Origin of the sequence: Filimonas zeae, from assembly GCF_014641615.1 — a bacterium.
Lineage (GTDB): Bacteria > Bacteroidota > Bacteroidia > Chitinophagales > Chitinophagaceae > Filimonas > Filimonas zeae.
The window spans coordinates 1,325,464-1,383,134 of sequence record NZ_BMIB01000002.1 but is presented as its reverse complement, the minus strand read 5'-3'; the positions used below and the strand labels follow the sequence as shown (position 1 = coordinate 1,383,134).

At 46.6% G+C, this 57,671-nt stretch carries 52 protein-coding genes and 1 other RNA gene (2 of these 53 only partly in view); 34 read left to right on the top strand and 19 right to left on the bottom strand.

All coding sequences use genetic code 11. The features are described 5' to 3' along the window. The 3 genes in view from IEY13_RS12350 to miaA are tightly spaced (at most 48 nt apart) and all read left to right on the top strand, a layout consistent with a single transcriptional unit that may run on beyond the window. Positions 1–912, top strand: partial view of a TonB-dependent receptor gene (locus tag IEY13_RS12350; protein ID WP_188952396.1) — the 3' end only. The gene continues 1,143 nt to the left of window position 1, outside the view; only the last 912 of its 2,055 coding nucleotides appear in the window; its start codon lies off the left edge, out of view; it ends in the stop codon at positions 910–912. A gap of 48 nt (positions 913–960) precedes the next feature. Then, positions 961–2,121 carry a sigma-54-dependent transcriptional regulator gene (locus tag IEY13_RS12345; protein WP_188952394.1) on the top strand — a complete coding sequence of 387 codons (1,161 nt, stop codon included), beginning with the start codon at positions 961–963 and terminating at the stop codon, positions 2,119–2,121. A 4-nt stretch (positions 2,122–2,125) separates the two neighbouring features. Further along, positions 2,126–3,037, top strand: coding sequence for a tRNA (adenosine(37)-N6)-dimethylallyltransferase MiaA (gene miaA, locus IEY13_RS12340; RefSeq protein ID WP_188952392.1), 912 nt, complete (start codon positions 2,126–2,128; stop codon positions 3,035–3,037). Positions 3,038–3,155: 118 nt separating this feature from the next. Here the strand turns inward: miaA and IEY13_RS12335 are convergent, their stop codons facing one another. The 3 genes from IEY13_RS12335 to IEY13_RS12325 all read right to left on the bottom strand — a co-directional run bounded on the left by IEY13_RS12335 (position 3,156) and on the right by IEY13_RS12325 (position 6,627). Further along, a complete protein-coding gene (locus tag IEY13_RS12335) occupies positions 3,156–4,175 on the bottom strand; it encodes an acyltransferase family protein (RefSeq protein WP_188952391.1) in 1,020 nt (339 codons plus the stop codon). Positions 4,176–4,308: 133 nt separating this feature from the next. Continuing rightward, the gene (locus IEY13_RS12330; protein WP_188952389.1) at positions 4,309–5,868 is read right to left on the bottom strand and encodes an OmpP1/FadL family transporter; all 1,560 of its coding nucleotides are present in this window, start codon (positions 5,866–5,868) and stop codon (positions 4,309–4,311) included. Positions 5,869–5,880: 12 nt separating this feature from the next. Further along, positions 5,881–6,627 carry a hypothetical protein gene (locus IEY13_RS12325; protein WP_188952387.1) on the bottom strand — a complete coding sequence of 249 codons (747 nt, stop codon included), beginning with the start codon at positions 6,625–6,627 and terminating at the stop codon, positions 5,881–5,883. Positions 6,628–6,797: 170 nt separating this feature from the next. On the opposite strand from IEY13_RS12325, the gene proS reads away from it, so the two are divergent. Together proS and truB are read left to right on the top strand one after the other, a co-directional pair. Then, entirely contained in the window at positions 6,798–8,279 is a 1,482-nt protein-coding gene (gene proS / locus IEY13_RS12320; protein ID WP_188952385.1) for a proline--tRNA ligase, read from the top strand. 2 nt (positions 8,280–8,281) lie between these two features. Continuing rightward, on the top strand, positions 8,282–9,019 hold the full coding sequence (gene truB, locus IEY13_RS12315; protein ID WP_188952384.1) for a tRNA pseudouridine(55) synthase TruB: 738 nt from the start codon (positions 8,282–8,284) through the stop codon (positions 9,017–9,019). On the opposite strand, the gene IEY13_RS12310 is transcribed toward truB, so the two are convergent. After that, positions 8,996–11,449, bottom strand: a complete 2,454-nt coding sequence (locus IEY13_RS12310) for a BamA/TamA family outer membrane protein (RefSeq protein WP_188952382.1) — start codon at positions 11,447–11,449, stop codon at positions 8,996–8,998. The two genes, truB and IEY13_RS12310, sit on opposite strands and share 24 nt — an antisense overlap. Before the next feature lie 5 nt (positions 11,450–11,454). Here IEY13_RS12310 and IEY13_RS12305 point away from each other — a divergent pair, with 5 nt between their 5' ends. After that, positions 11,455–12,180, top strand: coding sequence for an RNA methyltransferase (locus tag IEY13_RS12305; RefSeq protein WP_188952380.1), 726 nt, complete (start codon positions 11,455–11,457; stop codon positions 12,178–12,180). Between the two features lie 9 nt (positions 12,181–12,189). On the opposite strand, the gene IEY13_RS12300 is transcribed toward IEY13_RS12305, so the two are convergent. Further along, positions 12,190–13,422 carry an ABC transporter permease gene (locus IEY13_RS12300; protein WP_188952378.1) on the bottom strand — a complete coding sequence of 411 codons (1,233 nt, stop codon included), beginning with the start codon at positions 13,420–13,422 and terminating at the stop codon, positions 12,190–12,192. Positions 13,423–13,507: 85 nt separating this feature from the next. On the opposite strand from IEY13_RS12300, the gene IEY13_RS12295 reads away from it, so the two are divergent. The 3 genes from IEY13_RS12295 to fsa all read left to right on the top strand — a co-directional run bounded on the left by IEY13_RS12295 (position 13,508) and on the right by fsa (position 15,678). After that, a complete protein-coding gene (locus IEY13_RS12295; RefSeq protein WP_188952376.1) occupies positions 13,508–14,788 on the top strand; it encodes a type IX secretion system plug protein in 1,281 nt (426 codons plus the stop codon). A gap of 48 nt (positions 14,789–14,836) precedes the next feature. After that, positions 14,837–14,935, top strand: an RNA gene (gene ffs, locus IEY13_RS12290) — signal recognition particle sRNA small type. A 92-nt stretch (positions 14,936–15,027) separates the two neighbouring features. After that, positions 15,028–15,678 (top strand): fructose-6-phosphate aldolase, encoded by a 651-nt coding sequence (gene fsa, locus IEY13_RS12285; protein WP_188952375.1) that lies wholly within the window; start codon positions 15,028–15,030, stop codon positions 15,676–15,678. A gap of 64 nt (positions 15,679–15,742) precedes the next feature. On the opposite strand, the gene IEY13_RS12280 is transcribed toward fsa, so the two are convergent. Continuing rightward, positions 15,743–16,159, bottom strand: coding sequence for a hypothetical protein (locus tag IEY13_RS12280; RefSeq protein WP_229687837.1), 417 nt, complete (start codon positions 16,157–16,159; stop codon positions 15,743–15,745). 87 nt (positions 16,160–16,246) lie between these two features. Between IEY13_RS12280 and IEY13_RS12275 the strand changes: the two genes are divergently transcribed. Further along, on the top strand, positions 16,247–17,500 hold the full coding sequence (locus IEY13_RS12275) for a peroxiredoxin family protein (protein WP_188952373.1): 1,254 nt from the start codon (positions 16,247–16,249) through the stop codon (positions 17,498–17,500). A 49-nt stretch (positions 17,501–17,549) separates the two neighbouring features. Then, entirely contained in the window at positions 17,550–18,914 is a 1,365-nt protein-coding gene (locus IEY13_RS12270; protein WP_188952371.1) for a GH1 family beta-glucosidase, read from the top strand. Positions 18,915–18,916: 2 nt separating this feature from the next. On the opposite strand, the gene IEY13_RS12265 is transcribed toward IEY13_RS12270, so the two are convergent. Then, the gene (locus IEY13_RS12265) at positions 18,917–20,737 is read right to left on the bottom strand and encodes a BamA/TamA family outer membrane protein (RefSeq protein ID WP_229687836.1); all 1,821 of its coding nucleotides are present in this window, start codon (positions 20,735–20,737) and stop codon (positions 18,917–18,919) included. Positions 20,738–21,122: 385 nt separating this feature from the next. Beyond that, positions 21,123–23,540, bottom strand: a complete 2,418-nt coding sequence (locus IEY13_RS12260; RefSeq protein ID WP_188952369.1) for a S9 family peptidase — start codon at positions 23,538–23,540, stop codon at positions 21,123–21,125. A gap of 265 nt (positions 23,541–23,805) precedes the next feature. Here IEY13_RS12260 and hisG point away from each other — a divergent pair, with 265 nt between their 5' ends. The 17 genes from hisG to IEY13_RS12175 all read left to right on the top strand — a co-directional run bounded on the left by hisG (position 23,806) and on the right by IEY13_RS12175 (position 40,313). Continuing rightward, positions 23,806–24,690 carry an ATP phosphoribosyltransferase gene (gene hisG / locus IEY13_RS12255; protein WP_188952367.1) on the top strand — a complete coding sequence of 295 codons (885 nt, stop codon included), beginning with the start codon at positions 23,806–23,808 and terminating at the stop codon, positions 24,688–24,690. A gap of 19 nt (positions 24,691–24,709) precedes the next feature. Beyond that, positions 24,710–25,987 (top strand): histidinol dehydrogenase, encoded by a 1,278-nt coding sequence (hisD, locus tag IEY13_RS12250; RefSeq protein WP_188952365.1) that lies wholly within the window; start codon positions 24,710–24,712, stop codon positions 25,985–25,987. Positions 25,988–26,010: 23 nt separating this feature from the next. Then, positions 26,011–27,057: a histidinol-phosphate transaminase gene (gene hisC, locus IEY13_RS12245; protein WP_188952363.1), complete on the top strand. Its 1,047-nt coding sequence runs from the start codon at positions 26,011–26,013 to the stop codon at positions 27,055–27,057. A gap of 24 nt (positions 27,058–27,081) precedes the next feature. Further along, positions 27,082–28,374 carry a PQQ-dependent sugar dehydrogenase gene (locus tag IEY13_RS12240; protein WP_188952362.1) on the top strand — a complete coding sequence of 431 codons (1,293 nt, stop codon included), beginning with the start codon at positions 27,082–27,084 and terminating at the stop codon, positions 28,372–28,374. Between the two features lie 55 nt (positions 28,375–28,429). After that, positions 28,430–29,578, top strand: coding sequence for a bifunctional histidinol-phosphatase/imidazoleglycerol-phosphate dehydratase HisB (hisB, locus tag IEY13_RS12235; protein ID WP_188952361.1), 1,149 nt, complete (start codon positions 28,430–28,432; stop codon positions 29,576–29,578). Between the two features lie 213 nt (positions 29,579–29,791). After that, entirely contained in the window at positions 29,792–31,222 is a 1,431-nt protein-coding gene (locus tag IEY13_RS12230; RefSeq protein ID WP_188952360.1) for an anthranilate synthase component I family protein, read from the top strand. Between the two features lie 31 nt (positions 31,223–31,253). Beyond that, complete coding sequence (locus IEY13_RS12225; RefSeq protein ID WP_229687835.1) at positions 31,254–31,826, top strand: anthranilate synthase component II; 573 nt, start codon at positions 31,254–31,256, stop codon at positions 31,824–31,826. A gap of 76 nt (positions 31,827–31,902) precedes the next feature. Further along, the gene (gene trpD, locus IEY13_RS12220) at positions 31,903–32,895 is read left to right on the top strand and encodes an anthranilate phosphoribosyltransferase (RefSeq protein WP_188952359.1); all 993 of its coding nucleotides are present in this window, start codon (positions 31,903–31,905) and stop codon (positions 32,893–32,895) included. Positions 32,896–32,905: 10 nt separating this feature from the next. Then, entirely contained in the window at positions 32,906–33,682 is a 777-nt protein-coding gene (gene trpC, locus IEY13_RS12215) for an indole-3-glycerol phosphate synthase TrpC (protein WP_188952357.1), read from the top strand. Positions 33,683–33,700: 18 nt separating this feature from the next. Further along, entirely contained in the window at positions 33,701–34,402 is a 702-nt protein-coding gene (locus IEY13_RS12210; protein WP_229687834.1) for a phosphoribosylanthranilate isomerase, read from the top strand. Between the two features lie 6 nt (positions 34,403–34,408). Then, the gene (trpB, locus tag IEY13_RS12205; RefSeq protein ID WP_188952355.1) at positions 34,409–35,599 is read left to right on the top strand and encodes a tryptophan synthase subunit beta; all 1,191 of its coding nucleotides are present in this window, start codon (positions 34,409–34,411) and stop codon (positions 35,597–35,599) included. A 38-nt stretch (positions 35,600–35,637) separates the two neighbouring features. Further along, on the top strand, positions 35,638–36,411 hold the full coding sequence (gene trpA / locus IEY13_RS12200; RefSeq protein WP_188952351.1) for a tryptophan synthase subunit alpha: 774 nt from the start codon (positions 35,638–35,640) through the stop codon (positions 36,409–36,411). Beyond that, complete coding sequence (gene hisH, locus IEY13_RS12195; RefSeq protein WP_188952349.1) at positions 36,408–37,001, top strand: imidazole glycerol phosphate synthase subunit HisH; 594 nt, start codon at positions 36,408–36,410, stop codon at positions 36,999–37,001. The genes trpA and hisH overlap by 4 nt, the downstream gene beginning before the upstream one ends. Before the next feature lie 54 nt (positions 37,002–37,055). Then, the gene (gene hisA / locus IEY13_RS12190; RefSeq protein WP_229687833.1) at positions 37,056–37,796 is read left to right on the top strand and encodes a 1-(5-phosphoribosyl)-5-[(5-phosphoribosylamino)methylideneamino]imidazole-4-carboxamide isomerase; all 741 of its coding nucleotides are present in this window, start codon (positions 37,056–37,058) and stop codon (positions 37,794–37,796) included. 16 nt (positions 37,797–37,812) lie between these two features. Beyond that, positions 37,813–38,571, top strand: a complete 759-nt coding sequence (hisF, locus tag IEY13_RS12185) for an imidazole glycerol phosphate synthase subunit HisF (RefSeq protein ID WP_188952348.1) — start codon at positions 37,813–37,815, stop codon at positions 38,569–38,571. Positions 38,572–38,614: 43 nt separating this feature from the next. Beyond that, complete coding sequence (gene hisIE / locus IEY13_RS12180) at positions 38,615–39,217, top strand: bifunctional phosphoribosyl-AMP cyclohydrolase/phosphoribosyl-ATP diphosphatase HisIE (protein ID WP_229687832.1); 603 nt, start codon at positions 38,615–38,617, stop codon at positions 39,215–39,217. A gap of 16 nt (positions 39,218–39,233) precedes the next feature. Then, complete coding sequence (locus tag IEY13_RS12175; RefSeq protein WP_188952347.1) at positions 39,234–40,313, top strand: TlpA disulfide reductase family protein; 1,080 nt, start codon at positions 39,234–39,236, stop codon at positions 40,311–40,313. Between the two features lie 267 nt (positions 40,314–40,580). Here IEY13_RS12175 and IEY13_RS12170 read toward each other — a convergent pair whose 3' ends face one another. Genes IEY13_RS12170 through IEY13_RS12160 form a run of 3 tightly spaced genes read right to left on the bottom strand, consistent with a single transcriptional unit; the run spans position 40,581 to position 42,234 of the window. Next, positions 40,581–40,931, bottom strand: coding sequence for an ArsC family reductase (locus IEY13_RS12170; RefSeq protein ID WP_188952344.1), 351 nt, complete (start codon positions 40,929–40,931; stop codon positions 40,581–40,583). Between the two features lie 13 nt (positions 40,932–40,944). Then, complete coding sequence (locus IEY13_RS12165) at positions 40,945–41,469, bottom strand: DUF2911 domain-containing protein (RefSeq protein WP_188952342.1); 525 nt, start codon at positions 41,467–41,469, stop codon at positions 40,945–40,947. Positions 41,470–41,502: 33 nt separating this feature from the next. Beyond that, positions 41,503–42,234 (bottom strand): pyridoxine 5'-phosphate synthase, encoded by a 732-nt coding sequence (locus IEY13_RS12160; RefSeq protein WP_188952341.1) that lies wholly within the window; start codon positions 42,232–42,234, stop codon positions 41,503–41,505. A gap of 106 nt (positions 42,235–42,340) precedes the next feature. Between IEY13_RS12160 and lepB the strand changes: the two genes are divergently transcribed. From lepB to IEY13_RS12135, 5 genes are all read left to right on the top strand, one after another. After that, complete coding sequence (gene lepB, locus IEY13_RS12155; protein ID WP_188952340.1) at positions 42,341–43,840, top strand: signal peptidase I; 1,500 nt, start codon at positions 42,341–42,343, stop codon at positions 43,838–43,840. 84 nt (positions 43,841–43,924) lie between these two features. Beyond that, complete coding sequence (locus IEY13_RS12150) at positions 43,925–44,410, top strand: cytidine deaminase (RefSeq protein ID WP_188952334.1); 486 nt, start codon at positions 43,925–43,927, stop codon at positions 44,408–44,410. 126 nt (positions 44,411–44,536) lie between these two features. Further along, a complete protein-coding gene (locus tag IEY13_RS12145) occupies positions 44,537–45,820 on the top strand; it encodes a hypothetical protein (RefSeq protein ID WP_188952332.1) in 1,284 nt (427 codons plus the stop codon). A 5-nt stretch (positions 45,821–45,825) separates the two neighbouring features. Further along, positions 45,826–47,256 carry a PKD domain-containing protein gene (locus IEY13_RS12140; RefSeq protein WP_188952322.1) on the top strand — a complete coding sequence of 477 codons (1,431 nt, stop codon included), beginning with the start codon at positions 45,826–45,828 and terminating at the stop codon, positions 47,254–47,256. Positions 47,257–47,288: 32 nt separating this feature from the next. Continuing rightward, positions 47,289–49,118, top strand: coding sequence for a carboxypeptidase regulatory-like domain-containing protein (locus tag IEY13_RS12135; RefSeq protein ID WP_188952319.1), 1,830 nt, complete (start codon positions 47,289–47,291; stop codon positions 49,116–49,118). Between the two features lie 121 nt (positions 49,119–49,239). Here the strand turns inward: IEY13_RS12135 and IEY13_RS12130 are convergent, their stop codons facing one another. From IEY13_RS12130 to IEY13_RS12095, 8 genes are all read right to left on the bottom strand, one after another. Continuing rightward, on the bottom strand, positions 49,240–50,223 hold the full coding sequence (locus IEY13_RS12130; RefSeq protein WP_188952318.1) for a PorP/SprF family type IX secretion system membrane protein: 984 nt from the start codon (positions 50,221–50,223) through the stop codon (positions 49,240–49,242). Between the two features lie 22 nt (positions 50,224–50,245). Beyond that, positions 50,246–51,199 (bottom strand): T9SS type B sorting domain-containing protein, encoded by a 954-nt coding sequence (locus tag IEY13_RS12125; RefSeq protein WP_188952316.1) that lies wholly within the window; start codon positions 51,197–51,199, stop codon positions 50,246–50,248. 24 nt (positions 51,200–51,223) lie between these two features. After that, positions 51,224–52,084 carry a hypothetical protein gene (locus IEY13_RS12120; protein ID WP_188952314.1) on the bottom strand — a complete coding sequence of 287 codons (861 nt, stop codon included), beginning with the start codon at positions 52,082–52,084 and terminating at the stop codon, positions 51,224–51,226. A gap of 49 nt (positions 52,085–52,133) precedes the next feature. After that, positions 52,134–53,924: an Ig-like domain-containing protein gene (locus IEY13_RS12115; RefSeq protein WP_188952312.1), complete on the bottom strand. Its 1,791-nt coding sequence runs from the start codon at positions 53,922–53,924 to the stop codon at positions 52,134–52,136. Positions 53,925–54,270: 346 nt separating this feature from the next. Then, positions 54,271–54,567, bottom strand: a complete 297-nt coding sequence (locus tag IEY13_RS12110; protein WP_188952310.1) for a Dabb family protein — start codon at positions 54,565–54,567, stop codon at positions 54,271–54,273. Between the two features lie 42 nt (positions 54,568–54,609). Next, a complete protein-coding gene (locus IEY13_RS12105) occupies positions 54,610–56,766 on the bottom strand; it encodes a S9 family peptidase (RefSeq protein WP_188952308.1) in 2,157 nt (718 codons plus the stop codon). A gap of 49 nt (positions 56,767–56,815) precedes the next feature. Next, positions 56,816–57,319, bottom strand: a complete 504-nt coding sequence (locus tag IEY13_RS30350; protein WP_308421159.1) for a methylated-DNA--[protein]-cysteine S-methyltransferase — start codon at positions 57,317–57,319, stop codon at positions 56,816–56,818. Continuing rightward, positions 57,312–57,641 (bottom strand): tRNA-binding protein, encoded by a 330-nt coding sequence (locus tag IEY13_RS12095; protein WP_188952306.1) that lies wholly within the window; start codon positions 57,639–57,641, stop codon positions 57,312–57,314. Before IEY13_RS12095 ends, IEY13_RS30350 begins: the two co-directional genes overlap by 8 nt. A gap of 29 nt (positions 57,642–57,670) precedes the next feature. On the opposite strand from IEY13_RS12095, the gene IEY13_RS12090 reads away from it, so the two are divergent. Then, position 57,671, top strand: a 1-nt sliver of a protein-coding gene (locus tag IEY13_RS12090) for an OsmC family protein (RefSeq protein ID WP_188952304.1). The gene runs 410 nt beyond the window's last position; just 1 of its 411 coding nucleotides falls inside the window; the start codon is cut by the window's right edge — 1 of its three bases falls inside, at position 57,671; its stop codon lies beyond the right edge, outside the window.

Here is a 57,671-nt window from a genome sequence, read left to right as displayed (position 1 = left end):
TTGAAAGCCACCCAGCACTTTTTGTTTATACAGGCAGATGCCCAATGGCGTAATCGCTGGGTATTTCAGGCAGGCGTAAGCCGTAACATGCTAACCTATCATTACCAGCGGCTGACAGATGTCACCCCGGAAGAGGAAAAAGAGCTGGGCGCTTTATGGGCGCCACGCGTGAGCATACTCTATAAAATTATGCCCACTGTAGCGGTGTACGGTATTGCCAGCCGTGGATTTTCATCGCCTTCTCTGGCAGAAGTGCGGCCCTCTGATGGTAATTACTATGGCAATCTGCAACCGGAGCATGGCTGGAATTTTGAACTGGGGGTAAAAGGCAGTGCCTGGCGCAACCGGATTCAGTTTGACGTAAGCGGGTACGATTTCCGGTTACGGGACGCTATTGTACGCCGTTCCAATGCTGCGGGGGCTGAATATTTTGTAAATGCCGGCGGTACTAAGCAAACCGGTGCAGAAGCTTTTGTAAGCGTGCGGGTGTTGCCGGTACTTACGCTGTTTAACAGCTTCAGTTACCAGCCTTACACGTTTACTGGTTATATAGCAGGCACAGCCAACTATTCCGGCAACCATTTAACGGGCGTGCCGCGTACGGTAAATGTGAGTGGTTTGGATATTACGCTACCGCAGGGCTGGTTTGCCAATATTACACTTAATGCTACCTCCCGTTTGCCCCTGGCTGATGATAATAGTGTATATGCGGCTGGTTATCAATTGTTACAGGCGAAACTGGGCTATACACACCGTATGAAAAGTGTGCAGTGGACGCTGTTTGCGGCGGGCGATAACCTGCTGAATCAGCTGTATAGCCTGGGAAATGACATTAATGCACTGGGTGGCAGGTACTACAATCCTGCACCGTCCCGCAATTTCTCTGCCGGTTTAGCAGTTCGTTGGCACTAACAAGCCTATTTTCTTCTAAATTAGCAGCTTAAACAACGGTGAAAACTTATGTCTACCATTCTGATTATAGATGACGAAAAGGCAATCAGGAAAACCCTGAACGAGATCTTGACTTTTGAGGGGTATAAGGTAACAGAGGCATCTGACGGGGAAGAAGGTTTAAAGCTATTCAGCAGTACTACGTTTGATGTGGTGCTTTGCGATATAAAAATGCCCAAGATGGATGGCATTGAGTTTCTGGTAAAAGCCACAGAACTCAACCCGGATGTACCCGTGGTAATGATAAGCGGGCACGGTACCATTGAAACAGCAGTAGATGCTGTTAAAAAGGGCGCTTTTGATTATATATCCAAGCCGCCGGATTTAAACCGCATGCTGATTACCCTGCGTAATGCGATGGACAAAAACACGCTGAGCAAGGAAACGCGTACGCTTAAGCGTAAGGTGAGCCGTGTACAGGAAATGATAGGAGAGAGCGAAGGCATTGCCCGCATTAAAGATACCATTGAAAAAGTGGCCCCTACCGATGCCCGTGTATTGGTAACAGGCGAAAACGGGGTGGGTAAAGAAATGGTGGCCCGCTGGATACATGAAAAAAGCAACCGCAACACAGGGCCTATTATTGAGGTAAACTGTGCGGCTATACCGGGCGAGCTGATTGAGAGTGAGTTATTCGGACACGAAAAAGGTTCGTTTACCTCAGCTATTAAACAACGCATAGGTAAGTTTGAACAGGCCAGCGGTGGTACCCTGTTTCTGGATGAGGTGGGCGATATGAGCCTGAGCGCCCAGGCCAAGGTGTTACGCGCCTTGCAGGAAGGGAAAATTACCCGCGTAGGGGGTGATAAAGAAATTTCTGTAGATGTGCGGGTGGTAGCGGCAACCAACAAAGACCTGCTGAAGGAAGTGGAGGATAAAAACTTTCGCTTAGACCTGTACCACCGGTTAGGGGTAATACTGATTCACGTACCCTCGCTGAACGAGCGCCGCGATGATATTCCTTTATTGGTAGATAAGTTTCTGGGGGATATAGGGGTAGAATACGGACAGGCCAAAAAAACAATAGATAAGAAGGCAATGGATGCCCTGCAAAGGCATAACTGGTCGGGTAACATACGTGAACTGCGTAACGTGGTAGAGCGTTTGGTAATCTTATCTGGTAAAAGCATTCAGCTGGAAGATGTAAATAATTACGTGTTACCACGATAAGTGTTTGAAGTTGAATTATGTAATTATTATAGCCGGCCCTACAGCCGTTGGTAAAACAGCTTTATCGCTACAGATTGCACAGCGTTTTAATACGGCTATTATTTCGGCGGATAGCAGGCAGTGCTTTCGTGAACTGAATATTGGCGTAGCCAAGCCGGAACCGGCCGAGCTGGTGCTGGTGCCTCATTATTTTATTAATTCTCATTCCATACAGGAAGAAGTGAATGCTGCGGTATTTGAGCAATATGCGCTCAATGCCGCAGCATCTGTTTTTACGCAACGTAACCTAGCAGTAATGTGCGGCGGAACCGGGCTGTATATTAAAGCCTTTTGCGAAGGGCTGGATAATATACCCCATGTGCCGGATGCTATTCACCAACAAGCGGTGGACTTGTACCAGGCTAACGGCCTGGAGGGGTTACAACAGGAACTGAAAACCAAAGACCCGGTATTCTGGGAAACTGCGGAACAGCAAAACCCTCAGCGGCTGATGCGTGCGCTGGAAGTATTCTACGCTACCGGCCAGAGCATCAACAGTTTTCGTAGCGGTAAAAAAGAAAGCCGCCCCTTCCGTACTATTAAAATAGGGCTGGAGCTGGACAGGCATCTGCTATATGAGCGTATTAATCATCGGGTAGATATGATGATGGAACAGGGCCTGCTGGATGAAGTAACCAGCTTATTACCCCATAAACACCTGAATGCCCTGCAAACGGTAGGATACCGCGAGTTTTTTGATTATCTGGATGGCAAAACCGACCTGCCTCGTGCCATAGAATTACTGAAACAGAACACCCGGCACTATGCCAAACGACAGCTAACGTGGTTTAAAAGGGACGAAGATATGCGTTGGTTTCACCCGGCGGATGGAGAAGGCGTGGCTGCTTATATTACAGAAATACTGACTAAGGGATAAAAAAAGCGCCCGTATTGCTACGGGCGTCAAGCAGGTGTGTTTGGATTGTTAAGCCAAATATAGGTTTTTAATTTTAGAATCTCAAATCCTACTGTTTTTCTATTCTTTAACTTTCTTTTTAATGAACAGATAGCTGTATGGGTGGGGTGCGTTCGAACTGTTCCTGAAAGTCTTTTTTAGAGCCAAGAAAGAAAATTCGTAACAGTTTATTCGTAAGCAGCAACCTGTATAGTGCTATACCGGCAATAATACAGATAACATAAATAACTGGTGCGTTTAAAGGTGTATACGTATGAATTAGTCCGCGAATTAGTTGGTGACTGTACATTATTACCAACGATGCCTCACCAGGTAACTCAAGTGTTTTTTTCAAAAGAGGGACTTTGCAAATTAGTTTTCCAATGTAGAAAAGTGATATTATGATACTGATACTTAAAAACAGGCTTACTACAGGAATTCCGTATTGCGCATTTTTCATGTTCAATGAAATCGAAGGATATTTATTGCTGAGGTAAACACCTGCCAGGCTGAAAATAATGCATATCCACACAGGTATCTTATTGGCAAAGTCGTATTTTTTAAATAAATACCCTAACAGAAAAACAGGTTCGGCAAAAAATACAACGTTTAGATTCCATGGTATGTATACATTTTGAAAGAATGTAGCATTTATATAAGCAAAAGCCAGAAATATACCGGAGATTATCAGTATTTGCTGCATAGAAAATCTACAGATCAGATAGTTGAAAACAACCTGTGTTGCCCAAAGGCAGGTAATAAACCAGAATACGGTACATACCGCTGCCAGTTTTCTGCCGCCTAATATTGCCCGGAAAAATATTAGGGATATTTCTTTTGCAGATGCCGTTTTGAGTTGAGGTACAAATAAAAACGGATAAAGAAGTATAAGAAAAGTACAATAGGGGATTATTAATTGAATAAGCTTATTGCGTACATATCGCTTTTGATTCTCATCCCGGCTGAACAAAAAGCCACTTATAAAAAAAAATAACGGCATGTGAAACAGATAGAAAACAGATGAAGCTGTATGGAGCATATGGCCGCTAACAACGCATAATATGCCAATACCCTTAACTACATCGAGGTATTCTATCCTCGGTATTTTTAGGTTAGTCATGGTTGGTTTTTTCAGAAATGTATAGGCTTAAATAAAGGACAGTTCTAATATAGCGGATTAATTTGAAAGCAGCAACAGTACATACTTATTTGCCCCTGCTTAATATACACATATATAAAGCAAGGGCAATAATCTATATTTTAAACCCTACCGTCATCACCAGGTTGCCACGGTTGTTTCTTTCCATAGCAAACGTATTTGCCTGCCCGTTTAAGCGGTAAGGAAAGTTGGCGTCTTTGTTCCAGCTTAAAGCATAAGTAAGATCTATAAACATACCATGGTTGCGGTAGCCAACACCAGCACTGGTTACCAAACGGCTGGCTTTCAGTTCTTTATCCTGATAAGGGCTGCCATAGTAGGCCGCGCCTAAACGGAACATTACCGGATCAAATTTAAGTTCGCCGCCCAAACGGAAGTTGAAAGCGTTTTTCAGATAACCTTTAATGGCTTCGTTGGCCATTTTATAATAGGCTTTTAATCCGGGATCGTCATCTTCTGAAGTGGAATAGCGGGAGCCACGGTGGTTGATATATTCAATGTCAGCGGAGATGAAAGCACGCTGCCTTCTGGTGTTTTCTACCTCTCTGAATACATAAGCACCGCTGGCGATGATGCGGTAAGGCGTTACCTGATTGTATTTTCTGGTAATTGCTTGTCCATCGTTTAGCCGGTCAGAACTTTCAAACAAAGCGCCGCCAGGATAATATCCTTCCGTATCCGTTTTCATAGAGGCTCTTAACTCATCTTTGAAGGAGAGGATAGATGGCGTATGGAAGGCCAAACCCAGCCGGATAAAGTCTTTAGGTTTATAAATAACACCCAGCTTGGCGTTTAAACCAACGCCGGAAGATTTGAAGGTTTCCCTGTATTCCGTATAGTTAAAATCATTATTGGTGTTACCGGAGGCATCTGATTCTTTAAAATACAGATCGCGATGGTAGGAAAGAATAGGAATGCCCACGCTACCACCGATATAGAACTTGTCGTTCTGGTTGCCGGCAAATGCGAGGTTTATTTCATGTAATCCACCACGGGTATTGGCATCATATTCCTGATATAAGCCGGTTGCCGGGGTAGGTAAAGGCTTATAACCAATGATATTGCCGTTGCCGTCACGCCGGTTATCAATCAGGTAAGTGCGGTAAGCAAGTGAAGAGCCATTGATATAGTTGTTTTCCGCAGCCAGGGTATCAGCGCCATCTGCTAATAATTCTTCAACAAACTGCTCGGCAAAGGTGCTGTAGTTGTTGTAGCCTGCGTAGGATACACGCTTGTTATAGCTGGCCAGCTGCGTTACGGTGAGGGCGAAAGCAGAACTGGTCCAGTTAGAGCGCCTGCCTTGCGGGGTGCCCAGTACAATACCAATAGGGCCGTAGGCAAAGCCCGTTTTATTTATTTTGGTAGAGCTGTCTCTGTAATTGCTGCGGGTATTGTTAAACACAAAGCCGGGCGACAATACCACCTCGCGCGTTTTGTATAAGCCAATACCGGCGGGGTTTACATTGGCGGCAGATATATCGCCACCCAATGCACCTATGGCGCCGCCTACTGCTGTACTTCTGGCACTGCCGCCGGGAATAAACCAGCTGGCTCTTAATGCATCATCGGGTGTTTGTGCACAGGCATCTGCTGCCATGCCTGAAAAAAAAGCGGCAGCAACGGCTGCAACCGCATAATGTATATTTCTTGTCATAGCTGTTATGGGTTAGTTACCTCTTGGAGGGCGGCCGCCTGCACTGCCCGAGCCTGATGAATTGTAACCGCCACTGCGGCCACCTGCACTGTTGCTGGGGGTGGTAGATGGTGAAAACGTACGCACAGGTGCATCGTTATACCTGGCAGAATTGTTATTATTGTTGTACTTGGTTTGATTGTTGGGCGTATAATAACGATCGTTACTGTTATTATTTCTGTTGCTGTTATTATAGTTTCTGTTGCCGTAAGCTGCTAAGCCCGAACCGCTGGTAGTGCCAAATACCCTGGGGTTTTTATATGTGATTACTGTAAACCATGGGTTAAACCAGGGGCTGTAGCCACCGTAGCCATAACCATAGCCCAGGTAGTTAAAGCTGCCCCATCCCCAACCCCAGCCCCAGTTGGCGCCCGGGTGGTTGTAGTACATATTGTTGTTCCACATCCATGGGTTATAGTATCCGTAATTACCTGCAAAGTTGTTGTAGTAAAAACTCTGGTCGTACATCATACGGCTGTCGTTCCAGTAGGTGTAATCGTCAATATCCGACCATTTATAGTGGTTGCGTACCTTCATACGCAGGTAGCGGTCATCGCTGGAAGTAGTATATTCATCGTAGTAACCGGCAGCGCCTTCTTCTGCTCCGCGTGCGGGAGAATAGTACACGTCATCCGGCGTCTGACTTGATTTGTAGGTGCCGGAACAACCACCCAATATGGCAGCTGCGGTAGTTAACAGGAGTATAAATTTCATTTTCATGGCCTTCGCTTTTCAAAAGGTTTATAACGTGTAACTTCCTACATTTGCGCTCTGTTTTGTAAGCTACAAATTGCCCCTCAAAAATGCACTTAATTATTGTTAAAGGTAGGCTAAATAGGGGTAACTGCGGGCGAAACAGCCGGCATCGTCGGTAAAAAAGAAAAGCTAATATGAGTAAAGAAATTACTTCAAGAGCGGATAATTATTCCGAATGGTATAATGATATTGTTGTAAAAGCAGACCTGGCCGACCATAGTGCTGTACGTGGTTGCATGGTTATCAAGCCCTACGGTTATGCCCTGTGGGAAAACATGCGCGATGTGCTGGATAAAATGTTTAAGGATACCGGCCACGTAAACGCCTATTTTCCACTGTTTGTGCCCAAAAGCCTGTTTGAGGCAGAAGAAAAAAACGCTGAAGGTTTTGCCAAAGAGTGCGCTGTGGTTACCCACTACCGTTTAAAAACTGACCCCGATAATAAAGGTAAACTGATTGTGGACCCTGCCGCCCGCCTGGAGGAAGAACTGGTGGTACGCCCTACCAGTGAAGCTATTATCTGGAATACTTATAAAGGCTGGATACAGAGCTACCGCGATTTGCCACTGCTGATAAACCAATGGGCAAACGTAGTACGATGGGAAATGCGTACCCGCCTGTTTTTACGTACCGCTGAGTTTTTATGGCAGGAAGGCCATACCGCCCATGCTACCAAACAGGAAGCGATAGAAGAAACTACGCGTATGCTGGATGTGTATGCCGATTTTGTGGAAAACTGGATGGCGGTGCCGGTGGTTAAAGGGGTTAAAACGCCTAACGAACGTTTTGCCGGTGCAGAAGATACGTATTGTATTGAGGCGCTGATGCAGGACGGTAAAGCGCTGCAGGCTGGTACCTCACACTTTCTGGGCCAGAACTTTGCCAAAGCGTTTGAAGTAAAATTCAGCGATAAAGAGAATAAACTGGATTATGTATGGGCTACCAGCTGGGGCGTAAGCACCCGTTTAATTGGTGCCCTGATTATGGCACATAGCGATGATGAAGGGCTGGTATTACCCCCCCGCATTGCACCTATACAGGTAGTAATTGTACCTATTTACAAAGGAGATGAGCAGAAGGCAGCTATTGACGCAAAAGTGAAAGGGGAAATTATACCTGCACTGAAGGCGGCTGGCGTTACCGTTAAATATGACGATAATGACAATGCACGGCCAGGATGGAAGTTTGCAGAGTACGAGAAAAAAGGCGTGCCTGTACGCATTGCCCTTGGGGCCCGCGACCTGGATAATAATGTAGCAGAAGTAGCGCGCCGCGATACAAAAGAGAAGAACAGTTACAGCCTGGATGGTTTACCTGCGCGTATTGTAGCGCTGCTGGATGAAATACAGCAGAACATTTACAAAAAGGCCAGAACCTTCAGAGATACACATATTACCCGCGTAGATACCTGGGATGAGTTTGTAAAAACCCTGGACGGGAAAACCGGTTTTGTTGCAGCACATTGGGATGGTACCGGCGAAACTGAAGAGAAGATTAAAGAGCTTACCAAAGCTACTATACGTTGTATTCCTTTAAACAACGAACAGGAAGCAGGTAAGTGTGTATTAACCGGAAACCCATCAACGCAGCGGGTATTGTTTGCGAGGGCTTATTAATTATGAAACAAAAGCCGGTACACGAGGCTATGAAGCCTTACCTGGAAGGGCAGGTAATTTTGGTAGATAAACCTTTGCAATGGACTTCGTTTGACGCGGTAAAGAAAATACGCAATCTTACAGGAGTAATGAAAGTGGGGCATGCAGGCACTTTGGATCCGCTGGCTTCCGGTATGCTTATTATTTGCACTGGAAAGTTTACCAAAAAAATTAACGAGTACATGGGCATGGAAAAGGAGTACACAGGTACGTTTACCCTGGGTGCTACCACACCTACCTATGACCTGGAAAGTGAACCGGAAAACTTTAAAGATATCAGTGGTTTAACCACACAACAACTGCACGATGCTACCCGCCCCTTTACAGGTAGCATTATGCAGATGCCTCCCGCACATTCTGCTATTAAAAAAGACGGCAAACCCGTGTATCTGGCGGCCCGTAAGGGTATTGAGGTGCAATTAGACCCACGCCCTATTGTTATTCACAGTTTTGAAATTACCCGTATTGAACTGCCGGTTGTGCATTTTAAAGTAGTGTGCGGCACAGGTACCTATATACGCAGCCTGGCACATGACTATGGTAAGGAACTGGGCGTTGGCGCGTATATGAGCAGCTTATGTCGTACGCGTATAGGTGCGTTTTCGCTGACTGAGGCGCAGAGCCTGGAACAGGTAATGGACCATCTGAAGCAATTGAAAGCCGCCCCCGCAGCAGCATCAGAAGGGCAGCCCGATGCCTAACTGCACTGCATAATTGTTTCTGTTAATGGTACGCTGGCCGGATGGGTCTGTAGCATCTTTAACCACAAACTCATCGTTACGCCAGGTAAATCTGGTAAGATTGAGCCAGCCGTTGTTTTCCTGGCGTGCAGGGTCTTTCAGTTTAATACCCAGATCAAGTCTGATAAGAAAGTAGCTGAAATCGAACCGGATACCGGTACCCACACCTATAGCAACATCTTTTCCCAAACGACCCAGGTTGAATTCGCTGTTGGGGTTGCTTGCTGTTTTACGGATATTCCAGATATTACCCATATCAGCAAAAAAAGCACCGCCAATGCGTACACTACCCATAGTGGCTACCGGGTAGCGGTATTCCACGTTGGCTTCCAGCTGCATATCGCCATAACGGTCGCGGAACGAGCCGGAGGTATCGCTTAACAGCGAAGAGCCTAAGCCCAGTTGCCGCAGGCCCCAGGCGCGCATACTGTTGGGGCCGCCCGCAATAAACTGTTTAAAAAAGGGGAGTGTATTGCCGAATTTTTCTTTATTGCTGTTGTAGCTGATGCCTATACCGCCATAGGTGCGTAAAGCCAGGGTGGTTTTACGGAAGGGAATAGTGCGTTTGTATTCCCCTTCAAACTTTACGTAGCGGTAAATACGGTCGTGCATGGTTTTAAAAGGAGCCATGTACAGTCCCGCTTCTTCAGCAGCAAAGCGGAAGAAGTTATTAACCGCAGGTCGGTTTTTATCGGGATAGCTTACCTGATAACTGAATTGCTGACCAACTACCGAGCCCGTGTTAAAGGCAGTACGCAGCAGTGGGTTGGTTACAAACGCATCGCGCAGGCCTTGCAGGGTATCCAGTGCATATAGCTCTACATTTAACAGTTTGTAAGACCATAGGCGGTTGCGTTTACGCCACTCGTAGCCCCAGTTGGTGGTCATAGAACGTAGTTCGTAATAATCTCTTCTGTTGGTATAGGAGCCGTTAATGCTGAAAATGGTTTGCCGTGCATCCAGCCGGTGCCGGTTACGATCGCTGAACGGAAACATGATGCGCGGAAAAACAAAACGCTGGCTGGCAGAAACCTGTGTGGTTTGCAACAGGTTGCCGTTATTACTGTTATCAATATTCAATTCCACACCACCACGTAGGCTGGTGGCAGACTGTATGGCCCGGCGTGCCACGTTGCGGTGGCGGTAAGTAACACTGGAGGCTATACCAAACAGGCTGTTGGCGGCGCCAATAACATCTCCGGTATTATAACTGGCTTCCAGATCGTACGTAATGTTTTGCCGTATAGCGGGCACCATAAACATGTAAAAATCTACCGAATCGCCGTGTATTACACTGCGCGAATCTACCCTTGCCCAGGCACCGATATTGGAAAAGCTGTTGACGGTTTTATAATACAGGTCTTCGTTATACAGGGTGCCGGGGCGCAGAAAATTATGATCCCGCAGGGGCCTGTCAACAAAAGTACCTTCTTTATACAGCATGGTAAACTGGCGGCGCTCCAGGGTTTTGAAGTCGTTGCTGCTCATAAGACTATCCGGAATTTCCGTGGTTTTGGTTTCCGGGTAGTAGTATACATTGCCTATGCGGTAGGGTTTAAGCGCGGCAGTATCTATCAGCGAACTGTCGTTATAATGGCTTTTATAGTATTCACCCCGCTGAAAAACAGCCAGATCAACTGTTGGATTGTTTTTTCTGCGTTCTGCTGCTGCAGCCAGTCTGCCTGCCAGCTCAAACGGGTCTACTGTAAGCTGCAGTAAGGCTTTGTCTGTTGTATCTCCTTCTGCCACCAGCTGATCGCGGGTAAGCAGGTAATAGCCATTTTGCCGGTATTGCGTAACCAGGCGGTCCAGTTCGCCCGCTATTACTTCTTTGGAGTAAGGAGTACCTTTTTTCAGCTTGCTGTCGCGACTGCCGGCCAGCGCCAGTTTTTGCAGGTTGCTATCTATAAGGCTGTAGTATACAGAGTCAATTTGCATATTCCTGCCCGGCTCAATAATCATGGTTACCGTGGCGCGTTTTTGTAATGGCGCATTCCGCCTTTGAAACAGCGTGGTATCTATTCTGGAATTGAATGCAGGTGAGTAATAACCCTGCGAGTTCAGGTAACCTCTCATAAAGGTTTGTGTACGGCTGATATTGGTAGAATCCAGTATGGGCGGATCTTTCAGGCGGTAGTAAATGAGAAACTGCTGTACCCTGCGGGCCAGAAGACTATCATCCCAGTAATTCTCCAGCGCGGTTAATAAGCGCTTTTTCTCATCTTTGGGCAAATTTCCTTTCAGTTCAATTTTGTTGTTGTACACAAAAGGTACACCGGTAGGATAGTTCTTTACTGTAGTACGCCGTTGTTCTGAACAGGAAATGGTAAACGTGCAAACCGTTACAAGTAAAAGGCAGACAATTAAAATGGGTTTGCAGTTAAACATCATATGATATGGTTACTAAAAGCGAGGTCAAATATATCCAAAGTTTATACCAGAAAAAAAACAGGATAGAAGCGGGTGTTTTTGTAGTAGAGGGGCCAAAACTGGTAGAGGAGCTGCTGCAGTCTTCTTTTGAAATAAAAAGCGTGTATGCACTGGCTGATTGGTGCAAAGCCAACCCGCAGGTGGCTGCCACAGTGGTTTCGGACCAGGAACTGGAAAAACTGAGCCACCACCAGACACCCAACCAGGTGCTGGCAGTAGCAGGCCAGCGCTACGGCAGCGGACAGCCGGATTTTAGCAACCGGGTAACCCTGTTGCTGGATGGTATACAGGACCCTGGTAACCTGGGTACTATTATACGCATTGCCGACTGGTTTGGCATTAACCAGATAGTGGCTACGGAGGATACAGTGGATTTGTATAACCCCAAAGTAATACAAAGTACCATGGGCAGCTTTTTACGGGTGCAGCTGTGGTATTTACCGGTGGAAAACCTGATGCCTCAGATACATGTTCCTGTATACGGGGCGTTGCTGAACGGGCAGAGCATTATGGATCATCCGGCCTTAACGGAAGGGGTGCTGGTAATTGGCAATGAATCGAAAGGGATACGCGACCCTTTGATGCCTTATATAACCCATGCCGTAACTATTCCGCGGATAGGCCATGCAGAATCGCTGAATGCAGCGGTAGCTACCGGTATTATTATCAGCCACCTTGCCGGAAAACGTTAACGGTGCCGGTTAACTGAAGCGGATAGCTTTTACGGGCTTAATGGTGCGTACCAGCAGGGTAGGTATAATAAGTGCTATTACACATACCGCCAGGGTGCCTGCGCAAATGGCTGCTACCTGCCACCAGATAAGGTGTACCGGGGCTACGGATACATAATAGGCACTTTCGTCCAGGCTTATAAAGCCGGTGTATTGCTGCAGTAAACAGGTGCCAATGCCAATAAACAGGCCTATGGCTATACCCGTGCCGGATATAATGGCGGTGTGGTACAGGAATATTTTCTGAATACCCCAGTCTGGATTACCCAGTGCTTTTAATATGCCTACCATACGCACACGTTCCAGCACCAATATCAACAGGCAGGTAATAAGGTTAATAATAGCCACCACACCCATGATAATAAAAATAACATCGCGGTTTACATCCTGAATATTCAGCCAGTCGAAAATATTGGGGTATACTTCTTTAATAGTACGGCTTACCCATACATCGGGCAGCTTATCGTATAACTGATTGCTGAGGGTATCCATGTTACGGTAGTCGGTAAGAAACAACTCATAGCCGCCAATCTGGTTCTTATCCCAGTTGTTAATGCGCCGCAGCAAACGTATATCGCCCAGGGCAAACAGGTTATCGTAATCTTCAATACCGGTTTTATAAATGCCACATACGTGCAGTTTGCGGAAATTGCTTTTGCCGGTTTCCGGAGAAATGAAGTATACGTTTACAGAATCGTTCAGTTGTATGTTCAGTTGCCGTGCAGTAGTGGCAGATACTACAATTTCCTTAGCGTACAGGGTATCTGCAAAGCTGATCCAACGGCCGGCGGTAAGAAAACTGTTGAGGTTGTTAAAGTCGTAATCCTTATCCACGCCTTTAAACAATACCCCCTCAATTTCCCGGTCTTTATCAATTACCGCCGATTTGGTGGCAAAAGATTGTACCTGCCGGATGCCTTTGGTGTGTTTAAGCAGGTTTACCACACCTGCATTCTGCTCCAGCGGGGTTTCTTCTGCTACCAGTGCTTTGCTGGGCTCAAACTGCTGCACGCGGATGTGGCCCCAGAAGCTGAACACCTTTTGGCTGATGGTGCGCTGGAAGCCATTTACAAAAGCAATGGTAATAATCATAGCAGCCACGCTGAGGGCGGTGGCGGCGGTGGCCAGGCGTATTATAAACCTGGAAAAGGAGCGTTGCCTGTTAAAAGCGATTCTTTTTGCTATATAAGCCGGTACATTCATTTGCCGGGTAAAGCTAAGGAATAGCGCGTGAAAATGTTTTATTTTCGGCCCTGTGCCACATTGGTTTATCCATTAAATGAAGAAAATGAAACACATTACTTATCTGGCTGTTTTTTTACTGGTTGCTTTTACCGGCCTGGCCCAGCGTGAGCCTGACCGGGTATATATGCCCAATGTAAAAACAGTACAGCTATATGCATCCGGCGATCAGACTGCTTATCCGGTTATGTCTGTAGGTTCGGTAGGGGCGCTGGAACTGCATTTTGATGATCTGGATGGGTATGTGAAAAACTACAGCTATACGTATCAGTTATGCAACGCAGACTGGACACCCGTGGATTTAAGTCCGTTTGACTACATACAGGGTTTTACACAAAACCGCCTTACGCAATACCGTGCTTCTTCTATAGCAACCACTTCCTATATCCATTACCAGGCTACGCTGCCGGAACGCAACAGCGCCCCTTCTAAAAGCGGCAATTTTCTGCTGAAGGTGTTTTTAAATGGCGATACCTCGCAGCTGGCGTTTACGCGCCGCATTCTGATTGTGGATAAGCTGGTACCCATCAGCGCTGTTGTTTTACAGCCGTTTGACCAGAACAAGCTGCGCACACACCAGAAACTACAGTTTTCGATAGACAAAACCGCGCTGAGTGTGCTGAACCCGGCACAACAGCTGAAGGTGGTGGCTATTCAGAATTTCAGGTGGGATAATATTATTACCGACAAGCAGCCCATGTTTATGCGCGGCAATGTTTTTGAGTACAATGCAGAGCGCGATTTTCTGTTTCCGGCAGGGAAGGAGTACCGCTGGGCCGATTTAAGAAGCTTTCGTTTTTTAAGCGACCGCATGGATAAGGCTAACCTGAATACCCAGCCGTTTGAGGTGCAGCTGAAGCCGGATGGGGAGCGTACGCAGGCCCGTTATATAGTATATGCCGATTTTAATGGCTTTTCTGAAACCCGTGCTACAGATAATATTAACCCCTGGTGGCAGGGCGATTATGCCAATGTTACTTTTACCCTGGTGCCACTGAACCGCCAGCCCTACGCCGGAAAAGAGGTATACCTTGCCGGGCAGTTTACCAATTACAAATACAACGAGGATAGCCGGCTTACGTATAATGCGGAGAAGGGGGCATATGAAAAAACAATGCTGCTGAAACAGGGATACTATACCTATACCTATGCTACGCCTGAGCAGGTAAATGCAAATGCGGGAGAGATGACGTATACGGATGGCAATTACTGGGAAACGGAAAACGCCTACACCATTCTTGTTTATTACAAAGGATTCAGTGACAGGTACGACAGATTGGTGGGCTTTACTACGGTTAACAGCCGTGGTGCAAAAGAACAATTATAATTTGCTTGAAATATTTGGTATTCAATTGCAAATGCCTACATTTGCATCCGGCAGGTCATACACGACCAGCTCCTGTTGAACTCCCCCAGGACCGGAAGGTAGCAAGGGTAGATGGTTGAGCGGTGCGATGTATTAAGCCTGCCTTTTTTTCCTTTATCCTCCACCCCCTGAAGGGGGACCACAAGATAAGTTTCAGGGGTATTATCTAACTCAAATTGCGCCCCGCTCGGGGTAACGTTATGAAATTTTTTATCGACACGGCTAATCTCGCGCAGATTAAAGAAGCAAATGATTTAGGCATCCTGGATGGTGTAACTACCAACCCTTCGCTGATGGCTAAAGAAGGAATTAAAGGTGCAGACAATATTACCAACCACTATAAAACAATATGTGATATTGTAGACGGCGATATCAGCGCTGAAGTACTGTCTACCACCTTTGAAGAAATCATCGAAGAAGGTAAAAAGCTGGCTGCTATTCACCCAAACATTGTGGTGAAGGTGCCTATGATTAAAGATGGCGTAAAAGCAATCAAGTGGTTTACCGACAACAAAATTAAAACCAACTGTACACTGATATTCTCTGCCGGACAAGCTATTCTGGCTGCCAAAGCGGGTGCTACTTATGTATCTCCTTTCCTGGGCCGTATTGATGATAGCGGTTGGGATGGTGTACAACTGATTGAGCAGATTGCTCAGATTTTTGCTGTTCAGGGTTTCAAAACTGAAATTCTGGCTGCTTCTATACGCAACGCCAACCATATTATCCGTTGTGCTGAGGCCGGTGCTGACGTTTGTACCTGCCCGCTGGATTCTATTCTGGCGCTGCTGAAGCATCCTTTAACAGATATTGGCCTGGCCAAGTTTCTGGAAGATGCAAAGAAAATGTAATCTTACCTTTTTATATAAGAAAAGCCGCTTGTTACAAAGCGGCTTTTTTTATTGGCTACATTTTTTAAGATTTCTTTTTCCTTTTGCGCGTATCCCAATCCTGTTTCAGTTCACCTTCGGTTTTCAATGGCGGATCGGGCAGTACTTTTATATAGATTCTTACCGAGCGGGTAAGTGCGGGCTGCTTTTTATAAGTGGCCGTTACATCCACATAAGCATCTGTAATAGCAGAGTCTATAATCAGGTTGCATTCATCCCATTTACCATAAGAGGAAGCAAACTGCACATCGCGCGCGCTGAGGGGCCGCCAGGTATTATCACTCATTCTGGCATCTACGTTAATATAGTTGTACACGCCTTTTTTAAGGCTATCGGTATATAAGTGAAAATAAATACTGTCTACCTGCTGGGCACCTGCGGTAAAGCCTGTTGTAAGCAGTAACAATGTAAAAGCAGGGAAGAGCCATCGTTTCCGTTTCATAGTATACTTATTCAGTTACAAAACTAACCACTATGCCGGTTACAAACCGGTAAGCGCTACATTTGTTCAGCGAATAATAACCAACACATGAAGAAAATAACAGTTTTATTGCTTTTTACCCTTACGTTGTTGCAGACTGCCGTTGCGCAGAAGCAGCTGCAGACGGGTAAATGGCGGGCATTACTGCACAGGGCGGATGGGCAGGATATTGTATTTAACTTTTTGTTTGCGTATCAGAAAAACAAGCCTGTACTATATGTATTAAATGCCGGTGAAAAACTGGCAGTAAAAGAGCTGAAGTTTACCGGCGATTCGTTGTTGATGACAATGCCTTTTTTTGAATCAGCCTTTCGGTTACGTGTACATGGAAAAGACAGCCTGGAAGGAAAATGGATTAAAGCCACTTCTTCCGGTAAAAACATAGAAATGCCGTTTACGGCTACCACACGCGTTGCGTATCGTTTTACACCCGGTGGTGCAGCACCTGCTGCCAATGTGAGCGGTAAGTGGTCGGTACTGTTTTACGACAAACAGGGTAAGGCAGATGAACCTGCTATTGGCGTGTTTACACAGCGTGGTGATAAAGTAACGGGTAGCATTTTAACCCCTACCGGTGATTACCGGTTTTTGGAGGGTAACCTGGAAGGGAATGTGTTACAGCTGTCTACCTTTGATGGCAGCCATGCTTTTAGCTTACGTGCAGAAGTAAGAGGGCAGGCCCTGGAAAACGGTATTTTTTACGCAGGCCCGGTAGGTAAACAAACCTGGACGGCCGTAAAAAATGATACTGCCACCCTGCCCAACCTGGCCGCGATGTACCTGAAAAGGGGTGAGGAAGGTTACCTGAATTTTAGCTTTAAGGATATAGACGGTAAGGTCGTGAGCCTGAAAGATGACCGCTTTAAAAACAAGGTGGTGGTAATACAGCTGATGGGCTCCTGGTGTCCGAACTGTATGGATGAAACTGCTTTTTTGAGTGAGTATTACAACAAAAACCGCCGGCGTGGGGTGGAGATGGTAGCATTGGCATATGAGTATACTACCAGCTTTGAACGCTCGCAGCAGAGCCTGCGCAGGTTTCAGCAGCGTTTTAAGGTAAACTACCCTATGTTGATTACTGGTGTGTCGGTAACCGATACGCTGCGTACAGAGAAAACACTGCCACAGTTTACGCCCATTAAATCATTTCCGTCTTCTATTATACTGGATAAAACCGGTAAGGTGGCCAGAATTGATAATGGCTTTGTGGGGCCGGGCACCGGAACCTACTATAAAGTGTATACAGAGGAGTTTGAAAAGCTGATGGATGAGTTATTGAAACAGCCGGTAACAAAACCTTAATATAGCAATTGGAATAGCTGTTGCATGTTTGCCTGTAAATGTGTTGATTATGAGCACAATCCTAAAAGGTGGCCCTTTAGCGGCCAGTCAATTTGGTGATGATTTTTTATGGGGGATAGCTATGGCTGCCCAGCAGAACGAAGGTGCTTACAATGTGGATGGCCGTGGCTTATCTATTTGGGATGTGTTTTCCCGCAGGCAGGGCAAGATAAAAGGAGGGGGCAAACCCTATGATGGATGCGATTTTTACTATCGTTATAAAGATGATCTGTTACTGGCCAAGGCACTGGGGTTTACCGTGTTCCGGTTTTCTATATCCTGGCCGCGTATTTTACCCGATGGTACCGGTAAAGTAAACAAAGAAGGCGTTGCTTTCTATAATAAGGTAATTGATGAATGCCTGAAGCTGGGTATGGTGCCTTATGTAACGTTGTACCACTGGGATTTACCTTATGCGCTGGAAAAAGAAGGTGGGTGGACCAGCTACCGTATGACCCGCTGGTTTACACGCTATGCTACCGTGTGTGGAGAAGCGTTTGGCGATAGGGTAAAGAACTGGATTGTACTGAATGAACCGATGGGCTTTACATCACTGGGGTACATGTTGGGCAAACATGCGCCGGGTAAAACAGGTATGTCTAACTTTTTACCGGCGGTGCACAATGCGGTGCTATGCCAGGCAGATGGTGGCCGTGCTTTGCGTGATGCAGTACCGGATGCACGTATTGGTACTACGTTTTCCTGCTCTGAAATAATTCCTTACAGCGACCGGCCCGAAGATATAGCAGCTGCCAAACGCATGGATGTGCTGATGAACCGGCTGTTTATTGAGCCTGCACTGGGCAGGGGATACCCACAGGAAGATTTTAAGTTTCTGGAAAAGCTGGAGATACATGCCAAGGCCTGGAAGTTTACCGAACGCATGCGTTTTAACTTCGACTTTATAGGCCTGCAGAACTATTTTCCGGTTACCATTAAATACAGCCCCATTATTCCTATTATTCAGGCTACAGAGGTAAAAGGCAAAACCCGTAAAGTGCCCTGCACCGCTATGGGCTGGGAAATTAACGGCGATAGCTTTTACCGGCTGATAAAGAAATTCTGGATGTATGGCAGTGTGAAAGAAATTATTATATCTGAAAACGGTGCAGCCTTTAAGGATGAGCTGGTAAACGGTGAAGTAAAAGATGATGCGCGCATTGCTTATTTTCAGGAATACCTGCAGGCATTGCTGAAAGCCAAACAGGAGGGCGTAAATGTAAAAGGATATTTTGCCTGGACGCTGATGGATAACTTTGAGTGGGCCGAAGGGTATAAAGCCAGGTTTGGATTAATACATGTAGACTTTGCCACGCAGCTACGCACTATTAAAAACTCCGGTTACTGGTTCCGCGATTTTTTACAGAAGAAATAGGGCTAATAAATACTGTTATTATCATCATTATTCAGCTGAATAAGCCCAGGCGCTTTAATATAGTTACTGTTAAAGCGGAAGTTGATATCGGTGTTAAGCATAATTTTAAACTGGCTGGTGTAGGGTAGTGTTTTGGGGTAATACACTGCGCGTAACTCAATAGTGCCAAACACAAAGTTTTCGTTTCTGGTACGTACGCCCCCACCTATAAAGTAATACAGATCTGACTTTTTCATGGCTTTGGTTTCGGGTGTTAGCAAGGCGGCATCTCCAAAAACAAAGGGCGCGAATTTAAAGCCGAAGAGTTTGTATTTTAAAAACAAATAGGTTTCGCTATGCAGGCTGATGCGTTTATTGCCCACCACCGAATCGGAACTGAAATAGCGGATACCAAAGGCGTTATCAATACGCAGCGGATCGAACGTAACCCGGTTAATTTGCCGGGTAGCACTGAAGCGCAGGTACTGCCTTACTTTGGTGCCACCTACCAGCATCAGTTTACTGAACATACTGGCACCTACCAGTACATTGGCATCTTCCCATATGCCCCGTTGAAAAAAGCCCCCCGTGCGCATAAAGTATTGAATAATGTTGCCATTGGGTGTAATGATGTAGCGGTTGGCATCTGCCCCAACATAGGCCCGGCCAAGGCTGTTTTGTTTGTACCACCCGCCGGTGAGCGATATGTTATATCCATAGGGCACGTCTTCCGTAATACCAAAGCCGTACAGGTAGTTGGTTTTGTAAAAGTTTTGCCTGAAAAAGGTGTAGGAGCCAAGTATCAGTTGTTTGCTGTTGAAGCGCTCATTGTATTTATCGCCCACCTGGTAAGGCATTCTGCTAAAGGGCATGTTCATATATCTGCCGCTGATAAATTGCCGGTCGTATTCCGTGGTGCCGGTGCGCAGGTTATAACCTATCCATCCATCAACAACGCTGTAGCGGTAGTTGTAAAACTGACTATCGGGCTGGTTGTAGTAATTATGGGTTTGGTTATTACCTATGGATAAAGAACCGGCAATGTGGGCGTATTGCGAATACAAGGGACGATCCAGCGTAATACGCCATCCTGCGTCGTTCTGATGCCCATCGCGCAGGCTGCCGTTGATACGGGAGTAGGCCAGTGTGGCATTGATAAAAGTGTTGGCGATATTGCTTTTGCTGTACAGAAACTCATAGCCGGATGTAGGATCGCGTTTGGTCTCGTACAGCCAGCGTACCTGCATCAGCTGGCCCAGGCCAAAAGCATTGGCATCGCCTATTTTTCCGCGTATACGATCGGGGCTGAAATCGCTCAGTTCAAACTGAATGGTAAATACGTCTTTGGTAATTACTTCCACATCTACCGAATCTTCCTCGTTTTCGATAGGCTTTATAATAATACGGGCATCCTGAATAAAGTTGAGCGAACGCAGAAAGCGTTCGTTATCGGCCATTTTAAGGGTGCTTACCGGCGTGTTTTCTTTTATAAACAGGTTATTGCGTATAACCCAGTTACGCGTGGTACGGTGGGTACTGTTTAGCAAACGGGTACCAAAATAGGATATGCGATGGGTAGTATCGTTAATAGGATTTTCGAAGCCCAGCTGTTTGATGTGGATTTTACGGATAATCTTATCCTTATAAGGCATATAAGGGTCTTCCACTTTTACATTCAGCACCACCTGATTAGTATCTGTACCGGCGCTGCGTGTAACGGCATTCAATATCAGTTCTCCTGCTTTACGGAAGATGCTGTTTCTTTTTTTAGGCCGTGCATCTTCATGCGGTGGGTGAGGGATACTATCCTGCTGCTGGCCAATAGCGCTTTGGCTTGTACACATAAAAAGGCAAAGGCATATCAGAAAATACCGTGACACAGTTGGAGGATATAAATTGACTATCAAGTTAAGATTAAACTAATTATAATAAAGAAAAATAACATTTTGTTTGAGTACAAGAATTGTGCAGGATAAGTTGGCTGATTAAGTGGCAACCCATTCTGCTGCAATAAATAATACGCCTGAAAGGGCAGGGTAGTAAGCGGGGTGTCGGTGTTAAGGTGAAATGTATCGGTAAGCGCAGGTTGAACGTTGACGAAAGTGGCAAATAATAAGAGAGAAAGTACAATAGAATGCCGGATAAACCTGTGTGTGGAAGAAGGCAGGGAATGGGTACAAAAGAAGCTGCCTCGTTTGCATATGAGGCAGCTTCTTCAGGGAACTTATATTATTTAGCCTGTTTTACATATTTTTCCAACCATTCATTTTCTTCCCACAGCATGTGTAACAGGTTTTCTTTACCCCGGTAGCCATGCGCCTCAAAAGGCAGACTTACAAAACGAACGGTACCGCCATGCCCTTTAACGGCATTGAACAGTCTTTCGCTTTGAATAGGGAAGGTACCGGGGTTATCATCTGAGTCGCCATGAATCATCAGCAGCGGGGTTTTAATTTTATCTGCAAAGCTGAAGGGGCTCATGTCGTAATACAGCTTAGAGGCCTGCCAGTAGGTGCGTTCCTCGTTCTGGAATCCGAAGGGGGTAAGCGTTCGGTTGTAAGCACCGCTGCGGGCAATACCTGCTTTAAACAGATTGGTATGTGCCAGCAGGTTGGCTGTCATAAACGCGCCATAGCTGTGGCCACCTACTGCTACTCTGTTTTTATCGCCCACGCCCAGGTCGGAAAGCTTTTTAATGGCAGCATCAGCATTCATCTGCAACTGCTCAATAAAAGAATCGTTCGGTTTGGTGTTATCGTCTTTACCTACAATAGGCATTTCTGCGTTATCCAGAATGGCATAGCCCTGCGTTACCCAGTAAATGGGCGATCCCCAGCTGATGGTGGTGAATTTGTACTGCGAACCTCTTACCTGTGCAGCATCGGCAGCGGAATTGTATTCGCGTGGGTAGGCCCAGATAAAGGCAGGCAACGGGCCATCTTTGGTGGCGTTGTAGCCTTTAGGCAGGTACAGATCGCCGGTGAGGGTTACGCCATCTGCACGCTGGTACGAGATTTTCTGACGGCTGATGCCTTCCAGCTGCGGGTAAGGGTTGGTGAAACGGGTAATCTGCCGGTCTGCCACACGCAGTATCAGATTTTTGATAAAGTAATTGGGCGCATCTGTCTGCGTTTCGCGGCGGGTAAGTAATACCAGCTTGTTAGCATCCAGTACATCGCTTACATATTCAAAACTGCCTTCGTTGCAGCGCCAGATAATTTCGTTCTGCCGGGTTTGCAGATCAAACTTTGCCAGAAAAGGAAGGTCGCCTTTAGGGGAGCTGCCTGTTTCGTTGTTCATGAGCAGTTTGGTGCCTTTATCTACTGTTTGCAGAACGGAGCGGCCGTAACTGTTTTTAGTGGTTACCGGTGTGCCGGGGTTATTGTAGGCATCGGTGGTGTTGCGCTCAATTAGTTTGGTAGTAACACCGGTAGTGGGGTTAAGGCTGCTGATAGCAGCACTTTGCTTGCCCTGTAAGCCTTCATATATCAAAGCCAGTGTATCATTACCCCAGGTAATACCACGGAAACGGTTTTGTGTTTTTACCAGTTGCTGCGGGGTGCCGGTGAATGGTGCGGACAGACTGAATACCGCATCATGAAAAGCTACTTTGTTTTTGATAAGACCACTATCCAGCGGCTCGCACCAGGTAATGGTGGCGGGCTGGTCATCGCGCCAATCATACGAACGGGGTTTGTTTTGCACGTTGTCGAACCCGGAAGGGGAGGTTTCGGAAGAAGGCAGTTGTGCCAGTACTTTAATAACCTGACCGTTCAGGTTTTGTATACTCACCTCAGCCGGAAAGCCGTTAGCGGGTACCAGATAAGAATAAGGTTTTACCAGCTGACGTACCAGCAGGTATTTTTTATCGGGAGATAAATTGAAAGACTGATATGCTGCTGGTTTGCCGATTTTGGTTTCAACACCATTGGTATTTTTTACCAGTTGTGCGGTGGCGTAAAAGCCAAACAGCTGTTCGTCGTACGGAGATTTAATCAGATCCTGATAGGTACGGCTGGGGGCAGCTTTACCCAGGTTCTGCTGAATGGTGGGGCCTTTGGGCATCAGCGGACGGGCAGGTGCCGTGCCTGCAGGGGTGGTGATGGTTTTGTATAAGAGGGTATTGTTATCTAGCCAGGTAAAAGCATTGCCCAGCACTACATTCAGCGGTTGTTTGTTAATGCGGGTGGCTTTACGCGTAGCTACGTCAATTACATATACATCTACCCTGTTGGCGGTATTATTGGTAAAAGCAATCTTTTTTTCATCGGGGCTCCAGCTGATATCGGTAGCAAGCATGTTGGCCGGTAAACCGGTAACCGCAAAGGTTTTGCCGGTGCTGAGTTGTTGAAGCGTGAAGTTGTTAATGAAGTTTTGCCTGCTGGGCGAGAAGTTATTGGGGTTAAGGCGCAGGCCGGCTATACGCAACTCGGGGCGTGCCAGTTCTTCTACAGAAGGGTAACTGTTGCGGTCGCTGAGCAGCATCCATTCAGCCTTACCATCTATACTGGCGTTGGGCGTAGGGCGTGCCAGCAGCAGATCGGCAATGGCTTTGGGAGGCGTTTGGTAACCAATGGCATCCTGGGCGTTTGCCTGTATGCCGGCACACAGGGTAAGGGCACAGAATGCAGTGTGTAGTCTTCTCATGATGTATATATTGAATTTACCGGGCTAAGTTAAGTTGCGATGAATTTTAAAACTTTCTTTTGGTAAATCTTCGGTGAAATGGAAAAACCCCCTACTTTTGCGTCCATGAACACACAAATGCATATTCATCACCATCATCATTACTTACCCGCAAGGTAGGTCGTTGGTGTTTTGTGCATACCCACATAAAAACATTAAGAGGCTTACCGCGAGGTAGGCCTTTTTTATTTTCCACAACTATTGTAAAACGTGAATTTTTAAACATATGGCACAGCAAATTACTACCGCACCCGTAACGAAACTGAGGTTGGCAATTCAGAAATCGGGCCGTTTACATGACGATTCTATGCGTTTGCTGAAGGAATGCGGCATAGACATCAGTAACGGCGTTAACAAACTGAAGAGTGAAGCCAGCAACTTTCCCCTGGAAGTATTCTTTTTAAGAGATGACGATATTCCGCAGTATGTGGAAGACAAAGTAGCTGACATTGGTTTTGTAGGCGAAAACGTAGTATACGAGAAGAAGAAGAAAGTAGAAGTAGTGGAAAAGCTGGGCTTTGGTAAGTGCCGCTTATCTATTGCAGTACCCAAGGGCGAAGATTATGCTTCTGCCGCCAGCCTGCAGGGCAAACGCATAGCAACCAGCTACCCGGTACTGGTACAGGATTTTCTGAACCAGCAGGGTGTACAGGCCGAGATACACGAAATCAGCGGCAGTGTGGAAATAGCGCCCGGTATAGGTTTGGCCAGTGCCATCTGTGATCTGGTAAGCAGCGGCTCTACTCTGTTTATGAACGGTTTGCAGGAAGTGGAAACCATTTTGCAATCGCAGGCGGTATTAATTACCAGTGCAGGTTTAAGTGAGGAGCAGCAGGCTATTCTGAATAAACTGATGTTTCGCATACAGGCCGTTAAGAAGGCCAAGAATACCAAGTATGTATTGCTGAACGCGCCTAACGATAAGCTGGATGAAATTATAGGATTGCTGCCCGGTATGAAAAGCCCTACCGTTTTACCCCTGGCAGAAAAAGGATGGAGCAGCGTGCACAGCGTGTTAAGTGAAAGCCAGTTCTGGGATATTATTGAAAAGCTGAAAGCAGCCGGCGCACAGGGTATACTGGTAGTACCTATTGAAAAAATGATTCTGTAAGCGTTTTCAAACACAATACATGCAGATTTATATAAACCCATCCGCCGAAAGCCGTAAAGCATTATTGCAGCGCCCTGCTATTGACGCCACTGCTTTACAGGAAAAAGTAAGGCTGGTGCTGAACGATGTAAAGCAGGAGGGGGATGCCGCCCTGAAAAAATATACACAGCTGTTTGACGGTGTTACACAGGATACACCGGAAGTAAGCGAAGCGGAGATAACTGCTGCTGTGAATACCTTATCTGATACGTTAAAAGCTGCCATACAAACAGCTATTGCCAATATTACCTTATTTCATAATAAACAGGTGGCTGCTCCGGAGCTGGTACAAACCATGCCCGGTGTGCAATGCTGGCGCAAAAGCGTGGGTATTGAAAAAGTAGGGTTGTATATACCCGGTGGTACCGCGCCTTTGTTTTCTACCATTTTAATGCTGGGCATTCCCGCACGAATAGCAGGTTGTAAAGAGATTATTCTATGTTCTCCACCCGGTAAAAACGGTCTGCTGCATCCTGCCATTTTATATGCCGCACAGCAGGTTGGCGTTACCCGTATTTTTAAACTGGGTGGTGTGCAGGCTATTGCGGCCATGGCTTATGGCACGGCAACAGTACCACAGGTGTATAAAATATTTGGCCCCGGTAACCAGTATGTTACCTGCGCCAAGCAACTGATACAACAGGAAGGGGTAGCTATTGATATGCCTGCAGGCCCCAGCGAAGTATGTGTGCTGGCAGATGAAACAGCCAATGCGGCGTATGTGGCGGCAGACCTTTTATCGCAGGCAGAACATGGTACCGATAGCCAGGTGCTGCTGGTAAGCAACCGCGAAGCCCTGGTAAAAGAAGTGCTGGTGCAGGTAGAAAGCCAGCTGGCCCAACTGCCCCGCAAGGATATAGCCGAAGGTGCATTGAAAAACAGCACTGCTATTGTGGTAGATACACTGGATGAGGCGATTGAACTGGTGAATGAGTACGCAGCAGAACACCTGATTATTTCCTGTAAAGACGATGAAGCTATTGCAGAACGTATTGTAAATGCAGGCTCCGTGTTTCTGGGTAATTATTCGCCGGAAAGTGCAGGTGATTATGCCAGCGGTACCAACCATACCCTGCCTACCAATGGCTTTGCCAAAGCTTACAGCGGTGTAAGTGTAGACAGCTTTGTAAAAAAGATTACTTACCAGAAGCTTACACAGGAAGGCATTGCGCAGATAGGCCAGGCGGTAATAGAAATGGCCGAAGCCGAAGGGCTGCAGGCGCATGCCAATGCGGTGAAAGTAAGATTGAATGCATAATTACTTATTAAACATTTGCCATCATGTTCAGTTTAGATAAACTTATACGCAATAATATAAAAGGATTATCTCCTTATTCCTCTGCCCGCGACGAGTTTAGCGGTGAAGCCAAAGTGTTTCTGGATGCCAATGAAAACAGTCTGGGTTCGCCCCTTAACAAATGGTACAACCGGTACCCCGATCCACACCAGGTAAAGCTGAAAGCAGCCATCAGCCAGGTGAAAGCGGTAAATACAGACCGTATTTTTTTAGGCAATGGCAGTGATGAATGTATTGATCTGCTATACCGCTGCTTTTGCCAGCCGGGTAAAGACAATGTAATTATTTGTCCGCCTACGTACGGCATGTACCAGGTAAGTGCAGAAATAAACGATGTGGCTATTAAAAAAGCTACGCTGCTGGATAACTATCAGCTGGATCTGGTTCACCTGGAAAATCTGGTGGATGAAAACACCAAAATCATCTGGCTGTGTTCGCCCAACAACCCTACCGGTAACTGTTTAAACCGGGAGGATATTGAAATGGTGCTGAACAACTTTAATGGCCTGGTGGTGGTGGATGAAGCCTATATCAATTTTGCCCGCCAGCGTTCCTGGGTGCAGGAGTTACAGGAATATCCAAACCTGGTAGTGCTGCAAACGTTTAGTAAGGCATGGGGCCTGGCCGGCCTGCGTTTGGGAATGGCTTTTGCCTCACCGGAAATTGTGGAGGTGATGGACAGGGTTAAACCGCCTTACAATATTAACCAGGTTACCCAGGAACTGGCATTGCAGGCACTGGAAGAAGTAGGCCAGGTGAATGATATGATACGCCTGCTGGTAGATATGCGCGATGCGCTGGCAGAAGTGCTGGTGCAGCTGCCCAATGTGGAAAAGGTATACCCTTCTGACGCTAACTTTTTACTGGTAAAAATGAAAGATGCCCGTGGCATATATAATAAACTGCTGGAGCAGGGGATTGTAGTACGCGACAGAAGTAATGTAAAACTGTGCGAAGATTGTTTGCGCATTACCATTGGCACCGAGCAGGAGAATACCACGCTGGTAGATGCCCTGAATAATCTAAATTAGCGTAGTAGATAAATAACCAATACTATGAAGAAAAGTATATTGTATATGCAGGTTGCTATGGGCCTGCTGCTGACCACAGCCGCATCTGCCTTTGCTTATGATGCAGATAGCAGCCGGGTAGCCAAGGCCGGTTTACAGCCAGACGCCAATAACTTAGGGCTGGTGCTGCCAAAAGGTTTTAAGGCCCTGCAGGTGGCAGATGGAATAGGCAAAGCCAGGCATATTGCAGTTACTGCACAGGGTGATGTGTATGTAAAACTGGGGCGTGCTAAAGACGGCAAAGGCATTCTGGTGCTGAAAGATACCAATGGAGATGGCAAGGCCGATAATATTACGGGTTTTGGTACCTATGGCGGCACGGGCATTACTATTAAAGATAATTACCTGTATGCCTCTTCAGACAGTGAAGTATTCCGCTATCAGCTGGATGCGCGCCAGCAGGTGATGAATCCCACTGCACCCGAAAAAATTATCACCGGCCTTTTATTCCGCAGACAGCATGAAAGCAAATCGGTAGTGCTGGACAATGCAGGCAATATTTATGTAAACATAGGTGCGCCTTCCAACTCCTGCCAGGAGCAGGACAGGGCCAAAGGTTCCAAAGGTAAAATGCCTTGTCCGTTGCTGGATTATGCAGCAGGCATATGGCAGTTTAAAGCCGATAAGCCCAACCAGCCTTTTGCTGCTGGTGTACGCTATGCAACAGGCCTGCGTAACGTGGTAGGGCTGGATTGGAATACCACCAACAACCACCTGTTTGTAATGCAGCATGGCCGCGATGGTTTATATGATATGTTTCCTGAGTTTTATAACGAGCAGCAGGGCGCTGAATTACCGGCAGAGTGTATGTACGAACTGAACAAAGGAGATGATGCCGGCTGGCCTTATATTTACTACGATCCGCAGCAGAAGAAAAAGATGTTATCACCCGAGTATGGTGGTGATGGAAAGAAAACCGGCGGCGAAAAAGCCATTGATCCGGTGTATGCCTTCCCCGGCCACCTGGCACCGAACGGGCTGTTGTTTTATACCGGTACCATGTTTCCGGAAAAATACCGCAATGGTGCTTTTATCGCCTTCCATGGTTCCTGGAACCGCACACCGCAACAGAAAGGTTATTTTGTAGCGTTTGTACCTTTTAAAGATGGCAAGCCTTCCGGCGAGTGGGAGATATTTGCCGACAATTTTGCTTTAACAGATACCATTGTATCAACCGGTGAAGCCAAACACCGCCCATGCGGACTGGCACAGGGGCCTGATGGTTCGCTGTATGTATCTGACGATGTTACCGGCCGTATTTACAGAATATTTTATTAAACCTTATTAGCTGCCTGTCTGGTGCAGGCGGCTATTATATTCAACTTTACGAATAATGAAGCGTGTTTTGTTTATAGACAGAGATGGGACTTTAATTAAGGAAGCGCCACCCACTTATCAGATTGACAGCTGGGAGAAGCTGGAGTTTTATCCCGGTGTATTCACCTACCTGTCGCGCATTGCCGCTGAGCTGGATTACGAGCTGGTAGTGGTGAGCAACCAGGACGGACTGGGTACAGACGGCTATCCTGAAAATACTTTCTGGCCTATACAAAACTTTGTAACGAAAGCCCTGGAAAACGAGGGTATTCATTTCAGCGCTGCATTTTTCGACCGCAGTTTTGCCAAAGACAACCTGCCCACCCGCAAGCCGCAAACCGGTATGCTTACCAGTTACCTGAACAACCCGGAGTACGACCTGGCCAACAGTTTTGTTATTGGCGACCGTATTACCGATGTGGTGCTGGCGCGTAACCTGGGCAGCAAGGCTATCTGGCTTAACAATGACCCTGCACTGGGTGCGGATGAGTTGGAAAAACAAACTCCGCCCGAAGGTGGCTGGCCTGCGTGTATTGCATTGGAAACCACTGAGTGGAAAGCCATTTACGAGTTTTTAAAACTGGGCCTGCGTAAAGTAACCCACGACCGCAATACCAGCGAAACCCGCATACATGTAGAGTTGAACCTGGATGGCAGCGGCAAGGCAGATATACATACCGGCCTGGGCTTTTTTGACCACATGCTGGACCAGATTGCCCGCCATGGTAAAATGGACCTGGTTATTAAAACAGAAGGCGATTTACATATTGATGAACACCACACCATAGAAGATACCGGCATTGCCCTGGGGGAAGCTTTTGCCAAAGGGCTGGCCGATAAGCGTGGAATGGAAAGGTACGGCTTTGCCCTGCCGATGGATGAGGCTGAGGCGAAAGTGCTGATTGACTTTGGCGGCCGCAACTGGATTGTATGGGATGCAGAGTTTAAGCGGGAGAAGATAGGAGAGATGCCTACGGAAATGTTCTTTCACTTCTTTAAATCGTTCAGCGATGCTGCCCGTTGTAACCTGAATATTGAATGCAAAGGTGATAACGAACATCACAAAATAGAGGCAATATTCAAGGCTTTTGCCAAGGCGATACGCATGGCGGTAAAACGCGATCCGTTAAGCAACCACCTGCCCAGTACCAAAGGTGTGCTGTAAAATGTTTGCTATTAGCAAATATTATTTGGTGAATTGAGAAGTCTGTCGCACTTTCGCATGGTTATGAAAGTACAGTTAATTAACAAACATTGGTGGTGGCATACAAACTCCTGTCGGGGCTTGTAGTGGCATTGCCAGTACTTAACAATATTAAAAGGCCTCGACAGACGTGTCGGGGCCTTTTTGTTTTTACACTGTTGAACTAAAAAAAGAATGAAAAAAATAGCCATCACTACCCGTTGCAAAAAAATGCTTTCGGATGTGTATACGCCGGTAGGCATCTACCTCAGGTTACGCGATCGTTTCCGTGATACCATTCTTCTCGAAAGTACCGACTATCATGCTGCTGAAAACAGCTTCTCTATTATCGCTATCAACGCCATTGCCGGCATAGAAATTATCAATAAACAAACGCTGGAAAGAAAGTACCCGACCCAAAAGCCGGAGAAACAGCCTGTAAAAGACAGTCAGAAAGTGCCGGATATTATCTGGGATTTTATGAATGGTTTTGAAGTGGCCGAAGCTGCAGAGCCTGCTGCCCGTATAGCACAGGGGCTGTTTGGATATTCTTCTTACGATGCGGTGCAATTTTTTGATACCATTAATCTGGAAGCACCTGTAAACAACGCAGAGCGTACGGAAAATCCGCCGTTGCCTATGATGCGCTACCGGTTGTATCAGTATGTAATAGCCATTAATCATTTCAAAGATGAAATGTACCTGTGCGAGAACGTGATTGATGGGGTAGACAGCGAACTACAAGTAGTGGAATCTTTAATCAGAAGCAAGGATGTGCCTGTATATCCTTTTAAAGCAAAAGGTACAGAAACCTCTAATATGCAGGATGCAGATTATGTGGCCAATGTACAGAAAGGTATACAGAGCTGTTTGCGTGGCGATGTGTTTCAGATTGTTTTAAGCCGTCGCTTTGAACAGCAGTTTGCGGGCGACGACTTTAATGTATACCGTGCCCTGCGTAATATTAATCCTTCTCCTTATCTCTTCTACTTTGATTACGGCGATTATAAATTAATGGGCAGCAGCCCTGAGTCGCAACTGATTGTAAAAGACAATCAGGCAGTAGTACACCCTATAGCAGGTACTTTTAAACGTACCGGTGATGCTGAAAAAGACCGCCAGCTGGCAGCAGCGTTGCTGGAAGATGCGAAGGAAAATGCAGAGCATACCATGCTGGTAGACCTGGCGCGGAACGATTTAAGCCGCATCAGTACCGATGTTACGGTTAAGCACTACCGTCAGGTACAGTATTACTCGCATGTAATACACCTGGTGAGTGAGGTAACCGGTAAAACCACCAGTGGTGTAAATCCATTCTCTCTGCTGGCAGCTACTTTTCCGGCAGGTACGTTAAGCGGCGCACCTAAGTTTAAAGCAATGGAACTGATTAACAGCATAGAACCTACTGCCCGTGGTTATTACGGTGGTTGTATTGGTTTTATGGGCTTTGATGGCAGCTGTAACCAGGCTATTATGATACGTACTTTCCTGAGCAGGCAGAATACGCTGTACTATCAGGCAGGCGCGGGTGTGGTAGCGGCTTCCAAACCGGAAAGCGAGTTACAGGAAGTGAACAACAAGCTGGGGGCACTGAAAAAAGCCATTCAACTGGCAGCTGAAATCTAACACTATTTCAAAAGCATTAAAACGAAACAACGTGTCTGCTAAAATACTGGTATTCGATAACTACGATTCCTTCACCTACAATCTGGTGCATCTGGTAGAAAAGATCACGCAGCAGAAGGTAGATGTGTATCGCAACGATAAAATAGCGCTGGAAGCAGTGGCCGGGTATGATAAGATTATTTTGTCACCGGGTCCGGGTGTGCCTTCCGAAGCAGGTTTACTGCTGCCACTGATACGGGAGTATGCAGCCTCCAAATCTATACTGGGTGTATGTCTGGGGCATCAGGCTATTGGTGAAGCTTTTGGCGGAACACTCATTAACCTGAGTACCGTATACCACGGTGTAGCCATACCTATGCAGGTTACCAAACCCAATGCCTTATTTGAAGGTTTACCTGAAAGGTTTGATGTAGGACGTTATCATTCCTGGGTGGTAAGTAGTGAGGGGTTTCCAAAAGAACTTGAGATAACCGCCGAAGATGATCTGGGATATATTATGGCACTACAGCATAAAACTTATGATATAAAGGGCGTGCAGTTTCATCCTGAAAGCGTGTTAACACCGCAGGGTGAAGCCATTATCCGTAACTGGCTGAGGAATTAGTTGGTAGTTGGTAGTTTTTAGTGGGGAGTTAACCATCTTATCCGTTAGCGGATAGTCATACACATCTGAGTAAACAATGAAAAAGATATTACAATTCTTATTTGAACATAAAAACCTGAGCCGCGAGCAGGCAAAGGAAATACTCACCAACATATCTTCGGGTATGTACAGTGAGCATGAGGTAACTGCTTTTATTACGGTTTTTCTCATGCGCAGCGTTACCATTGATGAGTTACAGGGCTTCAGAGATGCTTTACTGAGCCTGTGTGTAAAAGTGAACCTGGACGATTATAAGGTAATGGATATTGTAGGTACCGGTGGAGATGGTAAAAACACGTTCAATATTTCTACACTGGCCTGTTTTATAGTAGCCGGTGCAGGGCAGAAAGTGGCCAAGCATGGTAACTACGGTGCCACCAGCATTAGCGGTGCCTCCAATGTAATGGAAAATATGGGCTACCGTTTTAAAAGTGATGCGGGGCAACTACAGAAAGAAGTGGAAGAAGCCGGTATTTGTTTTCTACACGCACCGGTGTTTCACCCGGCATTAAAATCGGTAGGGCCTATCCGCAAAAACCTGGGGCTGCGCACCTTCTTTAATATTCTGGGGCCTATGGTAAACCCTGCTTCTCCGGCTTATCAGCTGGTAGGGGTGTATAACCTGGAAATGGCCCGGGTATACAATTACCTGTTACAACAGTCTGATAAACCATTTACCATTATTCATAGTCTGGATGGGTACGATGAAATATCCCTTACGGCAGATACCAAGGTAATTACGCAGGCGGGAGAATCTACCTTAACGCCGGAGCAACTCGGTAAACGCCAGGTTACACCGCAGGATATTTACGGCGGTAATACCCCCGAAGAAGCGGCCCGTATATTCAAAACCATATTAAAGGGAGAAGGCACCTGGGCGCAGAACGCCGTGGTACTGGCCAATGCGGCTACCGCCCTCAACTGCACGGGTAACTACAGCAGTTACAGCGATGCTTACGCAGCAGCGGTAGACAGCCTGGAAAGCGGTAAAGCCAACGCCTGTTTACAAAAACTGATCTCCTTACAATAAACCACCACACATGAACATCCTGGATACTATTGTAGCAAAGAAAAAAGAAGAAGTGGCGGCCCGGAAGGCACTGGTTAGCAGCGCGGAGTTGGAAAAACAAGCCCTTTTTACCCGGCCCACGTTATCGCTGGTACAATCGCTGGTGCATCCGGAGCGTACGGGAATTATTGCCGAGTTTAAACGCAAATCGCCTTCAAAAGGTATCATTAACGGGCAGGCAGATGTGGTGGATGTAACCAAAGCGTATACCCAATACGGCGCTTCGGGGTTGTCGGTATTGACGGATGAGTCGTTTTTCGGGGGGACCAGCGATGATTTGCTGAAAGCGCGGGTGAATGAGATTCCTGTTTTACGGAAAGATTTTATAATTGACGAATATCAGATCACGGAAGCCAGGGCTATTGGCGCAGATGTAATACTTTTGATAGCAGCATGCCTTACGCCGCAGGAAGTACAAAAACTGGCTGCTTTTGCCAAAAGTCTGCAGCTGGAGGTATTGCTGGAAATACATGACGAAACAGAGCTGGGGCATATTTGTGATGAAACAGACCTGGTGGGGGTGAACAACCGCAATCTGAAAACATTTGAAGTGGATATTAATACCTCTTTACGCCTTATAAGCCATATGCCGGCCAGCAAGCCGGGAGTAGCGGAAAGTGGTATCAGCAGCCCTGAAGCCATAAAAACATTAAAAGAAGCTGGTTTTAAAGGTTTTCTGATAGGAGAGAACTTTATGAAACAGCCCTTGCCTTCGGTTGCCTTTGCTGATTTTGTTAAACAACTGTAACTAAAACCAGAAGGGGCTATGGAACAAAGCACTTACGACAATCCGCAACATCCGCGTGCTTCTATTGAAGCGCACCGCGGTATCAGAGTAAAAGTATGCGGTATGACCCGCGTAGATCAGGTACAGGAACTGGATGCGATGGGCGTTGAATTTGCCGGGTTTATTTTTTATCCGCGATCGCCACGGTATGTGTTTAAAAGCATGCCGGCATCGGATATTAAGAAAATCAGGGGCCGCATTAACAAGGTAGGTGTGTTTGTAAATGCCAATGTGGAAGATGTATTGCGCACGGTAGACGAATGCGGGTTGTACCTGGTACAACTGCATGGCGATGAAAGTCCGCGTTACTGCGAAAAGATTGCCGACTATGTAACGGTGATCAAGGCCTTTCGGGTAAGTGAGGAAGACAACCTGATGTGGAAGATTAAGGATTACTACGATTCGGCGGATATGTTTTTATTTGATACGGAAGGCGCGGGCTTTGGTGGCACCGGTAAAAAGTTTAACTGGGAGCTGCTGTCGGGCCTGAATATTCAGAAGCCGTTTTTCCTGAGTGGTGGCATTGCGCCGGACGACGTGGACAAGCTGCACGAGTTTCAGAAAACCTCCGTAGCCAAAGACCTGTTTGCGCTGGACGTAAACAGCAAATTTGAAGTACTGCCCGGTGTAAAAGATATGAGTAAGATCAGCACCTTTCTCGACGGGCTTAAACTATTCTAAAAAAGTATGGGAACAACAACCTTTCAGCAACCAGATACACAGGGCTACTATGGTCCGTTTGGTGGCGCCTATATACCTGAAATGCTGCACCGCAATGTGGAAGAGCTGCGCAGCCGCTACCTGGATATTATGCAGGAAGCCGGTTTTCAGAAAGAGTTTCAGCAACTGCTGCGCGATTATGTGGGCAGGCCTACACCGCTGTTTTTAGCAGAACGTTTAAGCAAACATTACAATACGCCTGTTTACCTGAAAAGGGAAGACCTGAACCATACCGGTGCGCACAAGATTAACAATGCCATAGGGCAGGTGTTGCTGGCGCAGCGGCTGGGTAAAAAGCGCATTATTGCCGAAACAGGTGCGGGGCAGCATGGGGTGGCTACCGCTACCGTATGTGCGCTGAAGGGTATTGAATGTATAGTATACATGGGCTCGAAAGATATTGAGCGCCAGGCACCCAATGTAGCCCGTATGCGTATGCTGGGTGCTACGGTAATACCGGCTACCAGTGGTAGCCAGACGCTGAAAGATGCCACCAACGAAGCCATACGTGACTGGATTAATAACCCCACCGATACCCATTATGTAATTGGTTCTGTGGTAGGGCCGCACCCCTACCCTGATATGGTGGCCCGCTTTCAGAGTGTGATAAGTGAAGAAACACGCGCACAGCTGAAAGAGCAAACCGGTAAGGAACTGCCTACGCGTGTAATTGCCTGTGTGGGTGGTGGCAGCAATGCGGCCGGTGCATTTTATCATTTTCTGGATGAGCCTTCTGTAGAGCTGGTTGCGGTAGAAGCGGCCGGACACGGGGTATATTCGGGTTTAAGTGCAGCTACTACACAGCTGGGTAAGCCGGGTGTACTGCATGGAAGCAAAAGCCTGGTAATGCAAACAGAAGATGGTCAGGTAGTAGAGCCGCATAGCATATCTGCGGGGCTGGATTATCCGGGCATTGGTCCTTTGCACGCGCATTTGTTTAACAGTGGCCGGGGTTCCTTCCTCAGTGCTACGGATGATGATGCGGTGCAGGCTGCTTTTCTGCTGTGTAAGCTGGAGGGCATTATACCGGCACTGGAATCTTCACACGCACTGGCTGCATTGACGCAGCTGAAACTGCAGCCCAATGAAGCAACGGTGTTGTGTTTGAGTGGCCGTGGCGATAAAGATCTGGCTACTTATATGAAAAGGCTGGATTAGTTGAAATTCAAAATTCAAAAGTTTAAAGTCAAAATAGGATGAGTCGTATTGCTGAACTTTTTGGCCGTAAGAGTAGCCGGGTGCTGAATGTGTACTGCACGGCGGGGTTTCCTGCGTTGGAGAGTACGCTGCCGGTGATGCAGGCTTTGCAGCAGCATGGTGCTGACCTGATTGAGCTGGGTATGCCTTACAGCGATCCGCTGGCGGATGGGCCGGTAATACAGGCCAGCAGCATGAAAGCGCTGGAAAATGGTATGACCATAGCAGTACTGCTGGGGCAGCTGAAAGAAATGCGTAAAACTGTGCAGGTGCCGGTAGTACTGATGGGCTATATGAACCCGGTATTGCAGTATGGTTTTGAGCGCTTTTGTAAAGAGGCTTCAGAAGCCGGGGTAGACGGGCTGATACTGCCAGACTTACCGGCTTATGAGTTTGAAACCGAGTACGGTGCGGTAATTAAAAAATACGGATTAGATTTTATATTTCTGGTAACGCCCGAAACTTCTGACGAGCGCATTCTGGCGCTGGATAAGCTGAGTTCCGGCTTTCTGTATGCGGTGTCTTCTTCCTCTACCACAGGTAAAGATAAGAACATGGCGGACCAGGAAACCTATTTTAATAAGCTGAAACAAATGCAACTAAAGAACCCGGTGCTGATTGGTTTTGGCATTAAAGACAAAGCTACGTTTACAGCCGCCAGCAGCTATGCCAACGGTGCTATTATAGGTACCGCTTATATTAAGGCTTTAGAGCAAGCGAATGGCAACGTAGCACAACCTACCCAACAATTTCTGGAAAGCATATTACAATGAACATCGTAATTATAAAATACAACGCCGGTAACATTCAGAGTGTATTGTACGCGCTGGAACGTATTGGCGCCACTGCACAGGTAACAGACGATCATGAGCAGATACGCAAAGCCGATAAGGTGATATTTCCCGGTGTAGGTGAGGCCAGCAGTGCCATGCGTTACCTGCGGCAGCATGAGCTGGATAAGGTAATTACCAGCCTGCAACAGCCGGTACTGGGCGTATGCCTGGGGATGCAGTTGATGTGTAAACATTCCGAAGAAAATGATACTACCTGCCTGGGTATTTTTGATGAGCCGGTAAAGAAGTTTGTAAGCAAAGATGCTTTGTTTAAAGTGCCGCAGATAGGGTGGAACAACATCTATGATCTGAAGACGCCTTTGTTTGCCGATGAGCCGGAGAATGCTTACTGTTATTTTGTGCATGGTTACTTTGCGGCGCTGGGTGAGCATACTATTGCCACAGCAGATTATATTCAGCCTTACAGTGCTGCATTGCATAAAGGCAACTTTTACGGCGCGCAGTTTCACCCGGAAAAGAGTGCAGCGGCAGGCGAACTGATATTGAAAAACTTTATTGAGAAAATTTAATAGTAACAGACTTATGGCTGCACCAGCACGGCCATGAATTTGTAAAAATGCAAAATGACTTATAACCCTATGCAGATTATTCCCGCAATAGATATTATAGATGGCAAGTGTGTACGCCTTACGCAGGGCGATTACGGCCAGAAAACCATATACAACGAAAACCCGCTGGAAGTAGCGCTGGCGTTTGAAGGCGCTGGCTTGCAGCGGCTGCATCTGGTTGATCTGGATGGTGCCAAAGCAGGGGCCGTTAAAAACTGGAAAGTGCTGGAGAGTATTGCTTCTAAAACCAGTCTGGTGATTGATTTTGGCGGCGGCATTAAAAAGGAGGAAGATGTAAAGGTGGTATTCAACTCCGGTGCGGCACTGGCTACTATTGGCAGCCTGGCGGTGAAAGACGAAGCCACTTTTGTACAATGGCTTGCTGCCTGGGGAGCAGATAAGTTTTTACTGGGGGCCGATGTAAAGGATGAAAAGATTGCTGTGGCTGGCTGGCTGGAAACCACTGATATTAATATTTATGACTTTATAGCGAAGTATCTGCAAAACGGTATACAACAGGTGTTTTGTACCGATGTAAGCAAAGATGGATTGCTACAGGGACCGAGTGTGGAATTATATAAGAATATTCTTACACAATTTACTGCCCTGCATTTTATTGCCAGCGGCGGTGTGGCTACCTTAGATGATTTGTACGAACTGAAGCAGATTGGCTGCAAAGGTGCTATTGTAGGTAAAGCGTTTTACGAAGGACGCATTACGCTGAAGGAACTGCAACAAATAAACGAAGGTAAATAAAACCGAACCAGACTATATGTTGGCGAAGCGTATTATCCCCTGCCTGGATATTAAAGATGGCAGAACGGTAAAGGGCGTAAACTTTGAAAGCTTGCGTGATGCGGGCGACCCGGTGGAACTGGGTGCGTTGTACGCCCAACAGGGTGCAGACGAACTGGTATTTCTGGATATTACCGCTACCAACGAAAAGCGTAAAACGCTGAGTGAACTGGTGAACCGCATTGCGCATCGTATTAATATCCCTTTTACAGTGGGTGGTGGCATCAGCAGTGTGGAAGATGTTCAGGTGCTGTTACAAAACGGTGCAGATAAAATATCGGTAAATACCGCCGCTTTTAAAAGACCGGAGCTGATAAGCGAACTGGAAAAAGAGTTTGGCAGCCAATGCGTGGTACTGGCCATTGATACCCGTTTGGAAGATGATGGCGAATGGTATGTATACCTGAACGGTGGCCGCGTTAAAACCGATACCCGCTGTATTGACTGGGCGCGTAAAGGCGTAGAACTGGGCGCTGGTGAAATACTGCTGACCTCCATGAACCACGATGGTACCAAACAGGGTTTTGCCATAGATATTACCCGTACGTTATCTACTGAGTTATCAGTGCCGGTAATTGCTTCGGGCGGTGGCGGTACTATGGAGCATTTTGAAGAGGTGTTCCGGGAGGCTAAAGCAGATGCAGCGCTGGCAGCGAGCATTTTTCATTTTAAGGAAGTTGCTATTCCGGATCTGAAACAATACCTGAAAGAGAGTAATATTGTAGTAAGAACCTAACGGATAGAAACCATACGTTTATTAAGAAGCAGGGAGTAACATTATGAAGGCAATGAACATTGATTTTAATAAATATGCTGACGGGCTGGTGCCTGCAGTTATACAGGACGCCAACACGCGTAAGGTATTGATGCTGGGGTTTATGAACCAGGAAGCGCTGGATACTACTGAGCACAGCGGCCGCGTAACCTTTTACAGCCGCAGCAAACAACGTTTGTGGACGAAGGGAGAGGAGAGTGGTAACTTTTTAATGCTGAAAGAGATTCTGCTGGATTGTGATGACGATACGTTACTTATAAAAGTAGAGCCGATGGGGCCGGTATGTCACACCGGTGCAGATACCTGCTGGAATGAAACCAATGATAGCGACGGTTTTCTGGAGCATCTGGAGAAGGTGATACAGCAGCGTCGCCATGTTTCACCTGACGAATCCTATGTGGCAAAACTGTTTCAGAAAGGACTGAACAAGATTGCGCAGAAGGTAGGGGAGGAAGCAGTGGAAGTGGTGATTGAAGCGAAAGACAACAACGACCATCTGTTTAAGAACGAGGCGGCAGATTTGCTGTTTCATTACCTGATACTGTTGAACGCAAAAGGCTTTTCGCTGAAAGATATTACTGCTGTATTACAGGATCGTCAGAAATAGAATTAACTCCGAACGCATGAAACGTACTTTTTCTTTTCTGTTGCTGGCTCTGCCCTTTGCGTTGAAAGCCCAGAACGGATTTACTGTTAAAGGCAATGTACAGGGCCTGCCGGATAAAACTCTGGTATACCTGGCGGGTAGTGGTGAAACAGACACCCTTGCCAAAGACTATGTAAAACAAGGCAGCTTTATGCTGAAGGGCGTTGCAGACGGACCTAATACCCGTTTGCTGGTGGTGCCTGCTTTAAATAAAAGGCAGATCATATTTATGGGTAATGACGCTGTAAACATCAGTGGAAGTATGGAGCAGGGGCTTACTATTACAGGTAACGGCCCACACGCGGATTATGAAGAGTTTATGCTGTTTATAAAGCCACTGTATGATTATGTGGATTTCTACCGTCAGCAGATGCAGAATGCCCGTGTAAGAGAAAGTAAAGATTCAGCTATGATTCAGCTGAATACGGCTTATACTATTTATCAGACCAGTATTGACCGGTTTATTAACAACAAACCTGCCTCTGTAATGTCAGCCTTATTGCTGGCTTACAGCTACGATACAGACCCTAATAAAGATGCAGCACTGCTGGAAAGACGTGTGGCACTGCTGAAGCCGGAAGCACTCAATAACCGTTTTGGCAAAGGCATAAAAGATGTAATTGCTGCCAGCAAAGCTGGTGCAGTAGGTACGCAGGCGATTGAGTTTACACAGAACGATACGGAAGGAAAGCCGGTTTCTTTATCTCAGTTCAGAGGTAAATATGTGCTGATTGATTTCTGGGCCAGCTGGTGTGGCCCCTGCCGTGGTGAAAACCCGAATGTGGTAGCGGCATATCAGAAGTTTAAGGATAAGGGTTTTACGGTGCTGGGCGTATCGCTGGATCAGAATAAAGCAGAGTGGCTAAAAGCGATTAAAGCAGATAATCTTACCTGGACACAGGTAAGTGACCTGAAATACTGGAACAACGAGGTATCAAGAGCGTATCGCATTGAATCTATACCCAGCAATCTGCTGGTAGGGCCAGATGGGGTGATTATTGCTAAAAACCTCAGAGGTCAGGATTTATTTAAGAAGCTGGCGGAGGTGTTGAAGTAATTGCCCGCGTGTACGGATATAGTACGGCGTTGGTAGGGGGCATGTACGGAGCATCCTGCCTGATGGGTAGGAGCATCTACGGAGGATCCATTGAGCATCTATGGGGGAAGGTAGGAGGAGAGTAGGAGGAAACATGGAGTTGACATGGACTTTGGTATACCTAAACGGGCCTGTGGAAGCTTCAGTTTTTGAAATTCATAAAAAAGCCCCGGTTACTAACTAACCGGGGCTTTTTTATGAATAGGATGCTCTGTTCAGGGAAAACGGCTATTGAAAAGCTTTCTGGTAGGCATCCTCGTCAAAACCCAGGGCTACCACTTTATTATTCTTTTCAATCAGCGGGCGTTTAATTACGCTTGTTTTTTCCTGCATCAGTGCAATGGCTGCTTTTTCACCGGTAATGGAAGCCTGCGCATCCGCATCCAGCTGCCGCCAGGTGGTTCCTTTTTTGTTTACCAGCGCTTCCCAGCCCGCTTGTGCGGCCCACGACTGTAGTTTTTCGGCAGTAATACCTTTTTTCTTATAGTCGTGAAACTCGTAAGCTACCTGGTGCTCTTTCAGCCAGTCCAGCGCTTTTTTTACTGTATTACAATTCGGTATTCCGTATACGGTGTACATGCTGCTGTTCGTCTTATCCTTTCACTTTAAAATTTACCGCATGGTCACCCCATAACAGGGTTACGTCACCTTTCGCATCAATGGTGTAGGTGAGGGTTTCGGTAAAAGAAGGCGCTTTTTTATCTTTTACGGTTACCTGTAAAGCATCTTCCGCTTTGTTTTTTTCGTAGTCGTAAGCACCCCAGGTTTTGTACACTTTGTTAAAGATCAGTGTCCACTCAGCACCGTTGTGGATGGTAAAGAATGCGTATTTGCCAGCTGGCAGGGCTTTACCTTCTACTTTTACGTCTTTAGACACTTCAAAAGTGGTAGCTCCGTTAGCACCTGCTCTCCATACTTTGCCGGGCATAGGCTCCAGATCTTTACCAATGGTTCTTCCTTTTACAGAAGGGCGGCTGTAAACGATAGATACAGCTGCTCCGCCTTTAATGGTAGCGCTTACACTGTCGAGCGGACTTGCGGGTTTCTTTTTTTCCTGTGCAAACAGTGCTCCGCCTAAGGTGAGTGTCACGGCCAGCAATCCGAGTACTTTTTTCATGATATTCTGGTTTTATGGTGGTTTGGAAATTCTTTATTGTTTGGCCAGTTGTCTTTTGTACAGCTGTACTGCGTTTTCGTAGCCCAGATACAGCGCATCGCATACCAGCGCGTGGCCTATAGAAACCTCATCCAGCCAGGGAATGTTTTTGCTGAAATAGTCCAGGTTATACAGATCCAGATCGTGCCCGGCGTTAAGGCCCAGGCCCAGTTCCTTCGCCTTTTGGGCAGCGGCTACGTAGGGGGCTACTGCTTTTTCCTTATTATTTTCAAACTTAGTGGCGTAGCCTTCGGTATACAGTTCAATACGGTCAGTACCGGTTTGGGCAGCGCCTTCTACCATGGCAATTACCGGATCTACAAAAATGCTTACCCGTATGCCCGCGTTTTTGAAAATGCGGATGGTTTCCGTAAGATAATCGCGGTGTTCAATGGTATTCCACCCATGATCGCTGGTTAATTGCCCCAGCGCATCGGGAACCAGGGTAACCTGATGCGGTTTTGTTTCCAGCACCAGATCAATAAATTTCTGCTCCCGGCAGTTGCCTTCGATATTGAATTCAGTGGTAATAATCTTGCGGATATCGCGCACATCCTGGTAGCGGATATGTCTTTCATCGGGGCGGGGATGTACGGTAACTCCGTCAGCCCCAAAACGTTCTGCGTCAATTGCCGCCTTTACCACATCGGGATTGTTGCCCCCGCGGCTGTTACGCAGGGTGGCAAACTTGTTAATGTTCACGGACAGCTTGGTGCTATGGCTCATGGGGTAAAGTTACAGGTTTCACAATCTTTTTGTAATAATACATAGCCATTGAATACCAATATACTTGCAGAATGGTATTTTTGTCACCACTTAATTAAAAACATATATGGGTTGGATTATTTTCCTGATTTATGTAATAGGCTGGCATATAGGTTTGTATGGCATGTTTAAGAAAGCAGGGATAGCGCCCTGGAAAGCACTGATACCTTTTTACAACACCTGGCAGATTGTACAGAGAACCGGTATTCGTAAAGTATGGTTCTGGCTGCAGTTTATACCTATTGCCGGGCAGTTTATCTCTATCTGGATTACCATTATCTGGGTAATGCATTTTGGCAAGTTTACTCTGTTGCAGCATGCACTGGCTGTGTTTGTACCTTTTATATATCTGCCTTATCTGGGCTTCTTTTCCAACGATACCCGTTATGGCGGCCCGGAAGTAGTAAAACATTACCGGAAATCTTCTGCACGCGAGTGGGTAGATGCTGCGGTATTTGCCGTGGTAGCTGCAACCATCATCCGTACGTTTGTGTTTGAAGCGTATGTGATACCTACCGGAAGTATGGAAAAAACGCTGTTGATCAGTGATTTTCTGTTTGTAAATAAAATGAGCTACGGTCCGCGTATTCCGCAAACACCGTTAAGTTTTCCGTTTGTACACAACACCATGCCTTTCAGCAAAACAGAGCCTTCTTATATTTCCAGCGTACAGCTGCCTTACAAAAGGTTGCCCGGCACTACGGAAGTGAAAAGGAACGATGTAGTGGTGTTTAACTTCCCGGCTGGTGATACCATTATTAACCTGCCCGATTTTGGTTCTGCTGTACCGTATTACGATGTGCTGCGCGACCGGTATAACGGCAACAGAGATGCTTTGATGGCAGAGTATCCTATTCTGGTACACCCGATGGATAAAACTGATAACTATATTAAGCGTTGTGTAGGTATACATGGTGATGAATTATCGCTGGTAAAAGGCGTATTATTTATTAACGGAAAGCCTGCTTTGGTGCCGGAAGATTCACAGATTGATTACCGGGTAGAAACGGATAGTACTCCTATCAACTCCGATTTTATGAGAGATGAGCTGGGTATTGAAGATCTGGAAGAGAGCGACCAGATGCGCAAACCTAAAGGGAAGTATGTATTCCTGAACCTGACACCTTCTGAGGCGGAAAAAGTGCGCAAGCAACCTAACGTAAAAAAGGTGGAGATTGAGCCTTACCCGCGGGTGCAGGTATTCCCGTACGATAGCTATCATAACTGGAATGTGGACAGCTTTGGCCCTATTAAAATACCGGCAAAAGGCGCTACAGTTACCCTTACGCCGGAGAACATTGCTATATACCGCCGTGTGATTGCTACCTACGAGCAGAATACGCTGGAGGAAACAGGTGGTAAATTTGTGATCAATGGCGTGGCTACCGATAAATATACTTTTAAATATGATTATTTCTGGATGATGGGGGATAACCGCCACCGCAGCCAGGATAGCCGTTTCTGGGGTTTTGTACCTGAAACCAACGTGGTTGGTAAAGCATCCCTGATCTGGTTCAGCTGGAACAAAGGCCCACGCTGGAAGCGTTTGTTTAAAAGCATCCGTTAATTACGTATCTTTATTCAACAGGATTGTATATATCCTCATAGCTCCCGGGAGCTATGAGGATTTTTTGTCTGAAATAGTTACACCATGAGCAAGCAACAATACCACTTTGAGTTTGAGGAATATGATAACAGCAGCGAACTACCTGCTGCCGATGCACAACTGCTGCAAAAGGCGCGTGAAGTAACTGCACAGGCGTATGCGCCGTATTCTTCGTTTTATGTGGGTGCTGCTGCTGTACTGGCTAATGGAGAGGTGGTAACCGGCACCAATCAGGAAAATGCCAGTTTTCCCGCAGGTACCTGTGCAGAGCGCTCGCTGCTGTCTACGGCTGCTGCTTTGTTTCCCGGAATGGCTATTGATACCATGGCTATTAGTTATCACAACCACAACGGAGCCAGTGATAAACCCATCAGCCCCTGCGGTATCTGCCGGCAGGCGCTGGCGGAGTATGAGAAGAGAACGCACCAGGGCATACGCCTGATTTTGGGTGGGCAGGAGGGGAAGGTGTTTGTAATACCGCGGTCTACTCTATTGCTGCCGCTGGGGTTTAGTGCGGATGATATGAAGTAGCCTGATACACTGCTTGCTGAAAATAGCGTGACATCTGCAGAAATAACTTCTGTAATGTTAAAATAATATGTCCTGTATTTATACGTAAAACTGTACCTGTAAAAGCAGTATTTTGTGCAGGATTTTATGAAAAAGACAACCCTTTACCTGATAATCTGCTGTGCGCTTCTGTCTTGCAGGAAAGAAGAAGTGGTGGTAATTAACCCACCGGCAGCGAACGTGCAAATTACCATCGACCAGGTGGTGAACGATTCTACGCTTTTATTGAAATGGACGCCCTTTTCAGGAGATCAGTTTCATAAGTACCTGCTTACCAGAGTGTCGACTTATATGAAAGACGGCCGTTTTGGTACGTATACTGAGCCCATTGATTCCAGTACAGACCGTAATCACCTGAGTTTTAAAGAAGAGGCGATGCCTTATGCCTCCGATGTGTATTATTATCTGTATGTAAAAGATGCTACCGGCAGAGTTATAAAGTATATGGGTGCTGCTTTTTACAGGCGTCCGAATACATTAGTAAATGGTTTTGTTACGGATGTTATTTATAATAAACAGAAGCAGTGGGTATACATAACCGAGCAAAAGAAAATTTCAGTTGTTGATTGCAATAGTGGCCGCATGATAATCTCCAAACTGTTTCCGGTGAATATTGGTTATTGTTATCTGGGGGAGTGGAATGGCAGCAGTGAACTGTATGTGCCTACCGTTGATGGCTGGCTACAGATTCTGGATGCAGTTACACTGGAATATAAAGACAAAATTTATGTAGCGGGTTATGCAGTGACTTCTGTGGTAGCTGTTAAAGGAAAGCTTTTTGTAGGCTCGTCGGATATGTCAGTTGGATACAGTAATTGTATAAAAGCGTACGACCGGGCTACCAAAGCACTAACGGGGCGTACAGGGTTCTGGAATAATACCAGGTTGGTACATCTGGAGCAGTCTGACTTTGAGTTTATTGATATTACGCTCAATCTTATTCCTACAAGTACTGGTTACTACCAGTTTGATGAAAGCGGAAAAGTGGTAGTAGCGAAGGAAGATAGTTATCATGGTGATTTTTCTGTAAATGCAGGCATTGTACGCTCTTTCCCTGACGGGCAGAAATTCATTACCTCTTCCAGTGGAACTGTTTTTACTAAATCGCTTGTATTTGACCGGTATATAAAACAATACGGTAATTACATTGACTTTGCCTTTAATAACGATGGCTCTCTTATTTATGCTGCCAGTGGTGCAGAGAAGAAAGTTGACGTGATTACTTACCCCGCTACCACCAATGTTAAAAAATATGAGACTTCACTGTATCCATATAAGATATTTCGGGAAGGAGATGTTTTATTTAATGTGGGAAGACCCGTTGCCGGCGCGCAAATGAATTATCTGTTAGTAGAAAAAATAACCCTTTAAACCTTATGAGAAATAAATATACTGCCGGTATTATATTACTGGCACTGCTGGTTTGTTTTGTTGTGGCAGCCTGTACCAAAGAAGAGGTGCGGGTATTGCAACAGCCAGATGCCTGTTTTGAAGTTAAAACCATAACACCTAACCGTGGTTTTCTGAACATAAGTACCACGGGTTTTATTGACTCTAATTTCTATTTCTTTAACTGTATTGACACCGTAAAAAATGTTAGCTGGCATTGGAGTTTTGGTGATGGTACTGTATCGGATACAAAAAATCCGGTACACAGTTATTCTAAACGGGGCAGCTATACCGTTACGCTGGTAGTTACTGGTGATAACCTGCACGATACCGCCGTTCAAACCGTATGGGTAGTACTGGGGGAAGAAACGATTACTTTACCTGGTGTGAAGAGTATTTCGGCTTTGGCGATGGAAGAAACCGAAAGTAAAGAGTGGCAGGTGCTGGCCACAGCGGGTTATGGTAAAGAAAATTATCTGATACGGCTTGATAGTTTACTGAATGTAACCGGGCAGCATGCCTTACCATCCCAATATGTGCTGAATGCTATGGCGTATGCAAAGGATGATAATTACATGTTTACCGGCACCACAGTTGCAGCAGAACGTTATAATGAGTTACTGAAAATGAAGGCCGATGGAACGGTACTTTGGAAGAAGGTTTATTCTACGGATGAAAGCCTGACTTACGTAACACAAACTACAGATGGTGGCTACGGTGTAACAGGTGCTTATGCACAGCGCAGTGGTAGCTATACAGAAATGTATACGTTGATTAAGAAAACAGATAGCGAAGGAAATGTGCAATGGCAGAAGCTGTTAGATAAAGAAAAAATGGTGCTGGCCAGAGATGCTGTTTTTGAACAGGATGGATCAGTGGTGGTGGCTGGTGTACAACGGGATGGACAGGATTCGCTGTTGATAGTAAAAATGAAAGCTGGTGGTGAAATTGTTTGGCGGAGCACAGTGTACTGGGGGCTCAATTCCATAAATCTGTCCAACGTTCGCATCCTTAGAATGGGCAATGGTAATTATGCGGTTATTAACCAGAATGCACGGGGTATTTATTTCTTTTCACCGCAGGGTGTGTTTTTTAACCGTATACTGGCACCTTCACGTATTGTGCAGCTTTCCAATGCTGCAGATGGTGAACTGATTGTTTTACAGGAGGAGGGTGGAAACGGGTTTCGTATGATGGTGAATAAATTAACTCTGGACGGAGAGGTGAGATGGACTATTTACCCGGATGGTAATCAAAAAACTCAGTACGGCGTATCATGTTGTGCCAGCAGCTGGCCTGTTTTAGTTCAACCTTTACGCAACGGCGGCACTATTTCAGCGGCCTCTATGGTGAATATGAATGATTATACGTATTCTATCCGGCTGATTGGGTTTGATGATTCCGGCAGGCTGAAATAACCTTATTCACTTACTTTATCTGTAGTTTCTATATGCGCTTTAGATTCTGGTTTTTGTTGCTGATAGCAGGTATCTCTTTTCATTGTAAAAAAGACGAACAACCAGCCAATGAGGGGCCGCAATTATGGCCTTCAGGTGTTGTATCTGGTAAAATAACAGACGAACATGGTCAGTTACTTACCAAAGCAGTAGTAACTGCCAGTGGTAACGGAACTACTGCTACCATGCAGGCCGCTAACGGAAAGTATTTATTTGATTCACTGGCTTCCGGCAGGTATACGCTGGTGGTAAAAAGAGAAGGATATATTGAAACCACTGCTTCGGTAGATGTTGGCAGAGATACGGTTGCTCAGGATTTTGTGCTGAAAGCAGGTACTGCTTATTTTAACGTACTGTTTGATACATTGCTGATAGCACACCCGTTTGCTGTGCCTTATACTGTTAAAATAGCTTCAAATACACGCTGGGTAGTAAGTAGCGGACAAAGCTGGATTACCCCTTCCAAAGCAGAGGGCAGCGGTGATGATTCTGTTATTGTACGTGTGGCTGCTTCTACGGAAGATACCACACGGGAGGGTATGGTAGTGTTGCAGGCAGGAAGCTTTATAAAGAAAATTGTAGTTAAACAGCTGGCTAACGTAATGCTGAAACAATTGCTGCCTGTGCCGGGAAATACGGTTGCCAAAACGTCAGATTCTGTAGCACTCATTTTTAACCAGCCGGTAAAAATTAAATCTATTACGCCGCATTATACCTATTGCTCATCAGGCATCAGCAGCAGTTATGCCGGTAATAAAGTTACGTTCAGTTATGGCTGCGCGGCTTTAGGAGGAGATTACCAGTTTACCATAGTTACAGAGAACAGCCTGGGCGATCAGTATACGTTTAACGATAAAGTAGCTTTTTACGAACATGCTATTGATATTACCGGTTCTATAAAAAATTACTTTGTAAACGATGCGGATAATTCTTACTGGGTTATTACAGATCATCCCAATGCCATGTACAAGGTGGATATGACCAGCTTTGAGGTATTGCATAAATATGATTTGCCCGGTGAGCCGGCTATGTTTACCATTAACCCGTACAATAATAAAATTTACCTGGCTTACAACCGGAGTGCAAAACTGTATGTGCTTAATCAGAACGGTACTACCGAACAGGTAATTGATATTACAAGGGATGCCAGTCGTCATCTTTCTGAATATTATGGCCCGTACATCTATCCCAGGGCGCTCACATTTACCAAAAGCGGTAAGGGTATGATATGGCTGGGAGATTCTTATTCAGACGCTTATTACTGGTTTATAGACGCTACCGACAATCACCGTATCTGGTACGAGGAGCTGGCCGGATCTTCCGTTTTGTACAATGAGGGTAAAGTGAATCATGATCAGACAAAGCTGATATTGTCAGGCTATGGCCGGGATGCTACTATTACCACTTTCGATCCGCAGCAGATGAAGATGAGCACCTTTCAGCCGGGAAGTTCGTATGAAGGCAGGTTTATTGCCAGAAGCCGGAAAAATGACTACGTATTTTCAGCGCTTTTATACTCGCAGCTGGTGGCTAATCCAGTAACCGGCTATCTGTCGCAAAAAACCAATTTTGATAACCGATTTAACGGTAACGCAGATTTTTGCTACCAGCCCGGTAAAGAACAGAATGTATATTACGCTGATGACGGTATAGTGCAGGTGGTAGACTACGCCACACGCACCACACCCGTTATATTGGATGCTATATCTTATCTGAAGGGTACCACTGCCACGCTGGATGGGAAACATCTTATTTTTAACCGGCATGATGGAAACTATAATGCCAGATTAATACAGGTGCCTGCGGCATGGTTTAATTATTAAGGATGCCCTTATAAAAAATCCCGGAACTATACAACAGATTACCGCGTACACAAAAGCGGTGGGAAGATAGACACAAATGAAAAGTGTATTGCTGAAAATGATTCGTTACACAGGGTAAAAATTAAAAAGCAAAACACCGCATCTGCTGTAATGCTGAATTATGCCCTTTGCTCTGGATGTAATAACCAATAGATATTTCATGCGTGCCGTTGTTGTAAGTGCGGTAGCGGTTGAGTGCATAATCGTATGCATACCCTATACGTAGCTGCGGCGTAGCATATATTTCCACCATACCAATAACAGCGCTCCGCTTCATCAGGTCCTGCTGCAGGTGTGGTTTGGGGTAAAGGGTAACGCCGGTGCGGTAACTGGCACCAATCCACAGCATTTTATTCAGGAGTATAAAACTATTCAGGTCTACATTGGTGGGGCCGCCGGTATCGTCTTTCAGCAGAAAGCTGGGTTTGAGAAAAATATCGTTACCCATGTCTATCAGTCCACCTGCGGTAAGGTAAATGTGGGGTTTGGGAATGGGGATAGCCAGACTGCCGGGCTCATTTTTATCCATGTACTGCGCGGTGATGTTATCCAGCGAAGCTCCTGCAAAGAAGTGGGGATTGCTGTAGTATACGCCTGCACGCGAGTCAAACAGCGTCATGGTGCGTTTACTGTTGTTAAGAAAGCGGTCGTTGGGGTTGTTGGGGTCCAGTTTAGAGCCATCCAACCCCGGTTGTATCAACCCTGCACCTATACCCAGCGCCAGATAGCCGTCGTTTTCATCTACCGGAAAGCGGTAGGCATAATTGCCATACATGGTAAACAAACTCTGCGCGCCTATTTTATCAAATGCCACCTGCAGCGCCAGCCCCATCCGGTTTCCGCTGACTGCGCCGTCAACCGCCAGCGACATGGTTTGCGGTGCGCCGGGTACGCCTACCCATTGCGAGCGGTAAAAGGTGTGGGCATTCAGTTCCTGCCGGTAGCCTGCGTACGCGGGATTAATGTATATGCCATTGAATATGTACTGGCTAAACTGCGCATCCTGCTGCCCCTGTGTAAACAGGGGTAGCAATATGCATAGTAGAATAAGGTAACGTTGTTTCATAATCAATCATTTTCTGTATTTGTTACCGGGTATGCAACAGGGTTATATATCCTTTCAGCTCCTGCCATTTGCCTTCGCGGTCTTTAAAGCGCAACAGGTAAAAGTAGGTGCCATTGTTAAGGCCGTTACCAGCCCAGTTATGCTGGTATTGTTTCTGCTCAAATACGTGATTGCCCCAGCGGTTAAGAATAATCATTTCATTCACCGGATATCTGTCTAAACCTGTAATTACCAGTTGGTCATTACTGCCATCGCCATTAGGCGTAATTACATTGGGTATATGCAGATCGAATATTTCTTTTACATGTATGCTGCGGTTATTAGCCAACAGACTATCTGGCGTTGCAGACTGTACCGATGCTCTGTTTTCTATCAAACCTTTGTCGGTGGCTTTGGCGGTGATGGTTAGTTTGGACGACTGGTTTACCGCCAGCTGATCTATACGCCATTCAATTATACGCTGTGCAGTGTTATAAGCTACGGTGCCATCATCGGGCGGAAGAATAGCGGTTACTGCCAGTTGTTTGGGTAAACTATCGGTTACTACAATGCCCGTAGCCGTTATAGGGCCGTTGTTAACTACGGTAAGGTAGTAGTTGAAAGGCTGATCGGGCAGTACGGCTTTTGCATCGGCCTGTTTACTTAATGCCAGATCGGTAGCGGGTGTGCCGCCAACATTCTGCAAAAGCAGTATCTGTACAGGATCTGACAGTTCCGATCCGCAGTTATAACCATTATGTGCCTGCACGGTATATACCCCTGTCTGCCCGGTAACATAGCTGGCGGTGGTGGCTCCGCTTATGGGTATGCCGTTGAGGTACCACTGATACATAGAGGCATTGGCGGCTGTTGCTGTTAGCGTAACCCACTCGCCCTGTTTAATATACCTGGTGGGCATGCCCGGCCCCTGCTGTGCAGCAGCTTTGGCCAGGCACCCGAACAGGCACAGGAATAGTATCGTTATTTTCCTCAGCATACGGTGCTGCTTGTTATACCAGGGTTATTGAATGGTAATAGCCGGTTTGCCAGGCTTAGGCGTAACGGTAACCGTAGCGGTGGTAGTGCTGCCGTTTAATGTAGCTATGCCTTTGTAAACACCGCAGCTTTTAACCGCATAAGCAGCTGTTAACTCGTAGGTATAGTTAACAGTGGTAGTGGCGCCGGTGGTAGCTGCATCGTTTACCGTATAGTCTTTGGTGCTGCCTACAACGGTGGGGGTAACGCCATCTGTTTTTGTCCAGCTATAGGTAAGTTCAAAATCTGCCGGGGTCAGGTTTTCCAGACCGGGCAGGCTGTTGGGTGTGCCATCAAATACTACAGTGCCCGTGAATTTGATTTGTGCGGCAGGAGTAGCAGGGGCGCCATTATCCGCACAAAAGGTATGAGAAGGCGCATCAGGCTTATTGCTTTCGGCCGTTACTTTTAGTTTAGGCAGTACGTATACAGTAAAATAGTTGGGTTCTGGCGGACAGGCATTGCCTGACAGCGCAGCCGTTACCTTATAAGTATGCCAGCCGGGCGTGGCGCTGGAGATAACCAGTTTTTCGTTGGTGGCGGTACCATTGGCAACGGTGCCAAAAGTGTTGGTGCCCGTTTGCTGCTCTTCCCAGGTGTAACCCGTAAAAGGGGCGTTGGTAACAGGGTCGTTTAAACCGGCTGTAAGTGTAAAGCCGGTATTCTCCGCACAAAACAGGGTGCTGCCGGTGCTGGTGGAAGTGCCTTTGGTATAGTCACCACCTACATATAAATCCGCAGGTAATTTTACGGGTTTGTTAATAGTTTGGGCGTTGGCCTGTAGGGCGCCAAGTACCAGCAGTGCTGCTGTAGTTCTTTTCATCAGGGTGTGTACAAATGCTTTCATGATCGTCCTGTTTTTGATGTAGTTGAAAATTGCTGCGTGTTTCATTTTGTTATGGATGTGCTTGAATAGAAAGAGCAGGACCGCCGGGCTTAAGCGTGACTGTAACATGCCCTGTGCCTCTGGTTTGGCTGGTGCAGGTGGTTGCCGTATTATAGGCTTCCACGTAATACGCAGCCAGCGGAGGCACACCGGTGGTGTAACTGGTTCCGTTGGATATGGAATTGGATAAGGCGCTTCCGCCCGTTGCATCGGCGTACCAGGTATAGGTGGTACCGGCTGCGGCATTGCTTACAGTAAGCGTGGCAGCCTGTCCTTCGCAAACAAGAACAGAAGGGATAACAGGTTCTTCCGGTAAAGCATTTACCGTGATGGATATTGGAGATTGGGCCGTACTGCTGGTGCAGCCGTTGCGGGATAACTTTACATAGTATTGATAAGTGCCGGCGGTGGTGATGGGGGGGATAAAACTAAGCCCATCAGACGATACGCCACCCGCTACCGGATTGCCGGTGGCTGAATCGTGCCAGGTGTAGGTGGCGCAGGTTTCTGCACTGGTACTGGTTACACTGAATGAAAGGCCGGATACCTGATTCAGGCAAACAGGGCCGCTGGTATGCATACCATTCAGCGTAAGGTTGGTTTCCGGTACACGTATTTTCCGTTTTACATCGTATATACGTATAGACTGCAATGCACCGGTTACGCCCCCTATTTTAATTTCCACCCGGTCAAAAGATGCTGATACCGGTGCGGTAATTACATATTTATTGCCTGCGCCGGGTAGTAACCGCAGCGACAGCAAAGAGCCGGTATTATCCAGTGCAGGGCCTGCGGGTGTATTACCCAGGTAAGGCTGCACGGTAACCCCGTTTAACAAACCCAGATTCAGCAGTATACCTCCAGGGTCTTGTAATACTATTTGTATAGAATCGCCCGCTACAGATGGGGTGCTGAATACAGTAGTATGATACACCTCGCTGAGTACGGCAACGCCGGTATTCAACTGTGCGTAGGTGGTATAGTTTGGGTCGTTATCTACCGCTGCCCAGGGTGCGGTACCCAGTGTGCCCATAGGGTCGGAAGGGTTAGATATGCCACCGGTAGCGTTGGCTATGCCGCCTACTACAGTGCCTGCCCGTATGCCGGATAATACATCAATTCTTTCTTCACAATCCAGATTGGCAGCGGCCACCTTTTCAATGTAGGCGTGATAAATATTCATAGAAGCGCCAACGGCTACAATAGAACTAAGATCCACCCATATGCCATCATAGTCTGCCGCAGGGGTAAGCGTAATACTTACTGCGCCTTTACCGGAGGCAGCGTTCAGCAGGCTTACGCCGTTATAGGCAACGCCTGCGGCATCTGCTTCCCAGCGTTCTTCTACAAGCAGACTGCCGGGGTTATAACGCAGGTTGGTAAAAGGCTGTATTTTAAAGTTGTCGAACAGGCCCACCAGTGTCGCAGGCAAACTTAGTTTAATAGTAACGGGTGTATTGGCGCTTATTCGTTGCGGAAATTTCAGGTATTGTATAGCATGGGAGGCGCCTAAAATACCCAGATCTACCTGAAGGGTGGAGGCGGTAGCTACATTGTTGTCTACCGCCAGTGCGCCATTGGTAACAGTACCTTTCAGCAGCCCCAGCAACCCGGAAGTGTAAGATTGCTGCACATTGGCATACTCTCTTACATAACGGGTGCATTGGGCATAACTGTCTGCTGAACGCCATACCAGCAGCAGGAAGGGGGTATATGCTATTAACCGTATTACCCGGTTAAGGGTATTATTTGCTTTTTTGTGATTATGTGCGTACGCCGGTATATAATTCGGTGTAGGCATGGATCGATAGGTTTAGGGTGACAGATTATTGTTACGGATATATAATGATGTAAAACAATATAAAAAAAATATAATAACAAGTGGCGGCGGTAGAATGAATGGAAAAGAACGGCGTGAACAGGTGTGAACAGAATGAACAGGGTTGAGACAATGTATAATTAAATTGTTTTTCAATGGGTTAGCTTGCGTGGCCCGGATTCGGGCGAATACGGGCCGTTCATGCTGGTTGGGAATCCGTTCCGGGTGTATTTACGTACAGGGGATTAAAAAGCTGGGAAGGGGAGGGGACATAAAAAAAGTGGCATCGAACAACTGATGCCACTCTTATATCCTGAAAAGAAGGCTGTTAAATAGAATCGTAAATCACCACCTTCTCAAAGAAAGGTCTGAACTCTTCCAGAAATGCTTTGTGTATAGGGTGTACCTGATATACATCGTGACCGGCCATATCTTCAAAGAAAACTACCAGAGAAAAGGTATAGCTGGTATCTACTACTGCACGCTCAATAACAGAAGGAGTGCCAACATGAAACACTTTAATGCTTTCTACTTTTTCCAGCGACTCCAGGCCTTTACGGAAAGCTGCTTTCTGATCTTCTGTAGTGTCGGCCTTCAGCCAGAATAATACGTGATGTGCGAGCATATGTTATTGTGTTTTGTGGCCGCAAAGATAGCGGCCGATGTTTTATAAATGACTGGTAAAATAGTCGGTTATCTTTTGCATCAGGTGTACCCGGTCTTTACCCAGTACATTGTGCAGGTGGCCGGGGTAAACAAAGTAATCTACCTGTTTGCCATTGTCTACACAGGCTTTTATAAAGTCAATACTGTGCTGCCATACCACTACATCATCGCTGGTGCCATGTATCAGCATCAGATTGCCTTTCAGGCCCGGTGTTTTGGTCAGCAGGCTGGCTTCGTCATAACCGGCTTTGTTCACCTGCGGGCTGCTCATGTAGCGTTCTGTATACATTATTTCATACATGCGCCAGTCAATTACCGGGCCGCCAGCCACAGCTGCTTTAAACACACCGGGGTGGCGCAGCATAAGAGAGGTGGTCATAAACCCGCCATAGCTCCAGCCATGTACCCCCATGCGTGCGGTATCGGTATAAGGCAGTGAACGCAGGTAGGCTACGCCCTGCAACTGATCTTCCATTTCCACGGCGCCCAGGTGCTGCCAGGTGGCCTGTTCAAAAGCCAGGCCGCGGTTGCTGCTGCCTCTGCCGTCCATGGTAAATACCATATAGCCGCGTTGTGCCATATATTCATACCACAGGTTGCCGCTGGCAGGGAAGGTGTTTTTGATAAGCTGTATACCGGGGCCATTGTACAGATATACAATTACCGGGTATTTTTTAGTGCTGTCAAAATCAACCGGCAATATCAGTTTGCCGTGTAACGGGGTGCCGTCTGCTGCTTTCAGTACCAGGGGCCTTACAATAGGGCGGTTAAAGCCCAGTAAAGGATCGGTGGCTATCAGCAGGGTTTGCTGCCATTTGCCGTTTATATCTGTAAGGCGTGCGGTGTAAGGGGTTTGCGCAGCGCTCCAGGTATCCATTACATAGGTTCCGTTGGTAACGGCATCGTGCCAGCCTGCTGCAGTGGTAAGCTGTTGTTTGCGGCCGGTACGGGTATCAACCGTATAAATATGCTTTTCGGTAGGGCTTACCTCTGTAGAAGTGTAAACAACCGTTTGCTGTTTTTCGTTAAAACCAGCTATTTCATTCACCAGCCAGTTGCCTTTGGTTAACTGACGTATCAGCTGACCGTTGGTATTGTACAGGTACAGGTGATCAAAACCATCTTTTTCTGTCCACCAGATAAACTGATCTTTTGCCCAGGGCAGAAAAGTAAGGTTGTGCATGGGATGTACATACTTATCGCTCTTTTCTTCCAGCAGTGTTTTAATCAGTTGGCCGCTACCTGCGTTGTATTGGTTCAGTTGCAGGTGATTTTGTGCGCGGTTGAGGAGGGCTATGTATACCGACTGCTCATCGGGCGACCAGGATACGCTGGTAAGGTACTGGTCGGCCGGAGTGCCGGTTTGCATAAAGGTGGTTTTGCCTGTAGCAGGGTTGTACACGCCCAATGTTACCTGATGGGAGGTGCGGCCTGCCATAGGGTACTTAATGTTGTTGACTTTGGCAGGCGTTTCTGTCCAGTCCGTGATAGGATAGTCAGCCACCATCTGCTGATCCATCCGGTAAAAAGCCAGCAGGTTGCCGGAGGGGGAGAAGAAGAGGCCGTGGTCAATACCAAACTCATCGCGGTGTACACTCTGCCCGTTTACAATACCGGCAGAGCCATCGGTGGTAATAGTTTTTATTTCGCCACTGGCCAGGCGCAGGTATATATTGTTCTGCTGTGTAAAGGCGATGTTGCGGGAGGTTTTATCTACAAATACATTCTCTGCTTCTGCCGGCAGTGTGCACCAGTTACTCCACTGCAGGCTGTTGCCTGTAAGGGTGCCTGTATAGTAATTGCTGCCTTTGCTGAACCATACTTCTGTGGCAGACAACCAGTGCAGCTGTGGTAGTACCGGCAGGGGTGCGGTGCTGAACAGTTGCTGATTCAGCTGATCCAGCTGCAGCAGGGTATCTGCTTTCATTGCCGGAACGGCGTATTTTATCCAGTATTGTTTTTTGTTAACGGTTAATGCGCGGGTATAGGCCTGCTGGCCGGGTACCCATTCAAACTGTTTCAGTTTTTCTGTAGCCAGTTCCTGCCGCATGCCGTTGGTGGCCTGCGCCATGGTAAACTGTTTGGGTTGGGCCGATACAAGAGAAATGCCGCCTGTGAGTAGCAACGTGAGTAAACTGCGGCCGGAGGTTATATACATGGACAAAAAATTTGCCGGCCAAGGTAAGCAAAAATGAGTGGTGAATACGTTAAAACAGCGTTTGCACGCCGTGGGCCACCTTCAGTTCATGCTCTAACAGCCATTTTTTACGCCAAAGCCCTCCGGCGTAACCAACGAGTGAGCGGTTCTGGCCAATTACCCGGTGGCAGGGTACTATAATGGCTATTTTGTTTTTACCGTTGGTGGTGCCTGCCGCCCGTATACATTTGGCATCGCCCAGGGCAACAGCCAGTTGCAGGTAACTGAGGGTTTTGCCATAAGGAATAGTAAGCAGCTGGTTCCATACCCGCAGCTGAAAATCGGTGCCTTCCTGGTGAACAGGAAGGGAAAAGGAGCGCCGGGCGCCATGAAAAAACTCAATCAGTTCTTCCGTGCACTGGTGCAAAATGTCGGGTATGCCGGGATCGCCGTGTGTAATCTGATCTTCGTTGTCTACAAAACTTACCTCGCTAATGTACTGTTCCGTTCCGCCAATTTTCAGCAATCCTACCGGGCTCTGGTAGTAGGTATAATACATAGTTTGCTTAGCCAACCTGTTGGCCGTTGGTTACCGGCTGTGATGGCTGTAATAAAATTACCTGATTATTTTCATCGTACACGCCCAGTACCAGGCATTCGCTGAAAAAGTTGGCAATTTGTTTACGCGGAAAATTGACTACTGCTACAACCTGTTGCCCTTTAAGTTGTTGTTTGGTGTAATGATGGGTAATTTGCGCGGAAGATTGTTTAATACCCAGCGGACCAAAGTCGATGGTAAGCTGGTAAGCGGGTTTGCGGGCCTGGGGAAAATCGTTAACCTCCAGAATAGTGCCGGTGCGTATCTCAATCTTTTCAAAGTCGTCCCAGGTAATCATCTTCGTTCATTTTTAATAAAAATAGTACAA

Coding starts and splice junctions, on each gene's coding strand:
- IEY13_RS12345 (WP_188952394.1), top strand. CDS start 961: ATGTCTACCATTCTGATTATAGATGACGAAAAGGCAATCAGGAAAACC.
- IEY13_RS12335 (WP_188952391.1), bottom strand. CDS start 4,175: ATGACTAACCTAAAAATACCGAGGATAGAATACCTCGATGTAGTTAAG.
- IEY13_RS12330 (WP_188952389.1), bottom strand. CDS start 5,868: ATGACAAGAAATATACATTATGCGGTTGCAGCCGTTGCTGCCGCTTTT.
- IEY13_RS12325 (WP_188952387.1), bottom strand. CDS start 6,627: ATGAAAATGAAATTTATACTCCTGTTAACTACCGCAGCTGCCATATTG.
- proS (WP_188952385.1), top strand. CDS start 6,798: ATGAGTAAAGAAATTACTTCAAGAGCGGATAATTATTCCGAATGGTAT.
- truB (WP_188952384.1), top strand. CDS start 8,282: ATGAAACAAAAGCCGGTACACGAGGCTATGAAGCCTTACCTGGAAGGG.
- IEY13_RS12310 (WP_188952382.1), bottom strand. CDS start 11,449: ATGATGTTTAACTGCAAACCCATTTTAATTGTCTGCCTTTTACTTGTA.
- IEY13_RS12305 (WP_188952380.1), top strand. CDS start 11,455: ATGGTTACTAAAAGCGAGGTCAAATATATCCAAAGTTTATACCAGAAA.
- IEY13_RS12300 (WP_188952378.1), bottom strand. CDS start 13,422: ATGAATGTACCGGCTTATATAGCAAAAAGAATCGCTTTTAACAGGCAA.
- IEY13_RS12295 (WP_188952376.1), top strand. CDS start 13,508: ATGAAACACATTACTTATCTGGCTGTTTTTTTACTGGTTGCTTTTACC.
- fsa (WP_188952375.1), top strand. CDS start 15,028: ATGAAATTTTTTATCGACACGGCTAATCTCGCGCAGATTAAAGAAGCA.
- IEY13_RS12280 (WP_229687837.1), bottom strand. CDS start 16,159: ATGAAACGGAAACGATGGCTCTTCCCTGCTTTTACATTGTTACTGCTT.
- IEY13_RS12275 (WP_188952373.1), top strand. CDS start 16,247: ATGAAGAAAATAACAGTTTTATTGCTTTTTACCCTTACGTTGTTGCAG.
- IEY13_RS12270 (WP_188952371.1), top strand. CDS start 17,550: ATGAGCACAATCCTAAAAGGTGGCCCTTTAGCGGCCAGTCAATTTGGT.
- IEY13_RS12265 (WP_229687836.1), bottom strand. CDS start 20,737: ATGTGTACAAGCCAAAGCGCTATTGGCCAGCAGCAGGATAGTATCCCT.
- IEY13_RS12260 (WP_188952369.1), bottom strand. CDS start 23,540: ATGAGAAGACTACACACTGCATTCTGTGCCCTTACCCTGTGTGCCGGC.
- hisG (WP_188952367.1), top strand. CDS start 23,806: ATGGCACAGCAAATTACTACCGCACCCGTAACGAAACTGAGGTTGGCA.
- hisD (WP_188952365.1), top strand. CDS start 24,710: ATGCAGATTTATATAAACCCATCCGCCGAAAGCCGTAAAGCATTATTG.
- hisC (WP_188952363.1), top strand. CDS start 26,011: ATGTTCAGTTTAGATAAACTTATACGCAATAATATAAAAGGATTATCT.
- IEY13_RS12240 (WP_188952362.1), top strand. CDS start 27,082: ATGAAGAAAAGTATATTGTATATGCAGGTTGCTATGGGCCTGCTGCTG.
- hisB (WP_188952361.1), top strand. CDS start 28,430: ATGAAGCGTGTTTTGTTTATAGACAGAGATGGGACTTTAATTAAGGAA.
- IEY13_RS12230 (WP_188952360.1), top strand. CDS start 29,792: ATGAAAAAAATAGCCATCACTACCCGTTGCAAAAAAATGCTTTCGGAT.
- trpD (WP_188952359.1), top strand. CDS start 31,903: ATGAAAAAGATATTACAATTCTTATTTGAACATAAAAACCTGAGCCGC.
- trpC (WP_188952357.1), top strand. CDS start 32,906: ATGAACATCCTGGATACTATTGTAGCAAAGAAAAAAGAAGAAGTGGCG.
- IEY13_RS12210 (WP_229687834.1), top strand. CDS start 33,701: ATGGAACAAAGCACTTACGACAATCCGCAACATCCGCGTGCTTCTATT.
- trpB (WP_188952355.1), top strand. CDS start 34,409: ATGGGAACAACAACCTTTCAGCAACCAGATACACAGGGCTACTATGGT.
- trpA (WP_188952351.1), top strand. CDS start 35,638: ATGAGTCGTATTGCTGAACTTTTTGGCCGTAAGAGTAGCCGGGTGCTG.
- hisH (WP_188952349.1), top strand. CDS start 36,408: ATGAACATCGTAATTATAAAATACAACGCCGGTAACATTCAGAGTGTA.
- hisA (WP_229687833.1), top strand. CDS start 37,056: ATGACTTATAACCCTATGCAGATTATTCCCGCAATAGATATTATAGAT.
- hisF (WP_188952348.1), top strand. CDS start 37,813: ATGTTGGCGAAGCGTATTATCCCCTGCCTGGATATTAAAGATGGCAGA.
- hisIE (WP_229687832.1), top strand. CDS start 38,615: ATGAAGGCAATGAACATTGATTTTAATAAATATGCTGACGGGCTGGTG.
- IEY13_RS12175 (WP_188952347.1), top strand. CDS start 39,234: ATGAAACGTACTTTTTCTTTTCTGTTGCTGGCTCTGCCCTTTGCGTTG.
- IEY13_RS12170 (WP_188952344.1), bottom strand. CDS start 40,931: ATGTACACCGTATACGGAATACCGAATTGTAATACAGTAAAAAAAGCG.
- IEY13_RS12165 (WP_188952342.1), bottom strand. CDS start 41,469: ATGAAAAAAGTACTCGGATTGCTGGCCGTGACACTCACCTTAGGCGGA.
- IEY13_RS12160 (WP_188952341.1), bottom strand. CDS start 42,234: ATGAGCCATAGCACCAAGCTGTCCGTGAACATTAACAAGTTTGCCACC.
- lepB (WP_188952340.1), top strand. CDS start 42,341: ATGGGTTGGATTATTTTCCTGATTTATGTAATAGGCTGGCATATAGGT.
- IEY13_RS12150 (WP_188952334.1), top strand. CDS start 43,925: ATGAGCAAGCAACAATACCACTTTGAGTTTGAGGAATATGATAACAGC.
- IEY13_RS12145 (WP_188952332.1), top strand. CDS start 44,537: ATGAAAAAGACAACCCTTTACCTGATAATCTGCTGTGCGCTTCTGTCT.
- IEY13_RS12140 (WP_188952322.1), top strand. CDS start 45,826: ATGAGAAATAAATATACTGCCGGTATTATATTACTGGCACTGCTGGTT.
- IEY13_RS12135 (WP_188952319.1), top strand. CDS start 47,289: ATGCGCTTTAGATTCTGGTTTTTGTTGCTGATAGCAGGTATCTCTTTT.
- IEY13_RS12130 (WP_188952318.1), bottom strand. CDS start 50,223: ATGAAACAACGTTACCTTATTCTACTATGCATATTGCTACCCCTGTTT.
- IEY13_RS12125 (WP_188952316.1), bottom strand. CDS start 51,199: ATGCTGAGGAAAATAACGATACTATTCCTGTGCCTGTTCGGGTGCCTG.
- IEY13_RS12120 (WP_188952314.1), bottom strand. CDS start 52,084: ATGAAAGCATTTGTACACACCCTGATGAAAAGAACTACAGCAGCACTG.
- IEY13_RS12115 (WP_188952312.1), bottom strand. CDS start 53,924: ATGCCTACACCGAATTATATACCGGCGTACGCACATAATCACAAAAAA.
- IEY13_RS12110 (WP_188952310.1), bottom strand. CDS start 54,567: ATGCTCGCACATCACGTATTATTCTGGCTGAAGGCCGACACTACAGAA.
- IEY13_RS12105 (WP_188952308.1), bottom strand. CDS start 56,766: ATGTATATAACCTCCGGCCGCAGTTTACTCACGTTGCTACTCACAGGC.
- IEY13_RS12095 (WP_188952306.1), bottom strand. CDS start 57,641: ATGATTACCTGGGACGACTTTGAAAAGATTGAGATACGCACCGGCACT.